The sequence below is a fragment of the Ruegeria sp. O4 genome, from assembly GCF_056535125.1.
Genome location: NZ_JBQERO010000005.1, coordinates 112,722 through 168,898, shown reverse-complemented (window position 1 = coordinate 168,898; position 56,177 = coordinate 112,722). Strand labels below are relative to the sequence as shown.

The following is a 56,177-nucleotide window of genomic DNA, read 5'->3' as shown; positions in this document are numbered from 1 at the left end:
CGCGCATGTGGTGCCCCCCATTGGCGCGCAGGGGCTGAACATGTCATTGGGCGATCTGCGCTGCCTGCTGGATCTGGCGCAGTCCCGGCCCGAAGGTCTGGGCGACGCGCAGATGCTGGACGCCTATCACAAGGCGCGCCACACCGAGATCGAGATGCGGGTCAAAGGGATCGATTTGCTGAACCGCGCCTCGATGATCGAGGCGCGCCCGCTGCGGGATGCGCGCGCAATGGGGCTGAGCGCGCTGTATTCCCTGCCGCCTGTGCGCAAGACGTTGATGCAGATGGGCCTTGGCGTTCGCTAAGGCCCGACCCGTTTACAGAACCTGATCCAGCACGCGTTTCAGACGCGCGATGGTGGCGTCCACATCATAAAGCTTGTCCAATCCGAACAAGCCCAGACGGAAGGTACTGAAGCCTTCGGGTTCATCACATTGCAGCGGCACCCCGGCGGCAATCTGCATCCCCAGAGCGGCAAATTTCTTGCCGTTCTGGATTTCGGGGTCCGAAGTGTAGCTGACCACAACGCCGGGTGCGCCGAAACCGTCAGCCGCCACCGAGACAATGCCATAGTCCTTCAACATCGCCCGCACGCCGTCGCCCAGTGCCCATTGCGCCTTGCGCAGCTTTTCGAACCCGTATCCCCTGGTTTCTGCCATGGTATCGCGGAAGGCCAGCAGCGCATCGGTGGGCATCGTGGCGTGATAGGCGTGACCACCGTTTTCATAGGCCTGCATGATCTGGCGCCACTTCTTCAGGTCGATGGCAAAACTGTCCGAGCTTGTCTGTTCCAGACGCGCCTCGCCCCGTTCGGACAGCATGACCAGACCGGCACAAGGCGATGCGCTCCAGCCCTTTTGCGGGGCCGAGATCAGCACGTCGACGCCGGTGGCTTTCATATCCACCCAGGCACACCCGGATGCGATGCAATCCAGCACCATTAATGCACCCACCTCATGCGCCGCGCTGGCCAGGGCAGTCACATAGTCATCCGGCAGGATGACACCCGCCGCCGTTTCAACATGGGGTGCGAACACAACGCCGGGTTTCTGTTCGCGAATCGTTGCGACGACCTCGTCAATCGGTGCGGGCGCAAAGGGGGACGGGCTGGCATTGCCGGTCTCGCGCGCCTTCATCACTGTGGTCGAGCTGGTCAGGGCACCGCTTTCGATGATCTGGCTCCAGCGGTATGAAAACCACCCGTTCCGAACCACAAGAACATCCGCCCCGCGCGCGAATTGCCGGGCGACCGCCTCCATCGCATAGGTACCGCCGCCCGGAATGACGGCCACCCCGTCTGCCTTGTACACCTCTTTCAGCATGGCCGAGATATCGCGCATTACCCCCTGAAACTTTTGGGACATGTGGTTCAGCGAGCGATCGGTGAATACGACCGAGAATTCTTCAAGCCCGTTCGGGTCAACGTTCTTCAGCAAGGCAGGCATATGGCGTCCTTTCAATATCGTCAGTGCAGTCTTGGTCTCTTTACCTTGGCCAGTAAAGCCATTTCGCGACAAAAAGTGACGCGACGGAATGCGGGTAAAATCGACCCATTCGGTGCTGTATAACACTGGGAACACAAGAAAATGACGCCAACCAGTGTCACTTCCCCTTTACACTTCTGCTTGCTTCTGAACAGATGCGCACACTTTTTACTTGAAGGGATATTTTTCCTGTGACGATACAAAAGCGTATTAACTTCCAGTCCGTTCGAGATGAAGTAAAACGACGTATTGAAAGCCGCGTGTGGCCTCAGGGATCATTGCTGCCGACCGAAACGCAACTGGCCGAAGAATTCAATTGCGCCCGCGCGACGGTGAACCGTGCCCTCAGGGAACTGGCCGATCAGGGTTTCATCGAACGCAAGCGCAAAAGCGGGACGCGGGTCAAGAAAGAGCCCAGCAAACACGCCAAGCTGGAATTCTCACTGGCGCGGCAGATGGTCGAAAGCCAGAATGCCGCCTATCGCTATGCGCTGGTGGAACGGACTGTCGAGGCCTGCCCCCGCTGGCTGTCCTCTCAGCTTGATGTCCCCGCCGAGACGCGGGTTCTGCATGTCATCTGTATGCATTACGCGGACAACCGCCCGTTCCAGCTTGAAGAGCGCTGGATCAATATCGGAACCGTCCCCGATGTGGAAAACGCCGACCTGACCCAGCAAGGACCGCATGAGTGGTTGCTGAATGCCGCTCCGTTCAACGATGCCGAGGTCGCGTTCTGCGCTATTTCCGCTGACGCAAGGCTGGCGGAGTTCATGGGCACCACGGCGGGCGCGTCGATGATCCAGATGGAGCGCACCACCTGGAAAGAAGACAAACCGATCACGTTTGCCCGCCTGACCCATCATCCCGGATACTACATCCGCACCAGATATTAAGGCACGTCACCCAATCGGACCGGGCAGCCGTTCCTCGCTCAGCAGGACGTTCGCCTCGACATCGCCTGCGCCGGGCAGCGTCATGATCCGGCGCCGCAACACGCGTTCGAAATCGGACAGGTCCCGCGCCACAACACGCAAGCGGTAGTCGTACAATCCCAGAACATGCTCGACGGTCTGCACTTCGGGGATGGCACTTACGGCGCGTTCGAAATCCTCAAGGCTGATCTGTCCCTTGCGCGCCAGCTTGACCCCCAGAAACACGGTCACACCGAATCCCAGCGCCTCGGCATTCAGACGCAGCCGCCGGCCCTTGATGATCCCGGCGTCCTCCAACCTGCGGATACGCCGCCAGGTGGCGGGCTGAGACAGGTTGAACCTCCGACCCAGGGCACCTGCGCTTTGGGTGGCGTCCTGTTGCAACGCACGCAGCAGACGGCGGTCAATCTCATCCAGCTCGATCATACCGGCAACACCTCGTCCCGCTTGACCCGCGCGATATGCATCAGCGCTTCGATATCGGCGATATGCGGCAGGGTCAGGATCCGGTCCCGATAAAGCTGCTGATAGTGCTTCATATCCCGCGCAATTACCGACAGGCGGACATCCACCCGGCCCAGAAATGTCTGGATTTCGATCACCTCGGCCACGTTGCGGGCCTCTTCCATAAACTCGTCAAAGGCGCGGGCCTGTGTCTTGTCCAGGGTGATCCGAAGCGAGACCTCGACAGCATAGCCCATCGCGGCCCAGTCGATCACCGCCTCCTGCCCTTCGATGATCCCGGCTGCCTGCATCTTTTCCAGCCTGCGCCAACAAACACCTGCGCTGATCCGGCACAGATCGGCAAGTTCCGCGGTGGTCAGGCTGGGGTTCGCCTGAAAGTGACGCAAAATGCGCCGGTCGATATCATCAAGCATGATTTTTTCAGTATTTTCCGTTTTCAAGAATTATTCTTCATCTTTTTCACAAATACTCAAGCCCAACCCTATCGCCAATCGGACGCCCGGCAGGTAGAACCGCCCCAACCAAACCAGAAAGGACCGGCAAAATGCGCGTCTATTACGATCGCGATTGCGACATCAACCTGATCAAAGACAAGAAAGTGGCTATCCTGGGCTATGGCAGCCAGGGTCACGCCCACGCGCTGAACCTGCGCGACTCGGGCGCCAAGAACCTGGTCATCGCCCTGCGCGAAGGCTCGCCCTCGGCCAAGAAAGCCGAAGCAGAAGGTCTGGAAGTGATGGGCATTGCCGAAGCGGCTGCCTGGTGCGACGTCATCATGTTCACCATGCCCGACGAATTGCAGGCCGAAACCTACAAGAAATACGTTCATGACAACATCAAGCCGGGCGCGGCCATCGCCTTTGCCCACGGCCTGAACGTCCACTTCGGCCTGATCGAACCGAAGGACGGCGTTGACGTCATCATGATGGCCCCCAAAGGCCCCGGTCACACCGTGCGTGGCGAATACACCAAAGGCGGCGGCGTGCCCTGCCTGGTCGCGGTTCACAACGATGCAACCGGCAAGGCGCTGGAAATCGGCCTGTCCTACTGCTCGGCCATCGGTGGCGGCCGTTCGGGCATCATCGAGACCAACTTCCGCGAAGAATGTGAAACCGACCTGTTCGGCGAACAGGCCGTTCTGTGCGGTGGTCTGGTCGAACTGATCCGCTGCGGCTTTGAAACTCTGGTCGAGGCCGGTTATGCACCCGAGATGGCCTATTTCGAATGTCTGCACGAAGTGAAGCTGATCGTTGACCTGATCTATGAAGGCGGCATTGCCAACATGGATTACTCGATCTCGAACACGGCTGAGTATGGCCAGTATGTCACCGGTCCGCGCATCCTGAAATACGACGAGACCAAAGCCCGCATGAAAGCGGTTCTGGACGACATCCAGCAGGGCAAATTCGTCCGTGACTTCATGCTGGAAAACGCCGTTGGCCAGCCGACCATCAAAGCGTCGCGCCGCGCCAATGACGAGCATATGATCGAAGAGACCGGCGCCAAGCTGCGCGGCATGATGCCGTGGATCTCGGCCGGCAAGATGGTCGACAAAGAAAAGAACTAAACCTGACCGATGTCAGGCAAAGGGCGGCCCAGGCGGTCGCCCTTTTTCATTTTAAGACCGCTTTGGCAAAGCATTCACCCAGAACGATATCCCATCCCGTATCGTAGCCGCCGCGCTTTTCGGGCGCTTCCCCAGCCCAGACGTCCCAGCCGGAATGCGTCAGGGTGACTTTGGCCTGCCCCGAACCACAATCCTCAAAACGCACATCGACGCGCGTAGGAGACTCCCTGCTGGTGCCCGGATGCCAGGTGAATGCCACGGATTGGCCGGGATCAATTGCCAGCACCTGACCCCAGTCGGCACGGGTTCCGTCGAACATGACCTCATAGACCGCGCCACCGATCCGGGGTTCAATAACCACGTCCCTTGCCGGTTGTCCCTGCGATGCGGAAACCGCGTGGCTGTCCAGCGGCCACCATGTCCCGATGCGGTTGACGAAGATATCGAAAGCGCGCGCAGCAGAGGCACTTACGACAATTGTCTTGACTATCGGGTCTGTCATGGCCTCTCTCCCGCTCTGTTCACCTCATCTGCAAAGCTGTTCATCACGTCGCTCCAGTAACGGTCGAGCCATCTGCGCAGCTCTGCCAGACCTTCGGGGCGCACCGCATAGATCCGGCGCGTCCCTTTCGCGTGGCATGTAACCAGCCCGGCATCTGACAGCACCTTGAGATGTTGCGAGACGGCCGGTCGGCTTACCGGCAGTTTTGACGCAAGCTCACCCACTGCCTGAGGCTGGCTGGCGACGGCTTCGAACACCTGCCTGCGGGTTGCATCGCCCAAAGCTGAAAATGTCGAATCGTAAGCCATTGCTTACGGTAAGTGCAAACTAACGTTAAGTCAAGATCAGCCCGTGACACCGGCGCGCACGCAGGATAAGGGGATGGAATGGTTGAACAACCCACGAAACAGGACTGGAGCGGCGTTTTCACGCTGGGGCTTATTTGGGGCGGCACATTCATGGTCGTCGCGATGGCTTTGGAAGGCTATGGCCCTATTACCGTGGCGACATCGCGCACCACATTAGGGGCGGTGACGTTGCTTGTCCTGATGCGGTTCACCGGTCGCCGCATGCCGGTTCTGACACCCGCGCTGACTACATCAATCCTGCTGATTGGCGTGTTGTCGACTGCGGTGCCTTTCATGCTGCTTAGCTGGGGGCAGCAATATGTGCCCTCGGCTTTTGCAGGGTTATCCATGGCTGCAATTCCGCTGATGGTGCTGCCGCTGGCGCATTTCTTTTCTGACGAGCCGCTGAACCTGCGTCGGTTTCTGGGCGTGTGCCTTGGGTTTTCCGGCGCATTGGTCCTGATCGGACCCGGTCTGGCAAAGCTGGGCCAGGGGACCGAGCCGCTGGCGCAGCTGGCCTGTGTCTCGGCTGCCCTCTGCTATGCCTCGACATCGATCCTGACGCGGCGTTGCCCGCCGGTCGAGCCGCTGGCGCTGGCCGCGCTGACCCTGCTGGTCGGCGCTGTTCTGCTGGTGCCCATCATGCTGCTGGTCGAAGGCATCCCCACATGGCAGGGCAACCGCCCATCGCTGGCCCTGATCGTGCTTGGCCTGATCCCCACAGCATTCGCCAATTTGCTGCGGGTTTCGATCACCCGCAGCGCCGGATCGGTGTTTTTGACACTGGTGAATTATCAGGTGCCGATCTGGTCGATGGTGTTCGGGGCCTGGATCCTGTCCGAGGCCCTGCCCCTGCGATTCTACGTCGCCCTGGCCCTGATCCTGACGGGCATGGCCATCAGCCAGTGGTTCAGCCTGCGCAGAGTTCTGTTCGGGCGCTAGCCTGCGGCGGCTTCGACCTCGGCCACGATGCTGTCGACGACCTGGACCAGCAGCGCGTCATCCTCGCATTCGGCCATAACGCGGATCAGCGGCTCGGTGCCGGATTTACGGATCAGCAACCGTCCCTGCCCGTTCAGCCGCGCCTCGGCATCGGCAATGGCCGCTTTAACGCTTTGAACTTCAAGCGGAGTTTGACCGTTGGCATAGCGGACGTTCTTCAACAGCTGCGGCACGGTTTCGAACTGCTTGGACAGATCCGAGGCTTTGCGACCGGACAGAACCATCTCGGCCAGAAAATGCAGACCGGCCATCAGGCCATCGCCGGTGGTGGCATAATCGCTCATCACGATATGACCGGATTGTTCACCGCCCAGGTTGAAGCCACCTTCGCGCATACGTTCGACCACATAGCGGTCGCCGACCGCCGTGCGTTCCAGTCGCATACCGTGTGACGACAGGTGCCGTTCGAGCCCGAGATTGGACATCACAGTGGCCACAAGGGCATTGCCTTTCAACTGCCCGGATTTTTTCCAGGCCGTCGCCAGCAGTGCCATAAGCTGATCGCCATCAGCGACCTGACCGGTTTCGTCGACGATAACGACCCGATCCGCGTCGCCGTCCAGACAGACACCGACGTCAGCGCCATGTGCCACGACGGTTTCGGCGGCCAGCTGTGGCTTGGTCGATCCGCAGTTGAGGTTGATGTTCTTCCCGTTGGGCGCAATGCCAACCGGGATCACGTCTGCGCCCAGTTCCCAAAGAACCTCGGGCGCGGTGCGGTGGGCGGCGCCATTGGCACAGTCAATCACCACCTTCAGGCCATCCAGACGCACATCGCGCGGCAGCGAGGATTTCACACGCTCGCCATATCTGAACCGGGCGTCATCAACACGGCGCGCCCGTCCGATGTTCTGGGCCTGAGCAGGCCGGACACCTTCGTCGATCAGCTTTTCGATGTCGATCTCGGCCTGATCGGACAGTTTATAGCCGTCGGGGCCAAAGAATTTGATGCCGTTGTCCTCTGCCGGGTTGTGGCTGGCCGAGATCATGACACCCAGATCGGCCCGCATCGACCGGGTCATCAGGCCCACCGCAGGCGTGGGGACCGGCCCCAGCAACAGCACATTCATTCCCGTCGACGTCAAACCGGCGGTCAGCGCGTTTTCCAGCATATAGCCGGACAGGCGCGTGTCCTTGCCGATGACGACCCGGTGCACACCGGTCGCATCACGCCGGAAATAGCGCCCCACCGCAGCCCCGATGCGCAACGCCATTTCCGCCGTCATCGGATGCGTGTTGGCCGTGCCCCGCACCCCGTCGGTTCCGAACAGCTTGCGCATTGGTGTCACTCCGTGATTTTCCGTGAGACCGGATTACCGGACAGCAGCCCATAGGCGCAAGGCCTGAGCAGTCTCGGCGACGTCGTGAACGCGAATGATCTGCACGCCCTGGGACAATCCGGCCAAAGCCACGGCAATTGAACCCGGAGCGCGGGCAGTCTTGTCCGGTTCCCGTCCAATTGTTCCGATAAAGCCCTTGCGGGACACGCCCAGCAGGATCGGGCAGCCAAGCCCGTGAAACAGGCTGAGATTGCGCAGCAAGGTCAGGTTATGGTCTTCGGTCTTGCCGAAACCGATGCCCGGATCGACGATGATCAGGTCGCGCCGAAGTCCCAGGTTCTCCAGCAGAGCGATCTGGGGTTCGAGGAAGTCGTAAACATCCAGCAACACGTTGTCGTAGCTGGGGTTTTCCTGCATCGTGGCCGGATCGCCTTGCATATGCATGACGCAGACCGGTGTGCCCTTGGCGGCGCAAAACGGTGCCAGTTCGGGATCGAACGTGAACCCCGAGACATCGTTGACCAGCCCTGCGCCCGCCGCACACGCCGCTTTGGCGACGCTGGCTTTGCGGGTGTCGATTGAAATCAGGGCATCCGTTTGCGCGCGAATCGCCTCGATCACCGGGCGGGTGCGGGCAATTTCCTGATCTGCCGGAATGAAATCTGCACCCGGGCGCGTTGATTCCCCGCCGACATCCAGAATGGTGGCCCCATGCGCCACCATCCGGGCGGCGGCATCGCGGGCGGCCTCGACCGAGCTGTGAACGCCCCCGTCCGAGAAACTGTCAGGCGTGGTGTTGAGAATGCCCATGATATGCGGCACCTGCATATCCAGCCCGGCGATGGGTGCGCGCGGGCCGGTCAAGCGCTCCAACGTCCCACTGGGAATGTCCGATGCCGCCATGATCTGCGGAGCGGTATCGCGCCCAAGCGCCTCGACATGGGTAAACCACAGGGATTGACCGGCCAGAGAATACGCACCAGCGGGCCGGATCTGGCCGTGCTGAACCAGCGGTCTGAAATAGATGCTCACAATTGGGCCTGATCCACGGCCACAGCCCGCAGCGGGGTTTTGGGCGCTTTCGGCAATTCGCCGCCGATGACCATCATTTCACTGGCTTCAAAGGTCGCGGCAAACCATGCGGCCAAAGCCACGGCGTCGGATGGCGCGGCAGAAGGACCATCCACCGCGTCCAGAACGATCTTGGACGGGGCCCAAACACAGATCTGGCCGTTCTTCATGGCCCAGTCCAGTTCCGTCCGAGTTGAAACCACCTTGCAGCGGTGATCGCGTGCGGCCAGAACCCACGCGTTTTGCTCGATCGCAAGCAGGTCAATCCGGCGCTGTGTCATTGCGTGGCCGGTTTGCGGCGCAGCCAGGTCTGACGCCCCCACACACAGGATCAGCGGGCGCTGGCGGTTCTGCAACTGGTCGATCCACCCGGTCAGATTGTCCGAGGCGATGGCGTCATTCGACAGGTAGACCAGACGGGGATGCGGGCGGTCTTCCTCGGTCACGTCGTGATGAACCGAGTCTTTCCCGCGTACGATCTCAACCCCCAGAGCGCCCGGACCACGATCCAGTTTTTCGATGCGAACAAAGACCCTTACAGCCTGAGGTTCATGCAAGATACGTTCGGCCACACGTTCGGCAAGGGTTTCAAGCAGGTTCAGACGTTCGGCCGCGAGCTCATAGGCAATGGATTCCGTCACCCGGTCATAAGACAGGATGCGATCCACATCGTCGTCAATCGGGTCGGTCAGAGGCCGGACTTCGACCACGATATTGAAACAGATCCGCTGGGTTGTTCCCCGCTCGGCCTGAAACGCACCGATTTCAACCTCGACAATATGGTCGCGCAGGGAAATGCGGTCCAGCGGCCCTCGGGGCGAGGTCGCCTCGGACCGTTCGGACGGGTGCGCAAATGCCAGTCGGATTTCAGAACTCATGGGTCCGGCCTTTTCGGCTTGTTGCAGGGCTTGCCCACTATAGGCGTTGCAAGGGCCTATAACATTCAAACAAACGCCATTCCAACCGCCGAATGCGGCGTCATGTGACGCGAAACCAGCTCATCATACCCGAAGCGGCATGGCCCAGCATATGGCAATGCAACAGCCAGTCCCCCGGATTATCCGCGACCAGCGCGATCTGGCGGGTTTGTCCGCGATCAACCAAAACAGTGTCGCGCCACGGGCCAAGCGATCCGTCCGGCTGGATCAGTCGGAAGTGGTGGCCGTGCAAATGCATGGCATGTGGAAAGACTGTTTCATTGACGAACTCGATCCTGTGAAGGCCGCCGGTCCGGGCGTCCAGAAACGGATCGGACGGGCGTTCCGCATAACCGTTCAGGGCCCAGAACCGGCCCAACTGCGCCAGTTCCTGGCCTGACAATTCAGTGTCCCCGATCCGGGCGTTGTCCAGCCAGCGCATCGCCCCGCCTTGCAGGGACATCCGGTGCAATGGAGCGGATGAGACATCCTCGATGACCGGCAAAGGGTTGGGCGGCAACGCTGCCACGCCTTGTCGTGGCGCGGGTGAGAGAGGTTCGTCGACATCGAACCGAACGATGCCAAAGGCACCGTCGCGTTCAACACTCACCAGACTTGCCGTATCGCCCGCAGCCACGACATCCACAACCAGATCGATACGTTGTGCGGGGGCGATTGGGAAAGCCCCCGACAATGGGATCGGCGTTCCCAGTGGCATACCGTCAAGGGCGACGATCCAACCAAACAACCCGTCGAGATCCAGGTCGAAAATCCGCGCGTTGGAGGCGTTGATCAGGCGCAGCCGGAGACGGTCGTTCCGTCGCGCCTGAACGCGCGGGTCAAGGGATCCGTTGACAGTGATGATATTCCCCAGCCGACCAGCGTGGCTGAGGTCATGGCCATTGTCGAAATCATCCGTGATCTGGGCGGTTTCCGGATCAAGCCGCCAGTCGTCCAGCATCAGCACCAGATCCTGATCCACATCGGGGGCCACGGTTTCTTCGACGATCAGCGGCCCGTAAAGCCCGCGCGCAACCTGTTCCATCGACTGGTTATGCGCATGGTACCAATAGGTCCCTGCATCGGGAACGGAGAAGGAGTAATCAAAGCTTGCGCCCGTCTCGACCGCGTCCTGCGTCAGGCCGGGCACGCCGTCCATGGCGTTTTCGATGCGAATACCGTGCCAATGGACAGACGTGGCCTGCGGAAGCTGGTTCATCAGGGTGCGCTGGATGCGGTCGCCCTGCCTGACGCGCAGTTCAACGCCGGGGACAGACCCGTCATATGTCCAGACTTCCGTTTCAGGATAACTTGCCGGCGCGATCGGGTGTTTGGCTACACGCGCATTAAGCGGTGCAAAACCCGCGCTGGCCACACGCGGCATCAGCAATGCTGCTGCAGCCGTTTGCAAAAGGTGTCTGCGGTTCAAAATCATCACGGGCCTCCTGGCCCGCAATATAGGATGCAACCTGCCCCACGCCAGCAAGCTTCCAGCGCGGGTGCGTCAATCAGTTGCTCGCTGTCCGGTAGTTGTGGCGGTAAAAAACATGCACGCCGATTTTCGCCGTCTGTTTGTAGACCCGCGACCAGGATGGGCGAACCGACGTCGTGTGATAATGTGTTGCCCCTTCGGTCAACTCATCCGCCACGCCATCAATGGCTGCCCGCGCGACTTTCGCCACACGCTCATACGCCTTTTTCTCGTGGATGACTTCCTTGCGGCCATCGCAGGTGTATGTGAACTGGCACTGGTATTTCTTGCCGGTCCCCTGATGGATCACGCCGCACAGGGAATCCGGGAAACGGCTGCTTTTGACCCGATTCAGGATCACCTCGGCAACCGCGAACTGGCCGCGCACGCTTTCGCCGCGCGCCTCGAAGTACAGGGCTTCGGACAGGCATTTCCAGTTTTCACCACCGGAGGCCTTTGGTTGCTGGTCAAGCCAGTCTTTGGAGAAGGACACTTCGACAGGTTCAGCCGCCTTGCGGGGCTGGAACAGCTTGAAATAGTCCCGAAAACTTTGCGCTGGCAGCTCGCTGCGGGCGACAAGTTCTTGTTTTGCAGTATCAGTCGCTTCCTTCTCAGCGAAGGATGCACTCGGCAGCACGGTTGCCGCCACTGCGGCAACAGCCAATATGTAACGTAGCATCAGATAACCTCGCACAGGCACATCACGCGCCTTACCCTCCCCCGGCGGGCGCGACGAGGCTGATACCCCAGACTGACGCAAAGGTCCAGTATCTTGAAAAAAGCAAGTGGAAAATCGCCCGTAGCGAAAATATTTTTCGCCTACGAGTGACCGTATAACCCACTATTCCTTGGGGTTCGGCGCGGTGTCAACCCCCAAGTCTGGAGGAAATCGCCAGTTGAGCGGCAGCCAGCCGAGCGACCGGAACCCGGAACGGTGAGCACGACACATAGTCGAATCCAAGATCGCGACAGATGGCGATTGATTCGGGGTTCCCGCCGTGTTCGCCACAGACCGAAAGGGTCACATCCGGCTTCGCGGCACGCCCGCGTTCCGCCCCGAGTTTCAGCAGCTCGCCCACCCCGTCCGGATCAAGGACATGGAACGGATCTTCGGTAAAGACCCCCTGCCGCACGTAAGCGGACATGAAACGACCGGCATCGTCGCGGGACAGGCCGTAGGTCATCTGCGTCAGGTCGTTCGTTCCAAAACTCATGAACGCGGTCTGCGGCGCGATCTCTTCCGCGCGCAGACAGGCGCGTGGTGTTTCGACCATGACGCCCAGCCGATATTCGAACTTCTGCCCCCGTTCCGATTCAACGGCGGCGGCGACCGAGTCGATGCGGGATTTGACCAGTTCAACCTCGCGCTTGGCGGATACCAGCGGGATCATCACTTCGGGCACCACCGGTGCACCGTTTTTTCGGGCTTCAAGTGTGGCTTCGAAAATCGCACGCGCCTGCATGTCGTAGATCTCGGGCACGGTGACACCCAGACGAACGCCACGCAGACCCAGCATGGGGTTGTATTCGGTCATCGCCTCAACCCGGCGTTCGACGTCAGACACGGGCAGGTCCAGCGCCTCGGCCAGTTCCCGTTGCCCGGTGCGCGTTGTCGGCAGAAACTCATGCAAGGGGGGATCGAACAGGCGGATGCAGACAGGCTGGCCTTCCATGATCCTGAACAGCTGAACAAAATCCTCGCGCTGCATCGGAAGCAGGCGTTCCAGCACTGCCGCCCTGCCCGCCGAGGTTTGCGCAAAGATCATTTCGCGCATCACGATCAGACGACCGGGATCAAAGAACATATGTTCGGTCCGGCACAGACCGATCCCCTGAGCCTGAAAGTTCCGGGCCGTCTGCGCGTCAGCCGGTGTGTCAGCATTGGCGCGGATGTCGATGTCACGCTCGGCATCGGCCCAGCCCATCAGCGTCTGGAAACAGTCATCCAACGCGGCCTCGAGCATGGCGGGCTGACCGGCCAGCACCTGACCCGAGCTGCCGTCAATGGTGACAATATCGCCGGTTTTAAATACCCGCCCATCCGGTGCGGTCAGCATCTTGTCTTTCGTCTGAAACCGCATTTCCGAGGCCCCGACGATACAGGGCAGGCCCAATCCGCGCCCGATCACGGCCGCGTGGCTGGTCATGCCGCCCTTTTCCGTCAGAACCGCAACAGCAGCGTGCATCCCGCGCACATCCTCGGGCGAGGTTTCCCGGCGCACCAGAACACACGCCTCGCCACGGGCGGCACTGGCCTGTGCTTCGGCCGAGGTGAACACGATCTTGCCGGTCGAGGCACCGGGGCTGGCACCAATGGCAGTGGTCAGCACGTCGCGGCGCGCATCAGGGTGGACCTGACGGTGCAGAAGTTCGTTCAGCGCGTGCGGGTCGACACGCATCACCGCCTCTTGCGGCGGTATGATACCGTCTTCGGCAAGACGTACGGCAATGCGCATGGCCGCGCGAGCCGATCGCTGCACCCGGACGCCATCCAGAATATGCACAGTGCCGTCCTGAATGACGAATTCGACCTGCATCTCTTCGCGCAGTTTCTCGCGCATCAGGGCAGCATGCGTTTTGACATCGGCGAAAGCATTGGGCGCGACCTCTTCCAGCGAGGGGCCGCGCGGGTCTTTTTCCAGAAACAGGGCGGCCACATCTTTGCCCAACGCATCGCGCCCCTGGCTCTGGCTGAGGTAGCGACCGGTGATCTGTGGCATTCCGGTTGTGGAATCAACCAGTTGCAGAACACCCGATCCGCATTCCCCTTTGCCGACGCCGGGGATCATCTCTTGAATGACCAACCCAAGCCCGGCATCAGCGGGTGCCCCCTTGGCCTGCCGCAGCAAGCGCGCGGACGTCCCGTCCCATGCACGCGCCATCGAGCGCAGAACGCCGATCAGCTGTTCGCCCCTGTCCTGCGGAAAGACCTCGTCGGTTTCATCCTCGTAGGCGCGCAGCGAATGGCGCAGCCCTTCGCGGCCGTCGGCATCAATGTCATCAAACACATCCGCATCCAGCCGCGCCACGTGGATCGCATAGCTTTGAACGAACCTCAGATACAGGGCTGCGGCGGCCTCGGCCCCCATGGTGTCGGACAGGTCGACATAACGGGCATCGTTCATTCCGATATTGAGAACCGCGCCGGGACCGCCCCAATCGGGATCTTCGGAACTGGGCCGGACGCATAGCAACGAGGTCGGATCGAACTGTTCGAGGATCGCCGCAATATCCGGGGTTGTCCCTTCGGCGATCTGGTGAACGGCATCAAATGACAACGCAACGGTTCGGGGCACCGGCAGGTCCAGCCGGACCAGACGTTGCAGACATTTGGCCCGCCCGCCATGTGTATGGGCGGTGACAGGCGCGTCGGATGTGATGAGCGTCGTATTCGGATTATTCTGCACTGCAGCACCTTTTGGTTTGCGTGCAGCATAAGCGCTTGCGCCCTTCACGCAAGTGCGTTGTGGGCGCGCCTGCCAGCGCGCCCGGTCGTTTACCCTTCGATCCGGGTCAGATCGGCCACGCTGGAGCAGATCTGCCGGATCTGGCTGAGCAGGTTCAGCCGGTTGCGGCGAACGATATCATTGTCGGTGTTGACCTGCACATCCTCAAAGAACGCATCCACCGGCCCGCGCAGCCCCGCCATGGCGGCCATGGCCGTGGGGAAATCTTCGGATGTCAGCGCGGGTTCGATTTGCGCCTGTGCTGCCTCCAAGGCCGCAAACAATGCCTTTTCGCTGTCGGTTTCGGCGAATTTCACATCCGCACCGTAGGAATACTCCACCCCGTCCTTTTCCTCGGCCTGGGTCAGGATGTTGTTGGCGCGCTTGAAGCCCTGCACGAGGTTTTCGCCATCTTCAGTCGCGATCACCGCGTTCAGCGCGCGGGCGCGTTTGACCAGCAGATTGAGGTCATCATTGCCGTCCATCGCGATACAGGCGTCAATGACGTCGTGACGGATGCCTTCGTCGCGGAGGAAGACCTTGAGGCGGTCGTGGAAGAAGGAGAGGAGATCGTCGGATGCGTCGGGGATCTTCTTTTCAAGGCTCAGGAAATCGGCGCCCGAAACTTCGCCCAGCCTTTCCTTGACAGTCTGGAAGGCTGCGCCAAACACGCCGTGATCTGCGATTTCATCCAAAAGTTCGTCAACGTTTTCCGCCGCCAGCGCCTCGTTTGCAGCGCTTTCAGCACGCAGCAGCTGTCCGTCGAAAAACCGATCCAGATGCAGGCGCAGGTCATTGTCGAGCACCAACCGGATAACCCCAAGTGCCGCACGGCGCAGAGCAAACGGGTCTTTCGAGCCGGTAGGCTTTTCATCAATCGCCCAGAACCCCGCCAGCGTGTCCAACTTGTCGGCCAATGCAACGGTCACCGACAGCGGAGCCGTGGGCACATCATCCGACGGCCCCAAAGGCGAGTAGTGCTCTTGCGCGACAGCGGCCACGGCGGCATCTTCGCCTGCCGCTTCGATGTAATACCGCCCCATAAGGCCCTGAAGCTCGGGAAATTCGTAGACCATTTCCGAGCTGAGGTCGGCCTTGGCCAGGCGTGCGGCTTTTTCAGCCTGATCAGCATCGGCTCCGGTCACTGGGGCCAGTTCGCGGGCCAGGGCGGCGATGCGCCCGATCCGGTCAGCCTGCGTTCCCAGTTTGTTGTGGAAGGTGACGTTTTCCAGCGCGCGGGTCCATTGTGCAATGTCCGATTTGGCAATGCGCAGGTCATTTTCCCAAAAGAACTTGGCGTCGGCCAGACGGGCTGACAGCACTTTCTGATTGCCCGCCAGAATGGTCGCGCCATTGTCAGCGGTTTCGCGGTTCGCAATAGTGACGAACCGTTCAATCCGGCCCGTTTTGGGATTGCGGACCGAGAAGAACTTTTGGTGTTCTTTCATCGAGGTTTGCAGCACCTCGGGCGGCAGGTCGAGGAATTCGTCGTCGATCCGCCCCATCAGGACAACCGGCCATTCGACCAGCCCGGCGACCTCGGCCAGCAGGCCCTGATCTTCGACCAGTTCAAGACCGGCGGCAAAGGCCATGTTCTGGGCGTCGTTCCAGATGTGCCGGGCGCGTTCCTCGGGGGACAGGACGACAAAAGCCCGCTTCAGCTTGGCCGCGTAATCGTCGAAAGACGTGACCGAAAACCGGTTGGGCGCCATAAAGCGGTGGCCTGCTGTGGTGTCGCCGGACGAAATGCCATCGACATCCATTGGCACGACCTGCGCCCCGGCCTCATCCGTCAGAATGCACAGGATCGAATGCAGCGGGCGCACCCAGCGCAAGCTGCCACTGCCCCAGCGCATGGACTTAGGCCAAGGGAAATTGCGGATGGTGGCTTCGAGCACCTCGGCAATGATCTCGGCCGCGGGGCGACCGGCCTTTTCGATGGTGGCGAAATAGATGGCCCCTTTGGGCGTTTCGCGTTCTTCCAGCTGATCACGGGTCAGGCCCGCGCCGCGCAGGAACCCTTCGATTGCCTTGTCGGGCGCGCCGACCTTTGGGCCCTTGCGTTCTTCCCGGATGGTGGGGCTTTTCGCCAGCAGCCCCTCGACCGCCAGCGTCAGGCGGCGGGGCGTGGTCAGGGCGGCGGCGTTTGCATAGGTCAGACCGGCCTCGACCAGACCATCGGTAATCCGCTTTTTCAGATCCTCGCCGGCACGGGCTTGCATCCGTGCGGGGATCTCTTCGGAGAACAGTTCGATCAGCAGGTCGGGCATTGTCGGTCCTTAGAAATTGACGATCGTCTGAATGACGATGGCATTGGCGATATCCACAAAGAAGGCGGATACAAGGGGCAGCACGATAAAGGCAATAGGCGATGGGCCATATCGCTTGGTCACGGCCGTCATATTTGCGATAGCAGTGGGTGTGGCCCCCAACGCAAAGCCGCCAAACCCGGCGGCCAGTACTGCGGCGCGATAGTTGGACCCCATGACCGGGAACAGCACCCAGAGGACGAACAGCACCGCGAACACCGTCTGCGCTGTCATGATCACGGCAATGGCCATGCCCAGCTGCGCAATGGTCCAGAGTTGCAGGCTCATCAGTGACATTGCCAGAAACGCGCCCAGCGCAAATTCCGAAATCAACGCCAGCGACGGTGTGCGCGACACTTTCGGAGCATCGGGAAACAGCGCGTCCCGCAGATTGGCGATCACGATGCCCATGATCAGGCAGGGCACGAACAGCGGCAGTTTCAGCCCGGCGGCGGCAATTGATTCATTCAGCGCATATCCCGAGATGATCGCCAGGTTCAGGTGCAGCAAGACGCGCATGACGGTCAGATGATCGATGTTTGCGGTGTGCCCGTCATGCTCATCCGGCAATCCGATGCTGTGTTCTTCGTCGGGGCGGTCAGGCGTCAGGCCGCGCCGTTCGACCAGCAGGCGCGCAATCGGGCCGCCAACCAGCGCGGCAAGCACCAATCCAAGGGTGGCGACGGCCACACCCAGTTCGGTCGCGCCGTCAAGGCCCGTTGCCTGCGCCACGTCCGGCGCCCATGCGATTGCCGTACCGTGCCCACCGATCAGGGCCGCCGATCCGAACAACACACCGGCCTGTGCGGGATAGCCGAAGATCGCCGCCCCAGCGGCACCAATCACATTCTGAAAGACAATCGTCGCCAGTGTGAGAATCAAAAGCAAGATTAACGGCTTACCGCCCGCAATGAGGTCAGACAGACGGGCGTTCAGGCCGATCCCGGCAAAAAACAGGACCAGCAGGAAATCGCGGGCTGTCAGGCCAAAGGACAGTTCGATCCCGAAGACCAGATAGAGCGTCAGAACCACCAGCGAGGCCAGCAGGCCCCCTGTTACGGGTTCGGGGATGTTGAAATTGCGCAGGGTTGCCACACGGGCATTGATCTCGGCCCCGATCAGAAAGACCGCAAACCCCAGAGTGGCCGTCAGGAAATCGGGGATTTCTATGACGTGGCCCACGGTCTGCTCCTTCAGTTTTCCGGGCGCGGCGGGCATTCCTCGCCCACGACGGTACCGTCATAAGCTTTTTCACCGCAATTGTTCAACGCGTGCCAGACATAGCCCTTGCCATCCGCGGTGATCGCCACGATCCGGTCGACGCCGAAGTGGATGTTCTTCACCCCCATGAACGCCCGCGCCTGCCCGGATTCAAGCGCATCCGCCAATGACACCGCATCGTAGCATTCAAACCATCCCGGTGCAGTCAGGGGTTCAAGGTTTTCGACAGGCACGTATCCAGCCATCTGGTCCGGCGACAATTCGGTCTCGAAACAGGCGCGATACCGGATCGGAGAGCTGTCGGCGTCGATTGCCTGAAACCCGGAATAGGCGATGGGTTCCGGCACACCGCCTGCATCCGTCATCAGGGCAACGTCCTGCCCCGGTTGCGGTTCGACCTCATAATAATAGCCGTAGACCTGTAGATAATACATGCCGAGGCCTGCCACGATGGCCGACAGCAGCAGAAGAATTGCCAGCAGTTTTCCCGTCATCTTTCAGGCCGCCTCTTTCAAGTTCTTGTAAAATAGGACAGGTTTCATCGGGGAACAGGCAGAAACGAGGTCTACACGATGGAATCCACCTTTGCCGTCGGATTTTTCGGCGCATTGTTTGCGATCATGAACCCGGTCACCAACCTGCCGGTGTTTCTGAGCGTCACTCAGGACCTGTCCGCCGCCGAACAGCGCAAGATAGCGGTCAAAACCGTGATCTACTGCCTGATCCTTGGCGGTGCCTTTGCCCTGGTCGGCAGTCAGGCGCTTGGCCTTTTTGGCATCAGCGTCAATCATCTGCGCGTCGCCGGTGGTCTGGTTGTCATGATGATCGGTCTGAACATGCTGAACGGACACGAAAGCACCTCTCATCACGGGACGAAGGGGGAGAAGGACGCTTACCCCGAACCCGACACCGTCGCCTTTTATCCGCTGGCCTTTCCCATTCTGGTCGGCCCCGGCACCATCACCACGCTGATCCTGTATGCACACCAGATCAAGAAGCCCATAGAAGCCCTTGTTTATGCAGGCGTATTCCTTGCCGTTGTTGGCCTGCTTCTGATCACGTTCTGGAACGCGGCCTGGCTGGCCCAACGCCTGTCCGACACCGCGCGCGTGATCATGAGCCGCTTTATGGGGATGATTCTGGCGGCTATCGCCGTCAGCATGATCGCGGACGGCCTGAAAGCCCTGTTGCCGGGGCTGGCCTGATCGCCTCATCCGGCGCTGAACCCGGCGGCCTCGGTCTGCACAAAGGCATCCGCGCATTGCTTGGCCAGCGCCCGCACGCGTCCGATATAGGCCTGTCGTTCGGTGACCGAGATCACGCCCCGCGCATCCAGCAGGTTGAAGATGTGTGACGCCTTGATGCATTGGTCATAAGCCGGGTGCGCCATGATGATGCGTTTGCCAGTTTTCGGATCGTCATGCGCCTGCGCCAGGATAGTGGCGCATTCAGCCTCGGCCTCTTCGAAATGGCGCAACAGAACCTCGGTATTGGCCACGTCAAAGTTCCAGCGGGCGTATTCCTCTTCCGTCTGTTTGAAGATATCGCCGTATTTCAGCGGGCTGGGCGATTGCGGATCGTTGAACGGCATGTCCATCACGTGGTCGATGCCCAGCACATACATGGCCAGACGCTCGAGACCATAAGTCAGCTCGCCCGAGACAGGCGTGCAGTCATGGCCGCCGACCTGCTGGAAATAGGTGAACTGGCTGACTTCCATTCCGTCACACCAGACTTCCCAGCCAAGCCCCCATGCGCCCAGTGTGGGGCTTTCCCAGTCGTCTTCGACAAAGCGGATATCATGCAGATCCATGTCGATGCCAATGGCCTGAAGGCTGCCCAGATACAGCTCTTGCAAATCCGGAGGGCTGGGTTTGATCAGCACCTGATACTGGTAGTAATGCTGAAGCCGGTTGGGGTTTTCGCCATAACGCCCATCCGTGGGACGGCGCGACGGCTGAACATAGGCTGCGGCCCATGCCTTGGATCCCAGCGCCCGCAAGGTGGTTGCGGGATGGAACGTCCCTGCCCCGACCTCCATGTCATAGGGTTGCAGAATCGCACAGCCTTTCGAGGCCCAGTAGGACTGAAGCCTGAGGATGATTTCCTGAAATGAACGCGGTGCGCTGGTCGGTTCGGTCATGACATTCCCTCTGGGCGCCCCGTGCGCCCGGTTCCGGTCGGTTTGGCCCTTCCTATGCAAGGGGCCGAGGGGCGTCAACGGGGCTTTGGGCTGTGGCTGTATCTGCGCGGCCACACCACAAATTCCCCGCATTCTCAGCATGGTATTTGGCAAATGAAATCGCGTATTCTGCACCTCAGTACAAACACCGCATAACACGGGCAGACAATGACACGCGTATTTTCAGCAATTCTTTTGTTTCTTCTGGTCGGCCTGCGCGCCGCGACCGCACAACAAGACCCCGGCGTCTGGGTTCAGGTCGAGGCGCAGCCGTCGCTGCGCGAAGCGCAGGACCGGGCGCAAGCCTATGCCAGCACCCTGCCCGACGTGAACGGGTTTCGGCTGAACAGTGGCTGGTATGCCATCGTGATCGGCCCTTATGCACGCGGGGATGCCGAGCAGGTATTGCGTGTATACCGGGCCGAGGGGCAGATCCCGCGTGACAGCTTTGTCGCGTTTTCAAGCGCGTTGGGGCAACAGTTCTGGCCTGTCGGCGAAAACGCGGTAAACCGCGACGTCGTAAGCGCGCCGACGGAACCGGCAGCACAGGCGGAAGAATCCGTGGCGGTTACGACCCCGCAGGTTTCGGATGAAACCCGCGCACAAGCGCTGCAATCCGAGCGCCTTTTGACCGCGCAGGAACGGAGAGACTTGCAAACGGCCCTGCAAGCGGCGGGTTTCTATAATTCGACCATTGATGGCGCTTTCGGTCAGGGAACCCGCCGGTCGATGGGCGATTGGCAGCGGTTCAACGGGTATGAGGCGACGGGAGTTCTGACCACGGCTCAGCGCAAGGCCCTGATGGATGAATACAACGCGCCGCTGATCTCGGCCGGGATGGACCGGTATTCAGATGACGCGGCCGGAATTGCGCTGGACATGCCGTTGGGTACAGTCAGCTTTGACCGCTATGAAGCTCCGTTCGTACATTTCAAAAGCGCCTCGGATCTGAACACCCAGGCCCTTTTGATCAGTCAGGAGGGTGACAAGAACACGCTGCGCGCCCTTTACCAGGTGATGCAGTCGCTTGAAATTGTTCCGCTGAACGGCCCGCGTGAGCTGGGTCGCGACCAGTTTACCCTTGAAGGGCACGGCAATGGGATCGTGTCATTCACGCAGGCGCGGCTGGCCGATGGAAAGATCAAGGGCTTTACACTCGTCTGGCCCGAAGGGGACGAGGCGCGCCGCCTGCGTGTTCTGGCTGCGATGGCGACCAGCCTGAGCACAACGGACGCGGTTCTGGATGCCGCCGCCGGTGCGGATGCGGAACAGCGCATCGATCTGGTCTCGGGTCTTCAGATCCGCAAGCCCCGGTTGTCGCGGTCGGGCTTTTTCGCTGGCGCGGACGGTACGGTTCTGACGGTATCCGAAGCCGCCGAAAGCTGCACCCGGATCACCCTGGAGGGGGATCAGGAGGTTCAACTGGCGCTGACGGACCCGGAGCTTGGTGTTTCGGTCCTGCGCCCTGCAAAAGCCCTTGCACCCATGAGTGTTGCTGCTTTCAGCACCACCCAGCCGCGCATTCAGTCCGAAGTGGCCGTATCCGGCTTTTCCTATCAGGGCGCTTTGGGCGCACCGACGCTGACCTACGGTCAAATCGCGGATATCCGTGGCCTGAACGGCGAGACAGGTATCAAACGGCTGGCCCTGAACGCACAGCCCGGCGATGCGGGCGGACCGGTCTTCAACGACAGCGGCAACGTGGTTGGCATGTTGCTGCCGACACCGTCAGAGGGGCGCACCCTGCCCGCGTCTGTCAGCCTTGCGGCGACGGTCGAGCGGTTGACAGAAATCCTGACGAAAGCCGGTGTTTCCGGGCAGTCGAGCGAGGAAACCACCCGGATTTCCCCTAACGAGCTGAACCGGCGCGCGACCGGAATGACGGTTCTGGTACACTGCTGGGACTGAGCCCGCGCAGACATTGAAACCAGACGTTGAAACACCAAAGCGCCGCATGAAGATGCGGCGCTTTTTGTTACAGAATGTCCGGGGTCACGTGGATCAAGGTCGGGACAGGCGCATCGAACGCCGCGCGAACCGCGCTCTGCATCTCAGCCAGAGATGAAGGGGCTGAGGAAAGCGCGCCAAAAGCCTCGGCCAGTTTGCAGAAATCCGGGTTATGCGCCACCACCGCATTGGGCGCGATCTGGCTGCGGACCATGCTGTCTTCGATTTCTTTCAGCTTGCCATTGTCCCACAGGATGATCGGCAGCGACAATCCCAGTTCGACCGCAACACCCAGTTCCTGCATCGTATAGTGGAACCCGTAATCCCCGGCGATTACCGCCGTTGGTTTGCCGCGCCGCGCCACCGCGCCGCCAATTCCGGCCGGCAGACCATAGCCCAGCGTTCCGAACCCGGTCGGATGGTGCCAGTGATGCGGATAGGCCATGTCCCACACCTCTTTCGCGACATAGGCGAATTGGGTCATGTCGGAATAGATCATGGTATCAGCAGGCATCGCCGCGCGCAGCGCATCGGCCACTGATACAATTCCGGGCCGTTCGGCATCCACCTCGGCCCGCCACCGGGCGCGGGTTTCGGAAATTTCATCGGGCGACCAGCCGGTTGCCGGTTTCAGGTTTTCGGTCGCCTGCCACAAAGCGCGGGCAAAGCTTTCGCTTTCGGTTTGCAGTTTGATCGCGGCGCGATGGTGGTCGGACAGGACTTCGGGATCAAGGTCAACGCGGATCAGCGTTGCCGAATGCCCAAGGTCGCTGCGCCACAGATCGACCTCGCCCAGTTCTGCGCCGACCGCGATGACCAGATCCGCCGAGGCGATAACCTCGGCGCTGCCGGGGCGCGGCAGGGATGCTCCGAAATCCAGCGGATAGTTAATGCCCGGCAGCCCGCGCCCTGCGTATGTGGTAAAGCAGGCAGCCCCAAGCTGTGCCAGAATCTGCCGCCAGTCGCTGGACTTGCAACCGCCCCCCAGAATGAACAGCGGCCTGTGCGCAAGGTTCAGCATCGAGACAACAGGCGATACGTCAGGCGGCAATGCTTTGGTGCGCAACGCGGGCTGGTTGGGGAAAGGTGCCGGATCAGCCTCGGCCTGCAACTGCGCGATTGGCACCTGAATGTGCTTGGGGCGCGGGCGCGACAGCTCGAATTCTTCAAAAGCGCGTTCGACCAGCGCATAGGCGGCCTCGGCCGTATTGGCCTGTGCCGACCAGTCGGCAACGGTTCCGGCCGCAAGGCGCTGGTCCTTCATCTGGTGCAACTGGCCGCGCAAGGCCTGTTTTTCATCAAGGCAGGACGACACCACCAGCATCGGCACCGAGTCGCTGTAGGCTTGCCCGATCGGCGTCATGATGTTGCACAGGCCGGGCCCGGTGATCACATAGGCAACCCCCGGCTTGCCGGTTGCGCGGGCATACCCATCGGCCATGAACCCCGCCCCCTGTTCGTGACGGGCCAGAACATGTTGGATGCCAGCCTCTTCGATGCCGCGGTACATTTCCTGATTGTGAACGCCGGGTATGCCGAAAATCACGTCTACGCCACGATCCTTGAGCATATGCGAAATCTGCGCGCCAAGGGGTCTTTTCATCAGCCTCTCCAGAATTGAACGGTGAAGATCGCGTAAACGGCCAACAGCTCGAGCCGCCCGACCAGCATCCCGATTGTCAGAAACCATTTGGCCGTGTCGTTGAGATTTGCGAAATTGCCCGCTGGTCCGATCTGATCGCCCAGACCGGGACCGACATTGGCCAGCGCGGTCGCCGCCCCGGAAACGGCTGTGATGAAGTCCAGACCGGTCAGCGCCAGCGCCCAGGACAGCACGCCCATCGACAGGACAAAGAACATGAAAAAGCTCATCACCGAGGTCAGAACACCCTGCCCCACGGGCCGCCCATCGTAGAGCGGCACGAACACGCCATGCGGAGACCTGATCCGTTTGATCTGGCTTTTGATCGAGGCAAACAGCAGCTGGTAGCGGAATATCTTGATCGAACATGCGGTCGATCCTGCGCAGCCGCCAATCAGGCCGATCAGGAAGAACATCATGATCGGAAAGCTGCCCCAGCCCATGTAATCGACACTGGCATAGCCGGTCCCCGAGATGATCGAGGTGATGTTGAACAGAGATTCCCGAAATGCCTGTTCCCAGTGATGCGGAAAGACCGATGTCAGGAATATCGACATGATGATGACCAGAACCAGAATGGTCGCCAGAAACGCGCGAATTTGACTGTCTTTCCACAAGGACGCTGTATGGCCGTTTGCCAGCTGGACGTAGCGCACAAAAGGAAGCGCCGCCAAAATCATGAACACCGACGCCGCATATTCAGCGGGGCCTGAGAAGGTTCCGAACGAAGCGTCATAGTTCGAGAACCCACCGGTCGAAAGCGTTGTCAACGCATGTACCAGCGCATCGAAAAAGTTCATTCCCAGACCGGCGTAAACCAGCGCGCAAACCAGTGTCAGGAAAACATAGATGAGCGAAATCTGACCCGCGATCTCTTGCGCGCGAGGCAGGATTTTACCCATTGTTTCAAAGCCTTCCGAGCGGAAGATCTGCATGCCGCCGACACGCAGTTCGGGCAGGAACACCATGGCGACAACGATGATCCCGATACCCCCCAGCCATTGCAGGATACCACGCCACAGCAATAGCCCCTGCGGCAGGGTATCCAACCCGGAAATCACCGTTGAACCTGTTGTTGTCAGGCCGGACATCGCCTCGAAATACGCATCGACAAAGCGCAGCTCGGTTTCACCGAACAGAAACGGAATTGCCCCAAACAGGGGCAACGCCGCCCAAACACCGGTTGTCAACAGGAAGGTCTGGCGGATGGTCAGCCCTTCGCCCACACCGTTCGAGCAGCTCATCGCCAGAACGGTCCCGGTCAGCGTCGTGATAATGGCGCTTTCCAGAAATACCGGCCATTCGCCGCGCCCCTCGATCAGGTCCGCGAGCATAGGCAGCAGCATGGTCGCCCCAAGAATGGCGACCAGCAAGCCAATCACATATCCGACCGGGCGAAGATCCATCATGACGCGCAGGGTTGGCGTGCCAACTCGACCGTGTCAAGCAGATGATCCCGGTTTACCCGTCAGTTTTTGACATCTGTTCCGGGCATCACAGGCGGTTTTGACGGGGCGCGTGATTTTCGCGCCTGCGGTTTGCGCGGTTCCGTCGCCGGGGCTGGTTTCGCCTGCACCTTGGCCGGGGCAGGATCGGCCTGTGTCGGCTTGACCTGCGCTGCCTGAACAGCCGCCGGTGTCGCAGGGGTGGGCTTGGGCGTTACGGGCGACACGCTTTCGGTCGCAGGTGTCGCCGCGGATTCAACAGGCTTCACTGCTTTTTCATCACTAACCGCTGGTGTCGGTTTGGCTGCCGCCGGGGGTGCCGCCGTGGGCCGCGGACTGGCTGAAAACTCAACAGGTTTGGCTACCGGCTTGGCCGGCGCAGGTTTGCGGGCCAGCTTTTTCTTGGCCGTTGATGATTTCACCGGCAAGCGTTTCGCACGCGCCACGGCAGGTTTGGGTTTGGCCGCCGGTTTTTCCGCCGGAGCTTCCACCACTGGACCCGGTGCTGATGCTGCCAGATGCAGGGCGTGGACCGGCACCATCGGCAGTTCAAGCGCCGAACGGGTCATGATCTGTGCAATCTTGATCTGGTTGACGATCGCATAGCCAGCCATGCGTATAGCCGCGGCCTGAAGCTCCAGCGGTTGGGTAATCGGATTCATTCCATAGATCTCCTGTGAAAACGATGCAGCCAGAAAAGTAAGGGTAAAGCGCCCTGCCCGCTCGGGGGGTCCGGGCGGAGGTTGGGGTCTTGCAGTCCAAGGCGTCTCACGTCTCGGCTTCCTTTCGGGTGACACACCATTGAGCGCGCCGGTGTGCCGAAGCTGCATTCCCCGTCAGGATACAGGAGTTCTTCACGCAATTGCAGCATTTTTGCTGCGCTGCGGCGAATGAGCGCCGATCAGGTAAATCTCTGATTAAATTCTAGCCACTTACCCGAGACGTTCAGCCAACGTGAAACAGGGTCGTGAACAGTTTCGGGTCAAGGCTGGACGCAGCGAAGGTTGGGCCTTCGGTCAGAATCGACACGGCGTCATGGCTGTGCAGGCTTTCCTGATGGCTTGCGACAACGCGAAAATCACCGACGTGATGATCTGCCAGCAACTCGGCACAAAACAGGCGCGCGGCATCTTCGACGAAGATCGGATTAGCTGCGTTCAATTCGGCAAAAGCCTGTTCATCTTCGCGCTTCACCATGACCTGCGTTTCCGTCGGAACCGCACGGCGGCACAGCGCAATCAGGTCTTCAAACCACAGGCAATCCGCATCGCAATCCACGACAACCGAAATCCGCGCGACGGAGCGCTGCGAATGCGGCGTCGCCAGCTGACCACGCATCGACCGGGCATGTTCGCTGAGTTCCAGCGAACAGGGGCAGGTCGAGGAATAGACATAGTCAAGGTGCATGATCTTCTGACGCACACCGTTCTGTTCGACCAGTTCCAGCGCGATGTCGTAATACTGGTAGCCTTCAAGGCCCGAGCGCAGGCTTTTGATCCTGTCCGGGTAGGAAAAGCGCATCTGGATACGGGCGTCGAAGCTGTCCAGATCGGACATGTAATCGTCCAGAGCGGATTCCATAACCTCAAAGCTGAACGTCCGTTCCGCATGTTTGTAGAAAGACCGCATGATCCGGGACATGTTGATGCCCTTTTTCTCGGCCTCAAGGCTGACCGTGCCGGTGATCGAGGTTTCCAGCGTCAGGTCTTCGCCCTCTTTCCGGTGGAACCGGATCGGCAGGCGGAAGTTCGAAATACCCACATGTTGGATCTGCTGTTTGGCCCCACGGATCAGGCTGGACGGGCCGTTCTGCAAATCCGGCAAGGATGCGCGGTACGCCGCATCGACGGTAAAGTCATCGGGGTAGGCGCGCGAAAAAGGCGGATAGTTGCCCGCTGCCAAACCGGGCAGCAGCCGGGCCACAGCCGGGTCAAGCTGGTTTATCTCGGCTTCCGAAGCAGATTTGGCCCATTGCCGCAGAACGTTCAAAGCCTCGGCAGCCTTGTCCCGATCCGGTTTTTCATCAATGTCACGCGGGTGAACGTTCATCAGCGGCGGTTCCTTGGTTGGTCGTCGGACTATATATGACTGATGGTCTAATACCAGTCTAACCCGATACGTCGGCAATAGCAGCCCGGATTGAAAAATCCGGCGCAAAACCGTCATCTCGCAACAGTTAGCGCCTTTTGAAGGTGGGAACAGCGGGCGGCACGCCTGGCTGCCGCCCGAAACAAAGTGGCCGCTTAGGCACGCAGCCTGCCCCCCAGTACAAAAAGGACGCGGGGGGCTTTGGTTTATTTCTGCGAGGCTTCCAGCGCTTGCCGAAGGTCGGCCAGCAAGTCACCTGCATCCTCAAGCCCGACGGAAAAGCGGATCAGGCCCGGTGTAATGCCCAACTGGTCCTTCTGCGCGTCGCTGAGACGCTGGTGCGTTGTTGTCGCCGGGTGCGTCGCGATGGATTTGGCATCGCCCAGATTGTTCGAAATCACCGGGATGGTCATCGCATTCAGGAAGGCAAACGCTGCATCCTTGCCGCCCTTGATGTCCAGCGATAGCACAGTCCCGCCCTTGCCGCCCAACTGGGTCTGAACCAGCGCGTTCTGGGCATGGGTTTTCAAACCGGGGTAAAGCGTCCGTTCCAATGCCGGGTGCCCTTCCAGCGCCTCGGCGATCTTTTGCGCGCTTTCGGCCTGTGCATTGACCCGCAGCGCCATCGTCTCAAGGCCCTTGAGCATGATCCACGCATTGAACGGGCTCAGCGCGCCACCGGTATGCTTGAGATAGGGTTCAACGGTTCCGCGGATGAAGTCCTTGGTTCCGATGATCACACCGCCCAGCGCACGGCCCTGCCCGTCGATATGCTTGGTCGCTGAATAGACGACCACATCCGCGCCCTGCTGGATCGCGCGTGAGAACACCGGGGTCGAAAACACGTTGTCCACCACCACAACAGCACCGACCGCATGGGCCAGATCGGCCACAGCAGCAATATCGATCACCTCAAGCGTGGGGTTCGACATGGATTCAAAGAAAACGGCCTTGGTGTCCGGGCGGATTGCAGCCTTCCACTGCTCCAGATCGGTGCCGTCCACAAAGGTCACTTCCACGCCATAGCGGCTCAGGATGTTTTCAAGGATATAGAGGCACGAGCCGAACAGCGCCTTGGCCGAAACGACATGGTCCCCGGCTTTCAGCATCGAGGTCAGAGCGCCGTTGACGGCGGCCATGCCCGAGGCCGTCGCAAAGGCATCTTCGCCACCTTCCAGCGCCGCGATGCGTTGTTCGAACATGGACACGGTTGGGTTGCCGTAACGGGCATAGATGAACTCGTCGGGGCCACATTCCAGAAACCGGGCCTCGGCCTGTTCCGCGCTTTCGTAGACGAAACCCTGCGTCAGGAAAATCGCCTCGCTCACCTCGTTATACTGGCTGCGACGGATGCCGCCATGGACGGCTTGGGTGCGTTTGTTCCAGTTCTCGCTCATCTCAATCCTTTCAGCCTCGGGTGGAGGCAAACAAAAAACCCCAGACGCGGCCAAGCGAAAGGGGTCTTTCATCCTGACCTTTTAGCGGTGTTGTTTAGCGTGGCCCGCAATCCGGTAACAAATCGCCACGTAGCTTCAGGATCGCAATACGCCTCGGGCGGTTCTCGGTCAAGCCCGGCCTGCGGTTCGGTCACGCTTTCGTAAGCGGTACTTGCCGAACCGGCAGAAACCCGCATGATCCCCGTCAACATCAGGAGAACACATGGCTGACCCGATTGATCTGTATTTCTGGCCGACACCGAATGGCTGGAAAGTTTCCATCGCTCTGGAGGAGATGGAGCTGCCCTACACCACCCATCTGATCAATATCGGCAAGGGTGACCAGTTCGACCCCGCGTTCCTGAAAATCGCGCCCAACAACCGGATGCCCGCCATCGTCGATCCCGACGGGCCGGACGGCGCACCTGTTTCGGTTTTTGAAAGCGGCGCGATCCTGATGTATCTGGCCCGCAAGACCGGGCGGTTCTATGGCAGGACCGAGCGCGACCGGATCGCGGTCGAGGAATGGCTGATGTGGCAGATGGGAGGCGTTGGCCCGATGGCGGGTCAGGCGCATCACTTCCTGAAATACGCCCCGCAACTGGACCCGCCGCAGGACCTGCCCTATGCCAAGGACCGCTACCGCGCCGAGGTCGCGCGCCTGTACGGCGTACTGGACAGGCGGCTGGCCGAAAACGAGTATGTCGCGGGCGATTTCTATTCCATCGCCGACATGTCGATCTGGGGCTGGGCCAGCCTGTGGGAAGGCCAGCAGCAGGTGCTGGAGGACAAACCGCACTTTGCCCGCTGGCTGGAGACCGTCAGCGCCCGCCCAGCCGTTCAGGCCGGACGCGCGCTTTATGCCGAGTTGCGAGGGGATCATCGGGACAAACAGGCACAGAGCGTTTTGTTCAAGCAGTAGGTATGTTCGATATACCAAAACCGTATCAATACTTGTGAAGGTTTTGCGAAAGGAATGTGTCCAAGATGTCTCTTGCGATTGGGGCGCTCAGCGCAGCTTGGAGAAAACGACCGTTAAGTGAAACGGGTTTAGGTTGAGCACCTGCGCCCCCACACAGCGTCAATAGTACCCCAAAGTCCAGCAATAAACGATGAGACACCATCTAGCGCCCCTTTACGCCCATTGCCAAATACGTACAAATGTATTAATGTACGGTAAAATGTACGTAATCAAGACAATAAACCGCAATGGAGGCAAAAAATGGCAAGAAACGAACGCTTTGAAATGCGCTTGGACAGCGCGCTCTTGGATCAGATTGACGAATGGAGAGATCTTCAGTCCGACGCACCGTCCCGCGCCGAGGCGGTGCGTCAGCTTTTGGAGTACGCTCTGTCGGGCACCTTAAAAAAGGAAACTCAGCTCGACAAACCTCAGCGCCTGATGGTTTGGCTCCTCACGGAGATACTCAAAACCCAAGAAGGCTGTGGGGACAGACACCGTATCTCTCTCATCCAAGAGGCCATATATGGCGGGCATCTGTGGGCACTCGATTGGGAACTGACAGGTCTCATGCATTCTAACACAGATAAACCTGAGGATGTGAAGTTCGTTGTCAATGTACTGGATATGTGGACTTTCATCGAGCGCGCCTTTGACAAGCTATCGGACGCTGACAAGGCCAAGCTCGAAAAAGAAGTTCCTTACATTGGCAAAGACCCAAAGTTCATCGGTTTTGATGGCAACAATGAAACCGACTACATGGGGATCGCCATGTTCCTCATCCATCAGATGGAGCGCTTCACAAACTTCAACTCTCGTGAACTCAACTCACACATGCCGAAGGTCCAGAGGTACGCAAAGATGTATCAGGTCTTTGAACCTATCCGCGCCAAGCTGGTTGGACGTGAAATGACTGTCGAAGAGATAATCGAAGTTCTCAATAGAGATTAATATCCTCAGCTCCGTTGAGGGCTGAATGCCCCCGAGGTTATCCTTGGCCTCGTGGATAGACCCCAGCGCCTTCCCAAAAGGGACCGTTTCTTCTTGACCATCCGAAAGTCGCCTTGGCGTAGCAGAAGCGAATTCACACTTTGGCCCCATCCCAGATTACTCCTCCCCCGCGCCAACAGGCCCGGCATCTCCGGAATATCCTCGATCTCTGTCGTAATCGCATGGGTTACCAAGTGCGCCCTCTGCATCCTGCCCTGCAACGCCCCCAGCGGCGAATCCTTGGCGTGGGGCGACCTGTCAGCGAAACTGGAATTCAGGTTCCGCGGGGAAAGACATGGAAATACCTGTCCAGTGCCCATTGCGCAGCCTTGCAACGTTCCGCCCGTCAACACGCATCCGGGTTGTCAGGACAAATGCGGCCTGCCCTTTGTTCGCTCCGGCTTTCTGGGCTGCGCCGTCAGAACGCTCGGCCCCGTCGAAAAGCATACCATCGGGTTTTGCCGACCGCCGGGACCGAAAGTTCGGAACCAAATGCGGCTTTCGATCCGTTTCGTCAGACGAGCGCGACGCTTCAATCCGCTTGAGTTGCTGCAACTCCGACCGAAGCTTTTTTGCAGTCTCAACCTGCCTGCGTTCAAAGGAATAAGCGCTTAACGCCTCATCAATCATTCGGGCGGTGTGAACATACCCCGCAGAACGTGTGAGTTCCGAGAGCTCTGCCAGACGGTCGGAAATCCGGCTTTCGTCCCGTGAGACGGTTTTTTCGAGCGATCCTTGGTGTGTTGCGTTGGGCATCCGAACTGACTCTGAGAAGACGTTGAGTGATGCGCAATCCGGCCCGAGCTTTGACGCAAGCCGATGCGCAAAGATGCGTGTCACTACGCGCCCAGCGCCGGAGAGTCGACCATCCCGCGTTCAAGTGGCGGAAAAGCGCCTTAAACACACATTTGAGGCAAAGAAAACATATCGCCCGATCTTCAGGCGCGGGTTTGCGGCACTGCGACGGAGAATGTTGGATTGATCCGCACGACAGACCTAACCCTGCCCCTGCACCAGCAGGTCTAGCATGTCCGAGATATCCTCGATCTCTTCCGCGATCACATGGGTCACCGAATGCGCCCGCTGCATCCGGCCTGTCACCTTCAGCAACCGCCCCGAGATCACCGCACGGCGGAAGCGTTCGTAGATTTTGCGCCAGACCACCACGTTGACGATCCCGGTCTCATCCTCAAGCGTCAGAAAGATCACGCCTTTGGCCGTCCCCGGCCGCTGCCGCAGGATCACCAGCCCGGCCACGGCCACACGCGCCCCTTCGGGCGGGGCCTCCAGCTGGGCGGAGGGCAGACAGGACGGCGGTCGCGGCCAGTCCCGGTTTGAAATCGCGCGGTGAAAAGGGGCAGTAAACATAGGAACAAAAATAGAACAAAATACAGGAAAGTCCAGACACGGCGCAAGGAGTCGCAAATGAGGCTGGAAACACCTAACTCCCTTCACTAAGGAAGGTTTCGAACATCGCAAAAGGAAGACGCACGCAATGGCAAAGATCACCTATGTCGAGCATGGCGGTACCGAGCACACTGTCGAGGTCGCCAACGGACTGACCGTCATGGAAGGGGCCCGTGACAACAACATTCCCGGCATCGAGGCCGATTGCGGCGGTGCCTGCGCCTGCTCGACCTGCCATGTCTATGTTCACCCCGACTGGGTCGAGAAAATCCCGGCCAAGGACGACATGGAAGAGGACATGCTGGATTTCGCCTATGAGCCCGACCCGGCCCGCTCGCGCCTGACCTGCCAGATCAAGGTGACCGACGCGCTGGACGGCCTGATTGTCCAGATGCCTGAAAAGCAGATCTGATGCTGTCCAAAGCGCCGCGTCAGCCCGCCCGCCTGTGGCAATGTCGGGTGCGCAGCGCTTTGCTCCCTTTTGGCCTGTGGTGCGCGCTGCCAATCGCTGTCGCGGCAGACACCATCACCGACGCCCGCTTCACGGAACCAACCACGCGATACGCGCATGGTGTTTTGGGCGACAATATCGAATACGGCGCTTTGGAGCTTGTGGTCGATGACACAGTCGTAACGGTTCGTCTGCCACAGGACCGTGTATTCGAAGACCTTGCGCCGCGTCTGGCAGACATCGACAGGGACGGCGCGGTTGAAGCAGTTGTCGTCGAAACGCAGGACACAACAGGCGCTCAGCTTGCGATCTACAACGCCGCTGGTGAAAAGATAGCGGCCACTCCTCATATCGGCGCACGTTTCCGCTGGCTCGCCCCGGTCGGTGCTGCTGATCTGGATGGTGATGGCAATATCGAAATCGCCTATATCGACCGCCCCCACCTGGCCAAAACCCTGCGCATCTGGCGCTTCAAAGATGGTGGACTGACCGAAATCGCCGCTCTGCCCGGCCTGACCAACCACAAGATCGGTGAGGATTTCATTTCCGGCGGCCTGCGGAGCTGCGGCGACCATCCCGAAATGATCCTCGCCAGCGCCGACTGGTCGCGGATCATCCGTGTTTCCTATCAGGATGGCTGGCACCTGACCGACTTGGGCCCGCTCAAACAGCGCGACAATCTCACATCAGCCCTGAATTGCTGATCCGCCTCTTCATCTGGCCAAAAAGATCCTGGAGGGTGAGTGGTTGAAAAGAAATCGTCCAGCGAACGATTTCGACCGCAAACGCGCGCAGCGCCGGGAGGCCCCAAGGCCGAGGGGGCAAAGCCCCCTGCCCGATCATCCCTCCAAAGCGCGCCAGCCGATATCGCTGCGATAGAACCCTTCGGGCCAATCCACGGCATCAACCATCTGATACGCCCGGTCGCGCGCCTCTTGCAGCGTTTTTCCGCGCGCGGTCACGTTCAGAACGCGCCCGCCGACGGCCTGCACCTGCCCCGCAGCCTCGCTTGTGCCCGCATGAAACACCATATTGCTGCTGTCCTCGGGCAAGCCGTCCAACCCTTTGATGACCGTGCCCTTCTCGTAGGTTCCCGGATAACCTTTGGCCGCCATCACGACCGTTATCGCGTGATCATCGGCCCAGTTGACCCGCATTTCGCCCAGCCGCCCTTCGGCGGTGGCATGCAACAGGTCCATCGCCTGCGCGCCCAGACGCATCATCAGGACCTGACATTCCGGATCCCCAAAACGGACGTTATATTCCACAAGGCGCGGCTGGCCGTCCTTGATCATCAGCCCTGCATAGAGAATTCCCTGAAACGGCGTGCCCCGGCGCTTCATCTCGGCAATGGTGGGGCGCACGATCTCTTCCATCGCACGCGCTTCAACTTCCGCGCTCAGAACCGGCGCCGGAGAATAGGCACCCATCCCCCCGGTGTTCAGGCCCGTGTCACCATCACCCACCCGCTTGTGGTCTTGTGCCGTGCCGATGGACAGGATGTCTTGGCCGTCGCACAGAACAAACAAAGACGCTTCTTCGCCGTCCATAAACTCTTCGATCACGACCTCGGCCCCCGCGCCACCAAAGGCACCGCCGAACATGTCGTCAATGGCGTCAAGCGCCGTGTCTTCGTCCATGGCCACGATCACGCCCTTGCCGGCGGCCAGACCATCGGCCTTGACCACGATGGGCGCGCCCTGTTCGCGGATATAGGCCTTGGCGGGCTCGGGCGCGGTGAACCGCGCGTAAGCGGCGGTGGGCGCATGTGCCGCGTCGCAGATTTCCTTGGTAAAACTTTTCGAGGCTTCCAGCCGGGCCGCTTCGGCGGACGGTCCGAAAACCAGCACCCCGGCTTCGCGCAGGCGATCCGCCACTCCGGCGGCCAAGGGGGCCTCGGGGCCGACAATCACGAAATCAATCGCGTTTTCCTCGGCAAAGCTGACGACGGCCCCACCGTTTTCGATATCCAGAGCGGCACACTCCGCGATCTGAGCGATCCCGGCATTGCCCGGCGCCACGATCAGACGGTCGCATTTTGGGTTTTGCATCACCGCCCAGGCCAGGCTGTGTTCGCGCCCGCCGCTACCGAGAATAAGGATGTTCATGGGGTCGTCTCCGATCTGCTTGGCCTCGCCTGCGCGGCGTTCTAAGCTGGGGGAGCATTTGAAACAAGGCGCTGAAATGTCCGACCTGCTTGATGACCCGATTCCGGGCCAAAACACACCTGAATACACGGTTTCCGAGGTCTCGGGCGAGGTGAAGCGCACGCTGGAAGGCGCGTTCGGGCGAATCCGTGTGCGCGGCGAAGTTGGCCGCGTGTTTAAGGCCCGGTCCGGGCACCTGTACTACGACATCAAGGACGACCGGAACGTTTTGGCCTGCACGACATGGAAAGGTCAGGTTTCCAGCCTCTCGGTCGTGCCAGAGGAAGGGCTGGAGGTAGTCGTCACCGGTCGCCTGACCGCTTTTGGCGCGCAATCCAAATACAACCTGAATGTCGATGAAGTTGCGGTCGCTGGTCAGGGCGCGCTTATGGCCTTGCTGGAAAAGCGCAAGAAACAGCTTGAGGCCGAAGGTTTGTTTGCACCCGAGCGCAAGAAGCCCCTGCCGTATCTGCCGCAGATCATCGGCGTTGTGACATCGCCTTCGGGCGCGGTGATCCGTGACATTCTGCACCGGCTTCGGGACAGGTTCCCGCGCAAGGTGCTGATCTGGCCGGTGGCCGTGCAGGGTGCAAACTGCGCCCCCGAGGTTACCCGCGCCATCGAAGGGTTCAACCAGTTGACACCCGGTGGCGCGCTGCCCCGTCCTGACCTGATCATCGTGGCCCGTGGCGGTGGGTCGATCGAAGATCTTTGGGGCTTCAACGAAGAGAGTGTCGCGCGCGCCGCCGCCGCATCGGACATACCGCTGATTTCGGCCGTCGGGCATGAAACCGACACGACCCTGATCGATTTTGTCTCGGACCGCCGCGCGCCAACACCCACAGCTGCGGCAGAGCTGGCCGTGCCGGTCCGCATCGAACTGCTCGCCTGGACCGGCGAGCAAGGCGCCCGCTTGTCGCGCGCGGCAACGGACGCGGTGCAGCGCCGTTCGCAAAGGCTGCGCGATTTGTCCCGCGCCCTGCCGCGCCCGGACAGCCTGTTGAACTCCCCCCGGCAACGCCTTGATTTGATTGCGGATCGCCTGACCCCGGCTTTGACGCGAGGAGTGCAAAACCGCCGCCTGCAAGTTGTGGAACTGTCAGCCCATCTGCGCCCGTCAACTCTGCGCGGTCTGGTCTCGGCCCGGCAGGAATCACTGCGCAACCTGTCGTCGCGCCTGTCCCTGCGCCCAATTCAACGCGAGATCGGCCAGCACGCGCAAAACCTTGCCCGGCTTGGTGACCGGATGAACGCGGCGCAGACCACGCGGCTGGATCGTCTGAAACATCAGCTTGAGGCCACAGACCGCCTGCGCGAAACGCTCAGCTACAAGGCGACGCTGGAACGCGGATATGCCGTGGTTCGCGCAGATGGGAATGTCATCACGACCAAGGCCGAGGCCGCAAAACACACGGTGCTGGACATCGAATTCGCCGATGGCATTCTTGGCACCGGGACAGCCGCAAAGCAGACCAACCGGAAATCCAAACCGGATACACCAGATCAAGGATCGTTGTTCTAAGCCATGCTGACAATCTGGGGCCGCAAAACGTCATCGAATGTTCAGGCCCTGATGTGGTGCGTCGGAGAGATGGATCTGCGCTTTCACCGCCACGATGCAGGGCACAGATTCGGCGGGCTGGACACCGATGCCTTTCGCAAGCTGAACCCGAACGGCACCATCCCAGTGCTACAGGATGGCGATCACCCACCGCTGTGGGAAACCGGCGCAATCCTGCGCTACCTGGCGAATGCCTATGGCGGGAATGCGTTCTGGCCACGCGACCCGGTCCAACGGGCTGAAATCGACAAATGGGCGGAATGGGCCAAGATCAACGTTGCGATGGATTTCACGGTGCCCGTGTTCTGGCAGGTTGTCCGGACCGCCCCGGCAGAGCAGGACCAAAACGCGATTGAGCAGGCCGTTGCCGCGCTGGATAGCAAACTGGTACTTGCCGATACCCGGCTGTCAGAAAACACCTACCTGTGCGGGCCCGATCTGACGCTGGCCGATATTCAGCTGGGACATATCCTTTATCGCTATTACGACATCGCGATATCCCGCGCGGTCCTGCCCAACCTGCGGCGCTATTACGATAAGCTGACAGAAAGACCCGCATATCAGCAGCATGTCATGCTCAGCTATGATGAGCTTCGGGTGACCTAGTCAGACACCGACGTAGGGGCCATAACACACCATTTCTTCCCCGATATCTTCCGCCTCGTACAGTTCGGTCGCCTGCGGGTCGCCTTCAAACTGCGCGACAAGGCCACCGCCGGATCGCGTAAAGACCCAGCATTGCGGATCAAACCGGTCTTCGTAGATGAAACAAATCTGCTCTTCCTGCTGATACCAGACACCTTCCTTGCAATCGCCATCCAGAAAAGACCAGATCACGCGGCGGTTGGGCAAATAACGTTCGACCCCGTAGACCTGCCCTTCGAACCCGTAAAACAGGGTCTTGCCCCGCGTATAGGTGTCGAATTCGGGGCCGGACAAAGGAGTTTGGGCCGCAGCGGGCGGTGCGGCAAAACAGGCAAGAATCATCAGCGCTCGGAACATATGCCCATTGTGTCAGATGCGATCCCGCTATGCCATTCACCCTTTGGCCAAGGGTGGGGAAACACGCTTAACTCCACGTAAGCGCTTGATTAAATGCCCCGCTCGGGATGAAGGTATTCGAAAACCGCGGTGAGGTGACATGACAACCCTTCTCTTCTGGATCGCCCTTGGCTGCGCATTGGGATACCTGCCCCTGACGGCCCGACCAGCCAGTTCCTTGCGCACTGTGCTGAAAACCACCTCGGTCGCCGCGCTGGCAGTCATTGCGGTTCTGCAGGGCAGCCCATGGATGCTGGCCGTTGCGCTTGCCCTGTGCGCGACCGGGGACGCGTTGTTGTCGCGTGAAACGGATGCCACGTTCATGGCCGGCATTGCTGCTTTTGCCGCCGGGCATCTGGCCTATATCGCCCTGTTCCTGTCTCATCCCGCCAGTTCCGCCAGCCTGATCTGGGATGCCCCCGCGATCGTGTGGTCTCTGGTCATTCTGGGCATAGTCATGGCCACCCTGCTTGCCCCCCGCGCCGGAGACCTGAAAGGCCCTGTTCTGGCCTATATCCCGATCATCCTTGGCATGGGGATCACTGTGCTGGCACTGCCCCAGACAGGTGCCCTGCGATGGGCGTTCCCGGCTGCAATCGCCTTCATCGCGTCTGATCTGATCCTTGCTACGGAAAAGTTCCTGCTGCCTGCGAACCACCCCGCCCACAAGCTGACGCCCTATCTGATCTGGCCGCTCTACTGGGGCGCGCAATTTGGTTTCGTCTTCGCTTTTGCGTGACCCTTTGCAACTGCCGCAAATCCGCATTAGGTGAAAGGAACACCTGCGGAGACCAAATATGGCGTTTTTCTCAAAGCTAAAGGACAAGTTGTTCAAATCCTCATCCCGCCTCGAACAGGGGCTGGACGCCATCGTCGAGGATGGTGGCGAGGAAACCGCCGCACCCGACCCTGTCCTCCCCGAACCTGAGCCCGAACCGCAACCGGTTCCGGAAATCCCGACCCCTGAACCGGCGCTGGAACCGCCAGAACAACCTGCCCCCGCCCTGGCGGACCCCAAGCCCATTGCCCCACCGCCAGAAATCCCTGAATCCAAAGGCATCCTGAACCGCTTGTTCAGCCGCGGCGGCGCTGCCGCAGAAATGCGCCGCACGCTGGATGACGATATGCTGGAACAGCTCGAAGAGCTGCTGATTGCTTCTGACATGGGCGTCGACACCGCCCTGCGTGTCACCTCGAACATGGCCGAGGGGCGCTTTGGGCGCAAACTTTCGACCCGGGAAATCAAACAGTTGCTGGCGCAGGAAGTGGCCCGCGTGATGGAACCCGTGGCCAGGCCTCTGCCGATCTATCCCAAACGTCCACAAGTGGTGCTGGTCGTCGGCGTCAACGGCTCGGGCAAGACCACGACCATCGGCAAACTGGCCAGCCAGTTCAAGCAGGCTGGCAAAAAAGTCGTCATCGCCGCCGGTGACACCTTTCGCGCTGCGGCCGTCGAACAGCTGCAAGTCTGGGGCGACCGCGCCGGAGTTCCGGTTCTGACAGCGCCCGAGGGCTCGGACCCAGCCAGCCTCGCCTTTGACGCGCTGACCCGGGCTCAGGCCGAAGGCGCAGATCTGCTCATGATCGATACCGCCGGACGCCTGCAAAACCGCACGGATCTGATGGAGGAACTCGCCAAAATCGTCCGCGTCATCCGCAAGGTTGACGAGACCGCACCGCACAACACCTTGCTGGTCCTTGACGCCACCACAGGTCAGAACGCGCTGAGCCAGGTGGAAACCTTTCGCAAGCTGGCCGATGTCTCGGGCCTGATCATGACCAAGCTGGACGGAACCGCCAAGGGCGGTGTGCTGGTCGCGCTGGCCGACAAGTTCGGCCTGCCGATCCACGCTATCGGGGTGGGAGAACAGATCGATGACCTTGCCCCCTTCGATCCCGAAGAATTCGCCGCCGCCCTGACCGGGCTCGACAAGGGCTGATCCGCCACTTCATCTGGCCCCAAATATCCTCGGGGGTGTGGGGGCAGACAGCCCCCACCCCTCTCCGCCCTACAAAAGGTCTGCGTATTTGAGCGACTGGCTGATCTCACTTGAAGGCACCGAAGCCGGTCACCAACTGGCGCTGGCACTGGCGTTGATGGCCGCTTTCCTGCACGCCGCGTTCGGAGCGCTGCAGAAAGGCCGTCATGATCCATGGCTGTCCCGCGGCGCTATTGACGCCAGCTATGGTCTGATGGCCGCCCCGTTTGCCTTTTTCGTGGTGCCCTGGCCTGAACCTCATATGTGGCCGATCTTCGCCCTCGCCTGGCTGATCCACATTGCCTACAAGACGCTGCAGGCCGCGGCGTACACCAAAGGGTCCTACACGGTCGTCTATCCCGTCGTGCGCGGGACAGGCCCGCTGTTTACGGTCATTGGTGCCTATCTTCTGTTCGGCGAAACATTCTCGACCGTGCAGTGGCTGGGCGTCGCAACCCTGCTGGCCGGGATATTCGGCCTGGCCGCCTATAATTTCCGGTTTCTCGAAACCAACCGGGACACGCTGGGAATTGCGCTGGTCCTGGCGATCATCACGGGGCTGTTTGTCGCCCTTTACACCACCTATGACGCCTATGGCATACGTGCCACTGCCGACCCGTTCACATTTCTGGCCTGGTTCTTCATGATCGACGGCGCGGCGATGCCGGTCTACGCCTTCCTCAGATGGCGCGCGATGACACATCGCCCTGCGCCCGGCCCGCTGATGCTGCGGGGTCTGGCTGGCGGCATCATCGCGCCTTTGTCCTTTGGGTCGATCATGCTGGCCACACGACTGGACAAAGTCGGCGAAGCCGCCGTGCTGCGCGAAACCTCAACCGTCTTTGCGGCGCTGATCGGCTGGCTTGTCCTGAAGGAGACCGTTGGCCCAAGACGCATTGCATTGATGGCATTGATTGCACTCGGCGCAGTAATAGTTGAAATGGGCGGGTAAGCAGCAGGACATACCGATGACAGGCAAAAAAGACATCAACCCATTTCTGAAACAGGTGCTGGAGCTTGGCCCGCCGTTGGCCTTCTTCTTCATCTACCTGCGCTTGCGTGATGACAGCTTTCTGATCGGTGGTACCGAATATTCCGGCTTTATCATCGCCACGATTATCTTCGTCCCCCTGATGCTGGGGGCAATGGGTATTCTGTGGTACCTCACCGGCCAGCTGAGCCGGATGCAGATTTTCACGGCCTTCATGGTTATTTTCTTTGGCGGCCTGACCGCATGGTTCAATGACGAGCGGTTTTTCAAGATGAAAACCACGCTTGTCTATGGCCTGTTCGCCCTGATCCTTGGCATCGGCTTGCTGCAAAAGAAATCTTATCTGGCCTACGTATTGGATGAAATGCTGCCGATGAAGCACGAGGGCTGGATGATTCTGACGCGCCGCCTTTGCGCCTGTTTCGCTGTTCTGGCCGCCGCAAACGAGTTTGTCTGGCGCACCATGTCGACCGACCTTTGGGTCAAAATCGAAACCTTCGGATTTCCCATCGCGCTGATGGCCTTCCTGATGCTGCAATTCAGCATCCTGCAACGCTATATGGACGACCCGGAACAGAAATAGCTGTCCTGACGTCGCAATACCTGCAAAACAAACAAAATTCTTGGCTTAGCCGCCGAGCTATGGGAAGTTGTATCACCACCCACACTCACACCTTGCCCAAGATCGGTGTATACATGACGGCCTTTCCCACCAGCGGCTTCCTTTCCGAAGCCTCCGACGGGCTTAGAGAGATGCTTTCGGCGCAAGCGACCGACATCTCGCTGGCTCAAGGAGAAACCCTTTTCGAACAAGGCGATGAAGGGGATTCGCTCTATGCCATTCTGGAAGGCACGCTTGAAGTGTCCTTTCTGGCGATGAGCGGCCGGAAACTGACATTGACGCTGATGCGCCCAGGTGAAGTTTTTGGCGAGATTGCGCTGTTTGACAACGGCCCGCGCACGGCGACTATTGCGGCGGCCGAGCCATCGCGCGTCCTGCGTGTGCGTCGCAATGACGTCATGAACCAGATCAGAAAACAGCCTGACCTTGCCGTGGATCTGATCCGGTTGGCCGGGCTGCGGATGCGATGGATGGGGTTGCAGCTGAACGAGCAGGTCTTTTTGCCCATGCCCATTCGACTGGCCCGAAAGCTGCTGCATCTGTCGGAATTGCAGGACGACCCAACGCAGCGCATCACCCTGTCGCAGAGCGAACTTGCCGAATTTGTCGGGGCCACGCGCGAGGCCGTTTCCAAGACAATCTCGATCTGGAAACGCGACAATATTGTCGAATCCTCGCGCGGCGGATTGCTGATTCAGGATTTCGATGCTTTGCGGGAACTGGCCGATTCCGAACTTATCTGAACCAGTGTGATCTGGTTCACATACGAGAGGGTTTGTGTTGACCTAAGGTGAAGTTGTTACCGTAGGAGGTCAGAGAATCATCCCCGATATCTGTCCACTGATCTCTCCCTGTATCTGAGCCATACGCAATTACTGCGTATGGCTCATTTTCTTTCTGCATGCCTCTTCAGGTGTTCAGGCAATGAAAAAGGCCGGGCGCTTGTCCCGGCCTATTCAAATCACTCTTCCAGGCTTAGCGCCACAAATCGCGGCTCGCCCCCCCTGCGGACCAAAAGCAGCAGGGATTTCCGCCCAGCCTCTCGCGATTGGTCCATTCGGGCTTCCAGGTCCGCGATGGTTTCCACCTTTTGCTGACCCGCTTCCGTGATCAGGTCACCCGCACGCAACCCTTTCGCGTAAGCCTCAGACGCTTCATCGACATTCGAAATCACCAGACCTTGGGCATCTGCATCCAATCCCATATCCGCACGCAGCGTATCTGTGAGCGGGGAGATGGTCAGCCCGAGAATATCGGCGTTTTCTTCGACCGGAGCATCCTGCGTTTCTTCTTCGTCATCTTCTTTGCTTTCTGCGTCTTCGCGGCGTCCCAGCGTGACCAGAATTGTCTGTGTGCCGCCATCGCGGTGCACAATGACCCGAACGGCTTTGCCGACTTCTGTTTCGCCGACCTGACGGACCAGACCTCGGGTGTCTTCGACTTCGACGCCGTCAAAGCTGATGATCACGTCGCCCGCTTTCAGACCGGCCTCCTGGGCGGGGCCTTCTGGGACATCGCTGATCAGCGCGCCGCCGGGTTTCTCCAGCCCCATGGCCTCGGCCATGTCTTCGGTCACGTCCTGAATGCGGACACCCAGCCAGCCGCGCCGGGTTTCGCCAAATTCGCGCAGCTGATCGACGACCTTCACCACCACGTTTGATGCCATCGAAAAGCCGATGCCGATCGAGCCACCGTTGGGTGACAGGATGGCTGTGTTCACGCCGATCACTTCGCCGTCCATGTTGAACAATGGACCGCCCGAGTTGCCCCGGTTGATCGCCGCATCTGTCTGGATGTAATCGTCATATGATCCGCTGAGCGCCCGGTTGCGGGCCGATACGATACCAGCGGATACAGAAAAGCCCTGGCCCAGCGGGTTGCCCATGGCAATCACCCAGTCCCCCACACGCGCCACGTCGCTGTCGCCAAATTGCACGTATTTCAAGGGGCCGGACGCTTCGACCTTGAGCAGTGCAATATCGGTTTTCTCATCGGTTCCGATGACTTTGGCCACCAGTTCTTTTTTGGGCTGCCCGTCGCCGGGGAAGAATTCCACAAGGATTTCATCAGCTTCCGCAATGACGTGATTGTTGGTGACAATGAAGCCATCTTCAGAGATCACAAAACCCGACCCAAGGGCGTTGCTGCGTCGGGGCGGGCTGTTGTCATTGCCGCCATTGCGATCCTGAAAATCGCGAAAGAAATCCTCGAACGGAGACCCCTCGGGCACGATACCCTGCGGACCTGTCTGACCTTCGATCAGGGTGCTTGTGGTGATGTTCACCACGGCCGGGCTGATCTTTTCGGCCAAGGGCGCCAGGCTTTCACCTCTGGCCTGAGCGGAAACCGACTGCGCCAGCACAAGCAGCGTACCGGCAAAGGCCAGCCACAACAGCCGCATCCAAACACTCACGTCGTCCCACCGGACGGATAAACTGCGCGCTTTCGCCTGCACTTGAGCTCTCCTTGTCGACAATCTTGCCAAGGCCTGTTTCGGCCTTTCTTAGTTTCCAATGTAGTCAGTTTAACCCGGTGAGCAACTCGGGATCGCAGGGAAATAACCCGCACGTGAAACCGCCCCGTCAAAAGCCCAGTTGATATGCTCCCCAGAGCAGGATCAAACCGCTGATAACACAAAGCAACCCGGCCAGACGCCGGGCCTGTTCGGGCATGGCGCGCAACGCCTCCAGCATCCGCTCGATAAGCGAAGGGGCCAGCGCATAGGCCAGCCCCTCGACAATCAGTACCAGCCCGAAGGCCAGAAGGATCATGCCCATCATTCGGACGGCGCCGCCACCGGTGCCCGCCGACCTGATGGCGAACTGAGGTAGTTGAAGAAGTCCGAATCCGGGCTTAGCACCAACGAGCTGTTTCCGCCCTGAAGCGCATTTTCATAGGCTGACAGAGAGCGGTAGAACTCAAAGAACTCGGGGTCTGCTCCGTAGGCATCCGCAAAGATCGCGTTGCGTTCGGCGTCGGCCTCACCACGAACAATTTCAGATTCGCGGCGGGCATCCGACACCAGTTCCACCACTGTACGATCGGCTTGCGCGCGGATACGCTGTGCAGCTTCCTCACCACGGGCCACTTCATCTGCCGCTTCACGCTCGCGTTCGGCACGCATACGCGCAAAGGTGGCTTCGAGGTTGGCTTGCGGCAGGTCAGTGCGTTTGAGCCGGACGTCGATCACTTCAAGACCCAGGTCGCGCGCTTCGGTAATGGCCCCATTGCGGATGCGCAGCATCAGCGCCGCCCGGTCCGAGCTGAGGATATCGTTCGAGCTGACAGAACCCAGAACTTCGCGCGTTTTCGCCCGCAAAATGGAATCCAGCCGCTGTTCTGCGGTATCGATGCCGCCCGCACCCACCGCTTCGCGGAACTGGCGCACATCGGTAATCCGATAGCGTGCAAACGCGTCAACCACCAGACGACGGTCATCCAGAGGTGTCACCTCCAGTGGTCCGACCTCGCGGCTCAGAATACGGTCGTCGTAACGAACCACATCGTCGAAGATTGGCAGTTTGAACGCTAAACCGGGATCTTCCTTGACGCTCACAACGCGACCAAATCGCAGAACCAGTGCTTTTTCACGTTCGTCGACGATGAAGATCGACGATAGCGCAGCCACCACAAGAACAAAAATGACAGGCAGAACAAAAGTTGATTTACGCATCTTTTAGTTCCCCTCGCCCGAGTTGCGGCGCAATTCGTTCAGCGGCAGATACGGGACAACGCCCTGCCCCTGCCCACCGGCATTTTCATCCAGAATGATCTTGTTTACGTCGCCAAGAACCTGCTCCATCCGCTCAAGATAGAGACGCTTGCGCGTCACGTCCGGCGCTTTGGCGTATTCCGCCAAAACCGCGCTGAAGCGGCTGGCCTCACCCTGTGCTTCGTTCACGACCTGGGCGCGATAGGCTTCGGCTTCTTCCAGAACCTGTGCCGCTTCACCACGCGCACCGGCGAGAACCCGGTTGGCATAGGCATCAGCCTGTTTTTCAAGCCGGTCACGTTCCTGACCCGCTGACTGAACCTCGCGGAATGCGTCCTTGACCGGTTCTGGCGGGTCGGCACCATCAAAGTTCACACGAACGATATTGATGCCTGAACCATAGCTGTCGAGCGTGGATTGAATCAGCTCCTCAAGCCGTTCCGCGATAACCGCACGGTCGCGGTTCAGGATCGGCGCAAGCGAAGATTGCGCGATAATTTCGCGCATCGCGGATTCCGAAACCGCCTGAATCGTTTGTCTGGGATCGCGCAGGTTGAAGAGGAAATCTGCCGGATTGGAGATGTTCCAGACCACCTGAAAATCGATATCGACGATGTTTTCATCACCCGTCAGCATCAGACCCGCATCGCTTCCACGACCACCCGAGCCGATGGTTTCCGTCTGTTCGACCTTCACCGGAATAACTTCGGCCGTCACAACCGGCCATGGGGCAAAGTTGAGACCTTCTGTACCGATCCCCGAGAAGCGGCCAAACAGCAGTTCAACTGATTGCTCTTCGGGTTTGACCGTATAGGCGCTGGCCACGCCCCACATCACCAGAGCGGCGACGCCACCCAGCAGCAGGGTGCCCTTGGTAAAGGCCGGACCGCCACCGCCCTGATCACCGCTACCGCCACGGCCACCGCCGCCACGGCCGCCCATGAGGACGCGCAGCTGCTCCTGGCCTTTTTTCATCAGTTCATCGATCTCGGGAATATGCGGGCCATCGCTTTCGGGAGGCTTGCGCCCGTTCCCGTTGTTACCCTGATTTCCTCCGCCACCGGATGAGCCTCCGCCCCCCCAGGGGCCGCCGCTGTTGCCCGCCATATGTATCTTTTCCTTCGTTTTGGACCGTGTGATCACGGGTTCCCTTGTAACCTGTGTGCGCGCGCTTGCAAATCAAGCCGTGCGCACAGGTTGCCGCATTGTCACCAGTTCTTCGGCCATGACCGGGTGAACTGCAACCGTTCGGTCAAAATCTTCCTTGGTCGCGCCCATCTTTACAGCGATTCCCGCCAGCTGGATCATCTCGCCGGCACCGGGGGCGACAATATGGCAACCCAGCACCTTGCGCGTGGCCTGAGAGACGATGAGTTTCATCAGTACCCGCTGCGTGCCGCCAGCAAAGGATTTCTGCATCGGCTTGAAAGACGTGGCATAAACCTCAATCGGTTCCTGTTCCGCTGCCTCTTCTTCGCTGAGGCCGACAGTTCCCATCTCAGGCTGAGTAAAGATCGCGGTCGGAATCAAGTCGTGATCCACCGGTGTCGGATTGCCCTTGAACACGGTTTCCACAAAGGCCATCCCCTCGCGGATCGCCACCGGGGTCAGGTTCACCCGGTCGGTCACATCGCCAATGGCAAAGATCGAGGGCACAGCGGTCTGGCTGTATTCATCCACGATGATCTCGCCCTTACGGCCGCGTTCAACGCCCAAAGCCTCCAGCCCAAGGTTATCGGCATTCGGCGCACGGCCCGTGGCATACATCACCACATCAAAACTCTGCTCGGAGCCGTTGGTGGCCTTGACCCAGATCTTGTCGCCCTGCTTTTTCATCTCGAGCACATTGGTGCCCAGATGCAGGTCGATGCCGTTCTGGCACATTTCTTCGCTGATCAGTCCACGCGCCTCGTCATCAAAACCCCGAAGGATCTGTGCGCCGCGATAGAACTGAGTTGTCCTGACCCCTAGCCCGTTCATGATCCCGGCAAATTCACAGGCGATATAACCGCCACCTACGATCAGGATGCTTTCAGGCAGTTTGTCCAAATGGAATATCTCGTTCGAGGTAATCGCCAGTTCCGAGCCCGGGAAATCCGGAACAACCGGGCGACCGCCGGTGGCGATCAGAATGTGTTTGGCCGTTTTGCGGGTTCCGTCGGCCAGCTCGACCGTGTGGGCATCCACAAGGCGCGCACGATGGTCAAAGCTTTCGACGCCGTTGTTCTTCAGGATATTGCGATATATCCCTTCCAACCGATCAAGCTCGGCCACCAGCTTGCCGTGAAAACTGTTCCAGTTGAACGCGCCGGGCTGAATGTCCCAGCCATAGGCCTGCGCGTCCCCGACCATGCCCGAGTATTCGCTGGCAAAGACCATCAGCTTCTTTGGCACGCAGCCCCGGATCACACAGGTGCCGCCATACCGGTCTTCTTCGGCCAGCGCGACCTTGGCGCCGGTTTCACCCGCCGCAACACGCGCCGCGCGGACCCCGCCCGAACCTCCACCGATGACAAAAAGATCATAGTCAAAGCTCATGCCGGGTTCCTTCGTTCAACTTGCAAAATTCTCTGGATATCTGGGCGTAAAAAACCCTGTGCCAACCCCCGGCGTGGAAAATTCGAACTTTCATAGCCACTTGCCGGAGGGACCTGCATGATACTCAGTCCGAAAAATCGGAAAACAGGTTATCGCGCGATCCGCTGAGCAGCTGATCCATTGCGACCGTACCCGCGTTGATATCACGCAGCTCGACCCGGCCATCGCCATGGCCGATCACGACCTTGTCGCAGATGTCGATGAACAGGCCATTTTCGACAACACCGGGCACCTGGTTCAGGATCAGCGCCATCTGGCGCGGGTTGCCGATGCGCTTGAGGTGCAGGTCAAGGATGTGGTTGCCCTCATCCGTCACAAACGGCGCCTCGCCATTCATGCGCAGCGCCGAGGATGTCCCAAGCACATCCATCGTATCCAGGGCTTCCTCGATCAATGTGCGCGTTGTCTGCCAGCCAAAGGGAATGACCTCGACAGGCAGCGGAAAGGCCCCCAGAGTTTCAACTTCTTTGCCTGCATCGGCGATGACGATCATCTGGTCGCTGGCCGTGGCCACAATCTTTTCCTGCAGATGCGCACCGCCACCGCCCTTGATCAGGTTCAGGTCCTGATCGAACTCATCCGCGCCATCGATGGTCATGTCCAGCCAACCGGCCTGATCCAGTGAGATGACGTCGATACCAACCTCGCGGGCAAGCTGCGCCGTGCGGGTCGAGGTTGGAACACCCTTGATCCGCAGTCCGTCTTCGCGCACCCGTTCACCCAGACGGCGCACCAGCCAGGCGGCTGTCGATCCTGTGCCAAGGCCCACGCGCATCCCGTCTTCGACCATGTCGGCGGCACGGTACGCGGCAACATATTTCGCGGTGTCGATTGGCGACAGATCTCTGGTCATGGCAGCTTTCCCAGTTTATTCTGACGGAGTTATAGGGAATGCGTCAGACGACTGCGACCCCATTTTGCGATCCGACAGGTGTTAAGATGTCTCAGGACTACGCGTTTCCTGTCGGAAAAGTCGCAATCATGTCTTACACCCACATCTTTGCGCTGTAAGTTGCGCGCATGTTGACCCCGTACCGCCTGCACTATGCCCCTGACAACGCCTCGCTGGTGATCCGGCTGGCGCTGGACGAGATGGGCATGGCTTATGAAACCGTGCTGGTGGACCGCCGCCAGAACGAGCAGGACAGCGACGCGTATCGGTCGCTTAATCCCAACGGGCTGATCCCGGTTCTGGAAACGCCAGAGGGCCCGATCTTTGAAACTGCGGCGATCCTGCTTTGGCTGACGGAGCGCCATGGTCAACTGGCCCCGACGGCGGATGATCCTGAACGCGCCGGATTTCTGAAATGGCTGTTCTTCGCGTCCAACACGTTGCATGCGGATCTGCGCATCCTGTTCTACGCTGAAAAATACATAGACGCCTCACAGGCCGACACGCTGCGCGCGGGCATCCGACCCCGGTTGCTGCAGCATCTGCGGTTGCTGGATGCGCTGGCGCAACGCGGGCCTGAGTGGTTTCGCGCAGGTGTCCCATCGGTTCTGACCTATTATGTCGCCTGCATGATGCGCTGGATGGCCCTGTACCCTGTAAGTGCTGACCACAGCTGGTATCAATTGGCCGACACGCCGCATTTGCAGAAAGTGCTTCTGCACCTTGAGACATGCCCCGCCACCCGTTCGGCAATCGCTGCGGAAGGTTTGGGCGTTACACCCTTCACATCCCCTACTTACGCTAATCCCCCGGAAGGCTCGGCTATCTGATATGTTCCTATCTGTCTTCGATATGTTCAAAGTGGGCATTGGCCCGTCTTCATCTCACACAATGGGCCCGATGGTGGCCGCGGCGCGCTTTCTGGACATGATGCGCGCGTCCCCCTTTGAATTTACGGGTCTGAAAGGTTCACTGCACGGCTCGCTGGCCTTCACCGGCGTCGGCCATGCGACCGATCGGGCGACCATTCTGGGTCTGGCGGGCTTTGTTCCCGACACCTATGACAACGAAAAGGCCGAGGCCGCGCTGGCCGATATCGCACGCACGCACACCGTAACGCCCGAAGGCCTGCCGACGCTTCATTTCGATCCCAAGGCGGATCTGATCTTTGACTACGACAACAATTTGCCCGGGCACGCTAACGGGATGATCCTGATGGCCACCGACGCACAGGGCGATGTGATCCTGCGGCAGGTGTATTATTCGATCGGCGGCGGTTTTGTCCTGACCGAGGAAGAACTGGCCGAGGGGAAAGACACCGATGAAGGCGACCCGGTCCCGTTCCCGTTCAAATCCGCCGCAGAAATGCTTGAGATGGCCAAATCCAGTGGCAAGACCATAGCCGGGATGAAGCGCGCGAACGAGATCGCGCGGGGCTGCGCCGACAGTTTCGCGAAAGGATCGGCCCGTTTGTGGGACGTCATGAATGCCTGTATCGAACGCGGCTTGACCACTGACGGCATCCTTCCGGGCGGTTTGAAAGTGCGCCGCCGCGCGAAAGGCATCTATGATGCGCTGATGGCCGAACGCGGCATGAACCTGACCGCGCCGCACACGATCAACGACTGGATGAGCGTCTATGCCATGGCGGTCAACGAGGAAAACGCGGCAGGCGGGCAAGTTGTCACTGCGCCAACCAACGGGGCCGCAGGTGTTCTGCCCGCTGTTCTACGCTACTATCTGGACCACGTACCGGGCGCGTCCGAAAGCCATATCGAGGATTTCCTGCTGACCGCGGCGGCCATTGGCGGGTTGGTGAAATACAACGCCTCAATCTCGGGTGCCGAAGCGGGATGTCAGGCCGAAGTTGGCAGCGCCGCTGCCATGGCGGCAGCCGGGCTTTGCGCCGTGATGGGGGGAACCCCTGAACAGGTGGAAAATGCCGCCGAGATCGCGCTGGAGCATCATCTGGGCATGACCTGCGACCCTGTTGCCGGACTGGTTCAGGTTCCTTGTATCGAACGAAACGGGTTAGGCGCTATCAAAGCAGTTTCAGCCGCCTCACTGGCCTTGCGCGGGGACGGTCAGCATTTCGTGCCGCTGGACGCGGTGATTGAGACGATGCGCCAAACCGGCCATGACATGCATGAGAAATACAAGGAAACCTCGCTGGGTGGTCTGGCTGTGAACGTACCGAACTGTTGAAACAGAAAGCGAGGGGCGACATGCGTGGGCATTGTCTGTGCGGCAAGATCCGGTTCGAGGTCGACCCTCCGGTACTTTCATGCGTCACCTGCCATTGCGACAGTTGCCGCCGCCAATGCGCAGCGCCGATGACAACGTATTTCGGAGTTCGCGATGGTCATTGGCGGTGGATCGGTGAAGAGCCCAAGCGCTTTAACTCCTCTCCCGGTGTCGAGCGCAGCTTCTGCCCGCATTGCGGCACGCCGATGTCCTTCCGGTCAACCGCCATGTCGGATGTGGTGCACCTATATGTCGCGACGCTGGACTCTCCTGAAGCGCTGGAACCAACGTTGCATGTCGCGCATCAAGAAAAGCTGAAATGGCTGAAATTGGAGGATGGTCTGCCCATCTGCAACGGGCCGGATTACACCAAGGTTCAGCCCCTGCCCGACCGCTGACAACAGCGCTTCCCTCTGCGTCGCGAAACAGTTAGCGTCGCGCTCATGACTCAGGACAGACCCGTCTTTGGCATCTTCTTGATGCTTGGTTTTTGCGTGCTCGCGCCCTTGGGGGATGCGATGGCGAAGCTGTTGGGCGAGACCACACCGCTGGGTCTGCTGGTCATGGTCCGTTTCGCGGTGCAAGCGGTGATCCTGATCCCGCTGGTTGCGGTGACCGGGCGACCCTGGCGGATGCGCGGACGCATCCTGCGGCTGACCCTGCTACGGACGCTGCTGCATATCATCGGCATTTCAGCCATGTTCAGCGCGCTGCAATTCCTGCCATTGGCGGATGCCGTTGCAATTGCCTTCGTCATGCCATTCATCATGCTGCTGCTGGGCAAATATGTTCTGGAGGAAGAGGTCGGTTCCCGCCGTCTTGCTGCCTGCATCGTCGGGTTCATTGGCACGTTACTGGTCATTCAACCCAGCTTTGCCGAGGTGGGTGCACCTGCGTTGCTGCCACTGATCGTTGCCGTGGTGTTTGCCTTGTTCATGCTGGTCACCCGGCAAGTCGCGAAAGAGACCGACCCGGTGTCGTTGCAAGCCGTGTCCGGCGTATTTGCGACGATCCTTCTGGCACCGCTCCTTCTGATTGGCACGCAAATGAACATTCAGGAGCTCTCGATGACCCTGCCATCCAGCGATCTGAACTGGCTGCTGATTGCGATCGGGGTGTTGGGTACGGTCGCGCATCTGCTGATGACGTGGTCGCTGCGCTATGCGCCCTCTGCCACACTGGCCCCGATGCAATATCTGGAAATCCCGGTTGCAACCCTGATCGGATGGGTGATTTTCAGCGACCTGCCCGATGGATTGGCTGCGGTTGGCATCGTCATAACCATTGCCGCAGGCCTGTACGTCATTCTGCGCGAGCGGGCCAGCGCCCGGTCCGCCCCGACAGAAACACCTGCATAAGCGGATCGAGTGCCGCGCGCGGGATCATCACCAGCAGGCCCGGCCCATCCATGTTCAGCTCGACAGGCGCCAGTGCACGGTTGGATGTTCCCACCTGCCCGTCCGGCTGAAAGGCCAGATTATCAATCGGCCATTCCAGCCCGGTACTGCGCCCCGTCACGGGCTGCATCGGAAACAGCGAGACCACATCGCCGGGTGCAACCGGCAGCTTGATCTCTGGCGGCGCATGAAAAACCAGTTCACGTTCGCCCAGCAATATGCAGGCCCGATCCTGCCGCCGGACCAGAACGTTCAGAACGGCCAGTTGGTGATCAAGTCGCCCGCCAAGAAACCCGGCCCCAAGAACCAGCGGAGCGTGCAGATTGCGCAGGGCCTTGTCGAAATCGGTGCTGTCCTGTTCGCGGATGGCAAACAGGCGATCCGCGGGAATTTTCGCTTGCGTCGCTTTGCTCAGCGAATCGAAGTCACCAATCACCGCATCGGGAATCCGGCCTGATTCTGTCAAAAGGTCCGCTCCGCCATCGGCGGCAACGACCGAATTGACGCGATTCAGCACCAGATTCATGTCTCCAGATCCGATAAATCCCCCTCCGAACAGCCCAATTGGATCGGCAGAGCGTACAATTGGCTCGATTTCCCTAAGATTGGCCATTTTTCCCGGATTTGGACACATTAAGACCACAAAATGATAGGTTCATGCATAAAGTTCAGAGCCTTCGTGTGCTCCCGATTCCGGGTAAGTGGGCTCTCGTAGTTTGTAAAGGACGTGCGTCTGATGGTACAGAATAACAAGGTATTAACCGTTTCATATGGAACCTTCTCCTGCACTTTGGAAGGATTCGATGATTCCTTTGAAACGATGAAAGCCATCGCCGAATATTTCCGCGATCTCGCAGCGGATGACCGTTACTTCGGCTCGGAACCCCCGCAACCTGATGCCGAAATGCTGACCCGCATCGCCCGGCGCGATGCGTCGCAGCGCGTCGAAGCCCGTCAGAACGAATCCGGCCTGTTGCTGCGTGCCACTCAGACAACCGAAACCCCTGTCGCTGCTGAAGAGCCGGCCCCGCACACGGCCACGATCAATGTTGCCGAAACTCCCGTTCACGTTCAGCCACAACCGGCCCCTGCGCAGACCGGGTTCGCCGAAGCGGAACCTGTCGCGGACACCCCACCCCCGGCCGCTGACAGCATCACGGCGAAACTGCAACGCATTCGCGCAGTCGTCTCTCATTCCGATGTGCCCGCGGCCGAGTATTCCGAAGACGAAGACTCACCGCTGTTGGCCAATACCGCCCCCCCGGTAGATGCAGTGGCCGCCGCGTTTGAGGCCGGTGCGCTCAGCGCGGAAGACTTTGCCGAGCCCACAGAGCCTGAAGCCCAGGAAACCGAAGTGCCTGCGGCACCTGCGATTGACGAGATGCAGGATCAGGAAGCCGAAGAACCGCAAGCGGCTGAGACAGCTGATGCGCTGATCCCCGAAGTTGCTGAAACTCAGATCGAAGAAGACGTTGACCTGCAGGCGCCCCTGACCCCCCAGCCCTTGCAAATCGACGAGATCGAAGACGCGCCGGTGGCGGATCAGACCGCCGCCGAGCCTCTGTTCGCTGATCTTGAAGACGTTGCCGAAGACGATTTCGACGAAGAGGATGCCCCCAACATCCTCAACGTAGAAGACGTAGCAATTGAATCCGACGATGAACCGGTCGAGGAAGACCTGACGCAGGGTGTTTTGACGGCAGAAGACGAAATGCACCTGTTGACCGAAATTTCCGAGATCGAACAGCACCTGTCCGGCCGTTCGAGCCAAAAACTGGCGGACGATGCGGATCCCGATCAGGATATGTCGCGCCTGATGGCAAAGACCGGTGAGCATATGGATGACCCCAGCAGCAGCGATGCGCGCGAAACCTATTCGCACCTGCGCACCGCCGTCGCAGCCACCGAAGCCGACCGCGACGGTCAGGCACGCTCGGATGAGGCGGCCGACCGGGAATATCGCGGCGATCTGGCATCCGTGGTCAGCCCACGGCGACCCGAAATCAAGGTAACCAGCATGCGTCCGGCACCGGAAGCTCCGGCGCCGCTCAAGCTGGTGGCCGAGCAGCGGGTGGATGAACACGGAACATCCGCAAGCCCGGTCTCGCCACGTCGTGTCACCGCAGACCAGGACGCAACCGGATCGGAAGAAGGCGGTTTCGCACAGTTTGCACAGGAACAGGGTGCGCAATCGCTGCCTGATCTTCTGGAAGCGGCTGCCGCATATCTGTCCTTCATCGAAGGTCAGGAGCAGTTTTCGCGCCCGCAGCTGATGAACAAGGTGCGTTCACTGAAACAGGACGAGTTCAATCGCGAAGAAAGCCTGCGTTCTTTTGGGCAGTTGCTGCGCGATGGCAAGATCGAGAAAGCCGGAGGCGGGCGTTTCGCGGCGTCCAACCTGATCGGTTTTCGCCCCGATGACGAGCGTGCCGTTGGCTAATCACACTGGAAGGTTCACAAGCGAGGCCGGGTTTACCCCCGGCCTTTTTGCTTTTTGCCGTTGGACCATACTCCTGCCCTGAATGACAAAGCCCGAGCGTTTCGACTGATACCAGACAGCCGACAAAATACCTCCGAGGACCGCGCGTAATCCTGCGCAGTGCTCAGCAGGCCCGGTCATTTACACGTACCTGACGAGCGCTAGGGCTGATCGGGGTCTTCTTTACCGACGCCGCGAAACACAAACTTGAACGGCAGGGCCCAAAGGATGCCCAGCACGATATAGACCAGCAACTCAATCCAGATCGGAGGACGCCCCAGCAAGTTCACGATCGTCACAACAGCGATGATGTACAGCGGAAGGCCAAGCACAAGGATCACCAGCGACCAGCGCCGGCGTGCCTTGTAACTCAACCCTGTCTTCTGTTTTTCGCTCATCAGTCGGCAAAGGGGTCTGTCACCAGAATGGTGTCATCCCGCTCCGGGCTGGTGGACAAAAGTGCCACCGGGCATTCGATCAGTTCTTCGACCCGACGTACATATTTGATCGCATTTGCAGGTAAATCGGCCCAGCTGCGCGCGCCTTCGGTCGATTCGCTCCACCCCGGCATTTCTTCATAAATCGGGGTACAGCGGGCTTGCTGATCAGCTGCGGTTGGAAGGTAATCCAAACGCTCGCCATCCAGCTCATACCCGGTGCAGATCTTAAGGGTCTCAAACCCGTCCAGAACATCCAGCTTTGTCAGCGAAATGCCGTTCACGCCGCTGGTGGCGCAGGTCTGGCGCACCAGACAGGCGTCGAACCAGCCGCAGCGGCGCTTGCGGCCTGTTGTCGTGCCGAATTCGTGCCCGCGTTCACCCAGACGCTGACCGTCTGCGTCTTCCAACTCGGTCGGGAACGGCCCTTCTCCAACGCGGGTGGTATAGGCCTTAACAATGCCAAGCACGAAATTGATCGAACCCGGACCGATTCCAACGCCGGTTGCCGCCTGCCCCGCAATCACGTTCGACGACGTTACAAAGGGATAAGTGCCAAAATCGATATCCAGCAGAGCGCCCTGCGCCCCTTCAAACAGGATGCGTTTCCCGGCCTTGCGCTTTTCGTTCAGCACTTTCCAGACAGGTGCCGCAAACGGCAGAATTTGTTGCGCGATCTCTTTGAGCTGGGCAATCAGCGCGTCGCGGTCAACCGGTTCGATACCCAGCCCCTTGCGCAACGGATCGTGATGTTGCAATGCGCGGTCCACGCGGGCCTCCAGCGTAGCTTCGTCCGCCAGATCGGCAATGCGAACGGAACGCCGCCCAACCTTGTCTTCATAGGCCGGGCCAATTCCACGACCGGTTGTTCCGATCTTGGTGCCTTTGCTCGCAGCTTCCTCGCGCGCACGATCCAACTCGCCGTGAATCGGCAGAATCAACGGCGTGTTTTCGGCAATCATCAGCGTGTCGGGCGTAATCTCAACACCCTGCGCCCGGATGGTAGCGATCTCATTGACCAGATGCCAGGGGTCCAGAACCACCCCATTGCCAATAACGCTCAACTTGCCGCCGCGTACCACACCCGAAGGAAGCGCGTGCAGCTTATAGACCTCGCCGTCTATCACCAACGTATGACCGGCATTGTGACCGCCCTGAAAACGCGCGATTACGTCCGCCCTTTCGCTGAGCCAGTCGACAATCTTGCCTTTTCCTTCGTCGCCCCATTGAGCGCCGACAACAACCACGTTGGCCATATCCGGTCCTTTTCGTGCTGAGTGATCAAACCCGGCTCATATAGCGGGGCAAAAACGGCAGGGAAACCGATATTTCGCCGCAGAGGAAAATCGCGCAGGCGCGCGATGCCTCCGGCGGGGATATTTGTAGCCAGACGAAGAGCGGATCCCCTGCTTCATCTGGCTACAAATATCCCGGGGGAGGCGCCCGGAACGGGCGGCGGGGGCAGAGCCCCCCTACCCTGTCATCGCAAGTGGACAGGTTGTCCGTGCGGAGTGG

56 protein-coding genes and 1 riboswitch (2 of these 57 cut by a window edge) are annotated in these 56,177 nt (G+C 59.8%); of the genes, 22 read left to right on the top strand and 34 right to left on the bottom strand.

Going from position 1 to position 56,177, the window contains the following annotated elements; genetic code table 11:
* Positions 1–304 carry the end of a UbiH/UbiF family hydroxylase gene (locus ACR0J7_RS09085; protein WP_480913969.1) on the top strand. The gene continues 893 nt to the left of window position 1, outside the view, so 304 of the gene's 1,197 nt are visible here — the last part of the coding sequence; the start codon falls outside the window, past its left edge; it ends in the stop codon at positions 302–304.
* 12 nt (positions 305–316) lie between these two features.
* Here the strand turns inward: ACR0J7_RS09085 and ACR0J7_RS09080 are convergent, their stop codons facing one another.
* Positions 317–1,444, bottom strand: a complete 1,128-nt coding sequence (locus ACR0J7_RS09080; protein ID WP_480913986.1) for an aminotransferase class V-fold PLP-dependent enzyme — start codon at positions 1,442–1,444, stop codon at positions 317–319.
* Positions 1,445–1,761: 317 nt separating this feature from the next.
* Between ACR0J7_RS09080 and ACR0J7_RS09075 the strand changes: the two genes are divergently transcribed.
* Positions 1,762–2,376, top strand: coding sequence for a GntR family transcriptional regulator (locus tag ACR0J7_RS09075; RefSeq protein WP_480913967.1), 615 nt, complete (start codon positions 1,762–1,764; stop codon positions 2,374–2,376).
* 6 nt (positions 2,377–2,382) lie between these two features.
* On the opposite strand, the gene ACR0J7_RS09070 is transcribed toward ACR0J7_RS09075, so the two are convergent.
* Positions 2,383–2,841, bottom strand: a complete 459-nt coding sequence (locus ACR0J7_RS09070) for an Lrp/AsnC family transcriptional regulator (protein WP_209504239.1) — start codon at positions 2,839–2,841, stop codon at positions 2,383–2,385.
* A complete protein-coding gene (locus ACR0J7_RS09065) occupies positions 2,838–3,293 on the bottom strand; it encodes an Lrp/AsnC family transcriptional regulator (protein WP_480476554.1) in 456 nt (151 codons plus the stop codon). Before ACR0J7_RS09065 ends, ACR0J7_RS09070 begins: the two co-directional genes overlap by 4 nt.
* Before the next feature lie 131 nt (positions 3,294–3,424).
* Between ACR0J7_RS09065 and ilvC the strand changes: the two genes are divergently transcribed.
* Positions 3,425–4,447 carry a ketol-acid reductoisomerase gene (gene ilvC, locus ACR0J7_RS09060; RefSeq protein WP_480476552.1) on the top strand — a complete coding sequence of 341 codons (1,023 nt, stop codon included), beginning with the start codon at positions 3,425–3,427 and terminating at the stop codon, positions 4,445–4,447.
* Between the two features lie 46 nt (positions 4,448–4,493).
* On the opposite strand, the gene ACR0J7_RS09055 is transcribed toward ilvC, so the two are convergent.
* Both ACR0J7_RS09055 and ACR0J7_RS09050 read right to left on the bottom strand, forming a co-directional pair.
* Positions 4,494–4,949 (bottom strand): SRPBCC domain-containing protein, encoded by a 456-nt coding sequence (locus ACR0J7_RS09055; protein WP_480481413.1) that lies wholly within the window; start codon positions 4,947–4,949, stop codon positions 4,494–4,496.
* Positions 4,946–5,257, bottom strand: a complete 312-nt coding sequence (locus ACR0J7_RS09050; protein WP_480913965.1) for an ArsR/SmtB family transcription factor — start codon at positions 5,255–5,257, stop codon at positions 4,946–4,948. Before ACR0J7_RS09050 ends, ACR0J7_RS09055 begins: the two co-directional genes overlap by 4 nt.
* Before the next feature lie 78 nt (positions 5,258–5,335).
* On the opposite strand from ACR0J7_RS09050, the gene ACR0J7_RS09045 reads away from it, so the two are divergent.
* Positions 5,336–6,238 carry a DMT family transporter gene (locus ACR0J7_RS09045; RefSeq protein WP_480913962.1) on the top strand — a complete coding sequence of 301 codons (903 nt, stop codon included), beginning with the start codon at positions 5,336–5,338 and terminating at the stop codon, positions 6,236–6,238.
* Here the strand turns inward: ACR0J7_RS09045 and glmM are convergent.
* The 9 genes from glmM to ACR0J7_RS09000 all read right to left on the bottom strand — a co-directional run bounded on the left by glmM (position 6,235) and on the right by ACR0J7_RS09000 (position 18,507).
* The gene (gene glmM, locus ACR0J7_RS09040; protein ID WP_480485988.1) at positions 6,235–7,578 is read right to left on the bottom strand and encodes a phosphoglucosamine mutase; all 1,344 of its coding nucleotides are present in this window, start codon (positions 7,576–7,578) and stop codon (positions 6,235–6,237) included. The two genes, ACR0J7_RS09045 and glmM, sit on opposite strands and share 4 nt — an antisense overlap.
* 33 nt (positions 7,579–7,611) lie before the next feature.
* Positions 7,612–8,610: a dihydropteroate synthase gene (gene folP / locus ACR0J7_RS09035; RefSeq protein ID WP_480913959.1), complete on the bottom strand. Its 999-nt coding sequence runs from the start codon at positions 8,608–8,610 to the stop codon at positions 7,612–7,614.
* On the bottom strand, positions 8,607–9,527 hold the full coding sequence (locus tag ACR0J7_RS09030; protein ID WP_209504247.1) for a dihydroneopterin aldolase: 921 nt from the start codon (positions 9,525–9,527) through the stop codon (positions 8,607–8,609). The genes folP and ACR0J7_RS09030 overlap by 4 nt, the downstream gene beginning before the upstream one ends.
* A gap of 100 nt (positions 9,528–9,627) precedes the next feature.
* A complete protein-coding gene (locus ACR0J7_RS09025) occupies positions 9,628–11,001 on the bottom strand; it encodes a multicopper oxidase family protein (RefSeq protein WP_480898427.1) in 1,374 nt (457 codons plus the stop codon).
* A 73-nt stretch (positions 11,002–11,074) separates the two neighbouring features.
* On the bottom strand, positions 11,075–11,716 hold the full coding sequence (locus ACR0J7_RS09020) for a cell wall hydrolase (protein WP_480476538.1): 642 nt from the start codon (positions 11,714–11,716) through the stop codon (positions 11,075–11,077).
* A gap of 187 nt (positions 11,717–11,903) precedes the next feature.
* Positions 11,904–14,444, bottom strand: coding sequence for a putative PEP-binding protein (locus ACR0J7_RS09015; protein ID WP_480485996.1), 2,541 nt, complete (start codon positions 14,442–14,444; stop codon positions 11,904–11,906).
* An 89-nt stretch (positions 14,445–14,533) separates the two neighbouring features.
* A complete protein-coding gene (gene glyS, locus ACR0J7_RS09010; RefSeq protein ID WP_480913957.1) occupies positions 14,534–16,753 on the bottom strand; it encodes a glycine--tRNA ligase subunit beta in 2,220 nt (739 codons plus the stop codon).
* A 9-nt stretch (positions 16,754–16,762) separates the two neighbouring features.
* Positions 16,763–18,010 (bottom strand): sodium/glutamate symporter, encoded by a 1,248-nt coding sequence (gene gltS, locus ACR0J7_RS09005; RefSeq protein WP_480913956.1) that lies wholly within the window; start codon positions 18,008–18,010, stop codon positions 16,763–16,765.
* A complete protein-coding gene (locus ACR0J7_RS09000) occupies positions 17,986–18,507 on the bottom strand; it encodes a DUF6446 family protein (protein ID WP_480913954.1) in 522 nt (173 codons plus the stop codon). The genes gltS and ACR0J7_RS09000 overlap by 25 nt, the downstream gene beginning before the upstream one ends.
* Before the next feature lie 78 nt (positions 18,508–18,585).
* Between ACR0J7_RS09000 and ACR0J7_RS08995 the strand changes: the two genes are divergently transcribed.
* Complete coding sequence (locus ACR0J7_RS08995) at positions 18,586–19,218, top strand: MarC family protein (protein ID WP_480913953.1); 633 nt, start codon at positions 18,586–18,588, stop codon at positions 19,216–19,218.
* Between the two features lie 5 nt (positions 19,219–19,223).
* Here ACR0J7_RS08995 and ACR0J7_RS08990 read toward each other — a convergent pair whose 3' ends face one another.
* Positions 19,224–20,156, bottom strand: coding sequence for a glycine--tRNA ligase subunit alpha (locus ACR0J7_RS08990; protein WP_267363360.1), 933 nt, complete (start codon positions 20,154–20,156; stop codon positions 19,224–19,226).
* Positions 20,157–20,363: 207 nt separating this feature from the next.
* Between ACR0J7_RS08990 and ACR0J7_RS08985 the strand changes: the two genes are divergently transcribed.
* Positions 20,364–22,103 (top strand): serine protease, encoded by a 1,740-nt coding sequence (locus tag ACR0J7_RS08985; RefSeq protein WP_480913951.1) that lies wholly within the window; start codon positions 20,364–20,366, stop codon positions 22,101–22,103.
* Positions 22,104–22,170: 67 nt separating this feature from the next.
* Here the strand turns inward: ACR0J7_RS08985 and ACR0J7_RS08980 are convergent, their stop codons facing one another.
* The 5 genes from ACR0J7_RS08980 to metZ all read right to left on the bottom strand — a co-directional run bounded on the left by ACR0J7_RS08980 (position 22,171) and on the right by metZ (position 28,714).
* The gene (locus tag ACR0J7_RS08980) at positions 22,171–23,745 is read right to left on the bottom strand and encodes a thiamine pyrophosphate-binding protein (protein WP_480913949.1); all 1,575 of its coding nucleotides are present in this window, start codon (positions 23,743–23,745) and stop codon (positions 22,171–22,173) included.
* A complete protein-coding gene (locus ACR0J7_RS08975; RefSeq protein WP_480773586.1) occupies positions 23,745–25,193 on the bottom strand; it encodes a TrkH family potassium uptake protein in 1,449 nt (482 codons plus the stop codon). The genes ACR0J7_RS08980 and ACR0J7_RS08975 overlap by 1 nt, the downstream gene beginning before the upstream one ends.
* Before the next feature lie 59 nt (positions 25,194–25,252).
* On the bottom strand, positions 25,253–25,891 hold the full coding sequence (locus ACR0J7_RS08970; protein ID WP_480773585.1) for a hypothetical protein: 639 nt from the start codon (positions 25,889–25,891) through the stop codon (positions 25,253–25,255).
* Positions 25,892–26,174: 283 nt separating this feature from the next.
* Entirely contained in the window at positions 26,175–27,278 is a 1,104-nt protein-coding gene (gene folE2, locus ACR0J7_RS08965; protein ID WP_480481445.1) for a GTP cyclohydrolase FolE2, read from the bottom strand.
* A 245-nt stretch (positions 27,279–27,523) separates the two neighbouring features.
* Positions 27,524–28,714 carry an O-succinylhomoserine sulfhydrylase gene (gene metZ, locus ACR0J7_RS08960; protein WP_267363349.1) on the bottom strand — a complete coding sequence of 397 codons (1,191 nt, stop codon included), beginning with the start codon at positions 28,712–28,714 and terminating at the stop codon, positions 27,524–27,526.
* A gap of 61 nt (positions 28,715–28,775) precedes the next feature.
* Positions 28,776–28,853: riboswitch (SAM riboswitch) on the bottom strand.
* A gap of 123 nt (positions 28,854–28,976) precedes the next feature.
* Here metZ and ACR0J7_RS08955 point away from each other — a divergent pair.
* Positions 28,977–29,675, top strand: coding sequence for a glutathione S-transferase N-terminal domain-containing protein (locus ACR0J7_RS08955; protein WP_480913946.1), 699 nt, complete (start codon positions 28,977–28,979; stop codon positions 29,673–29,675).
* A gap of 300 nt (positions 29,676–29,975) precedes the next feature.
* On the top strand, positions 29,976–30,665 hold the full coding sequence (locus ACR0J7_RS08950; protein ID WP_480913943.1) for a YfbU family protein: 690 nt from the start codon (positions 29,976–29,978) through the stop codon (positions 30,663–30,665).
* 297 nt (positions 30,666–30,962) lie between these two features.
* Here ACR0J7_RS08950 and ACR0J7_RS08945 read toward each other — a convergent pair whose 3' ends face one another.
* Together ACR0J7_RS08945 and ACR0J7_RS08940 are read right to left on the bottom strand one after the other, a co-directional pair.
* Positions 30,963–31,460, bottom strand: coding sequence for a hypothetical protein (locus ACR0J7_RS08945; protein ID WP_480831773.1), 498 nt, complete (start codon positions 31,458–31,460; stop codon positions 30,963–30,965).
* Between the two features lie 240 nt (positions 31,461–31,700).
* The gene (locus ACR0J7_RS08940; protein WP_480486023.1) at positions 31,701–32,072 is read right to left on the bottom strand and encodes an OB-fold nucleic acid binding domain-containing protein; all 372 of its coding nucleotides are present in this window, start codon (positions 32,070–32,072) and stop codon (positions 31,701–31,703) included.
* Positions 32,073–32,199: 127 nt separating this feature from the next.
* On the opposite strand from ACR0J7_RS08940, the gene ACR0J7_RS08935 reads away from it, so the two are divergent.
* The gene (locus tag ACR0J7_RS08935; RefSeq protein ID WP_209504265.1) at positions 32,200–32,523 is read left to right on the top strand and encodes a 2Fe-2S iron-sulfur cluster-binding protein; all 324 of its coding nucleotides are present in this window, start codon (positions 32,200–32,202) and stop codon (positions 32,521–32,523) included.
* Positions 32,523–33,266, top strand: a complete 744-nt coding sequence (locus ACR0J7_RS08930) for an FG-GAP repeat domain-containing protein (RefSeq protein ID WP_480913941.1) — start codon at positions 32,523–32,525, stop codon at positions 33,264–33,266. Before ACR0J7_RS08935 ends, ACR0J7_RS08930 begins: the two co-directional genes overlap by 1 nt.
* 135 nt (positions 33,267–33,401) lie before the next feature.
* On the opposite strand, the gene purD is transcribed toward ACR0J7_RS08930, so the two are convergent.
* Positions 33,402–34,670, bottom strand: coding sequence for a phosphoribosylamine--glycine ligase (gene purD, locus ACR0J7_RS08925; protein WP_480870304.1), 1,269 nt, complete (start codon positions 34,668–34,670; stop codon positions 33,402–33,404).
* A gap of 76 nt (positions 34,671–34,746) precedes the next feature.
* Between purD and xseA the strand changes: the two genes are divergently transcribed.
* Positions 34,747–36,231: an exodeoxyribonuclease VII large subunit gene (gene xseA / locus ACR0J7_RS08920; RefSeq protein ID WP_480913939.1), complete on the top strand. Its 1,485-nt coding sequence runs from the start codon at positions 34,747–34,749 to the stop codon at positions 36,229–36,231.
* A gap of 3 nt (positions 36,232–36,234) precedes the next feature.
* Complete coding sequence (locus tag ACR0J7_RS08915) at positions 36,235–36,876, top strand: glutathione S-transferase family protein (RefSeq protein WP_480773578.1); 642 nt, start codon at positions 36,235–36,237, stop codon at positions 36,874–36,876.
* On the opposite strand, the gene ACR0J7_RS08910 is transcribed toward ACR0J7_RS08915, so the two are convergent.
* Positions 36,877–37,272 (bottom strand): hypothetical protein, encoded by a 396-nt coding sequence (locus tag ACR0J7_RS08910; RefSeq protein WP_480913938.1) that lies wholly within the window; start codon positions 37,270–37,272, stop codon positions 36,877–36,879.
* Positions 37,273–37,411: 139 nt separating this feature from the next.
* Here ACR0J7_RS08910 and ACR0J7_RS08905 point away from each other — a divergent pair, with 139 nt between their 5' ends.
* From ACR0J7_RS08905 to ACR0J7_RS08885, 5 genes are all read left to right on the top strand, one after another.
* Positions 37,412–38,050 (top strand): lysoplasmalogenase family protein, encoded by a 639-nt coding sequence (locus ACR0J7_RS08905; protein ID WP_480481502.1) that lies wholly within the window; start codon positions 37,412–37,414, stop codon positions 38,048–38,050.
* Between the two features lie 58 nt (positions 38,051–38,108).
* The gene (gene ftsY / locus ACR0J7_RS08900) at positions 38,109–39,251 is read left to right on the top strand and encodes a signal recognition particle-docking protein FtsY (RefSeq protein WP_480913935.1); all 1,143 of its coding nucleotides are present in this window, start codon (positions 38,109–38,111) and stop codon (positions 39,249–39,251) included.
* A gap of 88 nt (positions 39,252–39,339) precedes the next feature.
* Complete coding sequence (locus ACR0J7_RS08895) at positions 39,340–40,242, top strand: EamA family transporter (protein WP_267363986.1); 903 nt, start codon at positions 39,340–39,342, stop codon at positions 40,240–40,242.
* Positions 40,243–40,258: 16 nt separating this feature from the next.
* Positions 40,259–40,864 carry an inner membrane-spanning protein YciB gene (locus tag ACR0J7_RS08890; RefSeq protein ID WP_267363984.1) on the top strand — a complete coding sequence of 202 codons (606 nt, stop codon included), beginning with the start codon at positions 40,259–40,261 and terminating at the stop codon, positions 40,862–40,864.
* Between the two features lie 113 nt (positions 40,865–40,977).
* Positions 40,978–41,646: a Crp/Fnr family transcriptional regulator gene (locus ACR0J7_RS08885; protein WP_480481510.1), complete on the top strand. Its 669-nt coding sequence runs from the start codon at positions 40,978–40,980 to the stop codon at positions 41,644–41,646.
* Between the two features lie 218 nt (positions 41,647–41,864).
* On the opposite strand, the gene ACR0J7_RS08880 is transcribed toward ACR0J7_RS08885, so the two are convergent.
* From ACR0J7_RS08880 to rpiA, 6 genes are all read right to left on the bottom strand, one after another.
* Positions 41,865–43,358 (bottom strand): Do family serine endopeptidase, encoded by a 1,494-nt coding sequence (locus tag ACR0J7_RS08880; protein WP_480913933.1) that lies wholly within the window; start codon positions 43,356–43,358, stop codon positions 41,865–41,867.
* A 127-nt stretch (positions 43,359–43,485) separates the two neighbouring features.
* Entirely contained in the window at positions 43,486–43,680 is a 195-nt protein-coding gene (locus tag ACR0J7_RS08875; protein ID WP_480913984.1) for a DUF2065 domain-containing protein, read from the bottom strand.
* Positions 43,680–44,576 (bottom strand): protease modulator HflC, encoded by an 897-nt coding sequence (gene hflC, locus ACR0J7_RS08870; protein ID WP_480899606.1) that lies wholly within the window; start codon positions 44,574–44,576, stop codon positions 43,680–43,682. The genes ACR0J7_RS08875 and hflC overlap by 1 nt, the downstream gene beginning before the upstream one ends.
* A 3-nt stretch (positions 44,577–44,579) precedes the next feature.
* Positions 44,580–45,722, bottom strand: coding sequence for an FtsH protease activity modulator HflK (gene hflK, locus ACR0J7_RS08865; protein ID WP_480773572.1), 1,143 nt, complete (start codon positions 45,720–45,722; stop codon positions 44,580–44,582).
* A 72-nt stretch (positions 45,723–45,794) separates the two neighbouring features.
* Positions 45,795–47,153, bottom strand: coding sequence for a glutathione-disulfide reductase (gene gor, locus ACR0J7_RS08860; protein ID WP_480913931.1), 1,359 nt, complete (start codon positions 47,151–47,153; stop codon positions 45,795–45,797).
* Positions 47,154–47,277: 124 nt separating this feature from the next.
* Complete coding sequence (gene rpiA, locus ACR0J7_RS08855) at positions 47,278–48,066, bottom strand: ribose-5-phosphate isomerase RpiA (protein WP_480493460.1); 789 nt, start codon at positions 48,064–48,066, stop codon at positions 47,278–47,280.
* A gap of 167 nt (positions 48,067–48,233) precedes the next feature.
* Between rpiA and ACR0J7_RS08850 the strand changes: the two genes are divergently transcribed.
* Genes ACR0J7_RS08850 through ACR0J7_RS08835 form a run of 4 tightly spaced genes read left to right on the top strand, consistent with a single transcriptional unit; the run spans position 48,234 to position 51,707 of the window.
* The gene (locus tag ACR0J7_RS08850; protein WP_480913928.1) at positions 48,234–48,935 is read left to right on the top strand and encodes a glutathione S-transferase family protein; all 702 of its coding nucleotides are present in this window, start codon (positions 48,234–48,236) and stop codon (positions 48,933–48,935) included.
* A 1-nt stretch (position 48,936) separates the two neighbouring features.
* Positions 48,937–50,310, top strand: a complete 1,374-nt coding sequence (locus ACR0J7_RS08845; RefSeq protein WP_480493463.1) for an L-serine ammonia-lyase — start codon at positions 48,937–48,939, stop codon at positions 50,308–50,310.
* Positions 50,311–50,330: 20 nt separating this feature from the next.
* Complete coding sequence (locus tag ACR0J7_RS08840) at positions 50,331–50,747, top strand: GFA family protein (protein WP_480913926.1); 417 nt, start codon at positions 50,331–50,333, stop codon at positions 50,745–50,747.
* A gap of 45 nt (positions 50,748–50,792) precedes the next feature.
* A complete protein-coding gene (locus ACR0J7_RS08835) occupies positions 50,793–51,707 on the top strand; it encodes a DMT family transporter (protein ID WP_480831746.1) in 915 nt (304 codons plus the stop codon).
* Here ACR0J7_RS08835 and ACR0J7_RS08830 read toward each other — a convergent pair.
* Positions 51,652–52,359, bottom strand: coding sequence for a thiamine diphosphokinase (locus ACR0J7_RS08830; protein WP_480913924.1), 708 nt, complete (start codon positions 52,357–52,359; stop codon positions 51,652–51,654). The two genes, ACR0J7_RS08835 and ACR0J7_RS08830, sit on opposite strands and share 56 nt — an antisense overlap.
* A 207-nt stretch (positions 52,360–52,566) precedes the next feature.
* On the opposite strand from ACR0J7_RS08830, the gene ACR0J7_RS08825 reads away from it, so the two are divergent.
* Complete coding sequence (locus tag ACR0J7_RS08825; RefSeq protein ID WP_480913922.1) at positions 52,567–54,186, top strand: hypothetical protein; 1,620 nt, start codon at positions 52,567–52,569, stop codon at positions 54,184–54,186.
* A 200-nt stretch (positions 54,187–54,386) separates the two neighbouring features.
* Here ACR0J7_RS08825 and ACR0J7_RS08820 read toward each other — a convergent pair whose 3' ends face one another.
* From ACR0J7_RS08820 to ACR0J7_RS08810, 3 genes are all read right to left on the bottom strand, one after another.
* A complete protein-coding gene (locus tag ACR0J7_RS08820; RefSeq protein WP_480913920.1) occupies positions 54,387–54,623 on the bottom strand; it encodes a DUF2842 domain-containing protein in 237 nt (78 codons plus the stop codon).
* Positions 54,623–55,918 (bottom strand): adenylosuccinate synthase, encoded by a 1,296-nt coding sequence (locus ACR0J7_RS08815; protein ID WP_480913917.1) that lies wholly within the window; start codon positions 55,916–55,918, stop codon positions 54,623–54,625. Before ACR0J7_RS08815 ends, ACR0J7_RS08820 begins: the two co-directional genes overlap by 1 nt.
* Positions 55,919–56,142: 224 nt before the next feature.
* Positions 56,143–56,177, bottom strand: partial view of a nitrile hydratase accessory protein gene (locus tag ACR0J7_RS08810; RefSeq protein ID WP_480913915.1) — the 3' portion only. The gene runs 295 nt beyond the window's last position; only the last 35 of its 330 coding nucleotides appear in the window; its start codon lies beyond the right edge, outside the window; its stop codon occupies positions 56,143–56,145.

Coding starts and splice junctions, on each gene's coding strand:
- ACR0J7_RS08885 (WP_480481510.1), top strand. CDS start 40,978: ATGACGGCCTTTCCCACCAGCGGCTTCCTTTCCGAAGCCTCCGACGGG.
- ACR0J7_RS08830 (WP_480913924.1), bottom strand. CDS start 52,359: ATGGCCAATCTTAGGGAAATCGAGCCAATTGTACGCTCTGCCGATCCA.
- gltS (WP_480913956.1), bottom strand. CDS start 18,010: ATGCCCGCCGCGCCCGGAAAACTGAAGGAGCAGACCGTGGGCCACGTC.
- ACR0J7_RS08835 (WP_480831746.1), top strand. CDS start 50,793: ATGACTCAGGACAGACCCGTCTTTGGCATCTTCTTGATGCTTGGTTTT.
- hflC (WP_480899606.1), bottom strand. CDS start 44,576: ATGCGTAAATCAACTTTTGTTCTGCCTGTCATTTTTGTTCTTGTGGTG.
- ftsY (WP_480913935.1), top strand. CDS start 38,109: ATGGCGTTTTTCTCAAAGCTAAAGGACAAGTTGTTCAAATCCTCATCC.
- ACR0J7_RS08930 (WP_480913941.1), top strand. CDS start 32,523: ATGCTGTCCAAAGCGCCGCGTCAGCCCGCCCGCCTGTGGCAATGTCGG.
- ACR0J7_RS08825 (WP_480913922.1), top strand. CDS start 52,567: ATGAAAGCCATCGCCGAATATTTCCGCGATCTCGCAGCGGATGACCGT.
- ACR0J7_RS08945 (WP_480831773.1), bottom strand. CDS start 31,460: ATGCCCAACGCAACACACCAAGGATCGCTCGAAAAAACCGTCTCACGG.
- ACR0J7_RS09050 (WP_480913965.1), bottom strand. CDS start 5,257: ATGGCTTACGATTCGACATTTTCAGCTTTGGGCGATGCAACCCGCAGG.
- ACR0J7_RS08905 (WP_480481502.1), top strand. CDS start 37,412: ATGACAACCCTTCTCTTCTGGATCGCCCTTGGCTGCGCATTGGGATAC.
- ACR0J7_RS08815 (WP_480913917.1), bottom strand. CDS start 55,918: ATGGCCAACGTGGTTGTTGTCGGCGCTCAATGGGGCGACGAAGGAAAA.
- ACR0J7_RS08950 (WP_480913943.1), top strand. CDS start 29,976: ATGGCAAGAAACGAACGCTTTGAAATGCGCTTGGACAGCGCGCTCTTG.
- ACR0J7_RS08980 (WP_480913949.1), bottom strand. CDS start 23,745: ATGAAAAGACCCCTTGGCGCGCAGATTTCGCATATGCTCAAGGATCGT.
- hflK (WP_480773572.1), bottom strand. CDS start 45,722: ATGGCGGGCAACAGCGGCGGCCCCTGGGGGGGCGGAGGCTCATCCGGT.
- ACR0J7_RS08970 (WP_480773585.1), bottom strand. CDS start 25,891: ATGAATCCGATTACCCAACCGCTGGAGCTTCAGGCCGCGGCTATACGC.
- ACR0J7_RS08975 (WP_480773586.1), bottom strand. CDS start 25,193: ATGATGGATCTTCGCCCGGTCGGATATGTGATTGGCTTGCTGGTCGCC.
- purD (WP_480870304.1), bottom strand. CDS start 34,670: ATGAACATCCTTATTCTCGGTAGCGGCGGGCGCGAACACAGCCTGGCC.
- glyS (WP_480913957.1), bottom strand. CDS start 16,753: ATGCCCGACCTGCTGATCGAACTGTTCTCCGAAGAGATCCCCGCACGG.
- ACR0J7_RS09070 (WP_209504239.1), bottom strand. CDS start 2,841: ATGATCGAGCTGGATGAGATTGACCGCCGTCTGCTGCGTGCGTTGCAA.
- ACR0J7_RS08935 (WP_209504265.1), top strand. CDS start 32,200: ATGGCAAAGATCACCTATGTCGAGCATGGCGGTACCGAGCACACTGTC.
- ACR0J7_RS09055 (WP_480481413.1), bottom strand. CDS start 4,949: ATGACAGACCCGATAGTCAAGACAATTGTCGTAAGTGCCTCTGCTGCG.
- metZ (WP_267363349.1), bottom strand. CDS start 28,714: ATGAGCGAGAACTGGAACAAACGCACCCAAGCCGTCCATGGCGGCATC.
- ACR0J7_RS09030 (WP_209504247.1), bottom strand. CDS start 9,527: ATGAGTTCTGAAATCCGACTGGCATTTGCGCACCCGTCCGAACGGTCC.
- ACR0J7_RS09020 (WP_480476538.1), bottom strand. CDS start 11,716: ATGCTACGTTACATATTGGCTGTTGCCGCAGTGGCGGCAACCGTGCTG.
- ACR0J7_RS08995 (WP_480913953.1), top strand. CDS start 18,586: ATGGAATCCACCTTTGCCGTCGGATTTTTCGGCGCATTGTTTGCGATC.
- folE2 (WP_480481445.1), bottom strand. CDS start 27,278: ATGAACGTTCACCCGCGTGACATTGATGAAAAACCGGATCGGGACAAG.
- ACR0J7_RS08940 (WP_480486023.1), bottom strand. CDS start 32,072: ATGTTTACTGCCCCTTTTCACCGCGCGATTTCAAACCGGGACTGGCCG.
- ACR0J7_RS08875 (WP_480913984.1), bottom strand. CDS start 43,680: ATGGGCATGATCCTTCTGGCCTTCGGGCTGGTACTGATTGTCGAGGGG.
- gor (WP_480913931.1), bottom strand. CDS start 47,153: ATGAGCTTTGACTATGATCTTTTTGTCATCGGTGGAGGTTCGGGCGGG.
- ACR0J7_RS08845 (WP_480493463.1), top strand. CDS start 48,937: ATGTTCCTATCTGTCTTCGATATGTTCAAAGTGGGCATTGGCCCGTCT.
- ACR0J7_RS08985 (WP_480913951.1), top strand. CDS start 20,364: ATGACACGCGTATTTTCAGCAATTCTTTTGTTTCTTCTGGTCGGCCTG.
- ACR0J7_RS08990 (WP_267363360.1), bottom strand. CDS start 20,156: ATGACCGAACCGACCAGCGCACCGCGTTCATTTCAGGAAATCATCCTC.
- glmM (WP_480485988.1), bottom strand. CDS start 7,578: ATGCGCAAGCTGTTCGGAACCGACGGGGTGCGGGGCACGGCCAACACG.
- ACR0J7_RS09045 (WP_480913962.1), top strand. CDS start 5,336: ATGGTTGAACAACCCACGAAACAGGACTGGAGCGGCGTTTTCACGCTG.
- ACR0J7_RS08915 (WP_480773578.1), top strand. CDS start 36,235: ATGCTGACAATCTGGGGCCGCAAAACGTCATCGAATGTTCAGGCCCTG.
- ACR0J7_RS08850 (WP_480913928.1), top strand. CDS start 48,234: ATGTTGACCCCGTACCGCCTGCACTATGCCCCTGACAACGCCTCGCTG.
- ilvC (WP_480476552.1), top strand. CDS start 3,425: ATGCGCGTCTATTACGATCGCGATTGCGACATCAACCTGATCAAAGAC.
- xseA (WP_480913939.1), top strand. CDS start 34,747: ATGTCCGACCTGCTTGATGACCCGATTCCGGGCCAAAACACACCTGAA.
- ACR0J7_RS09080 (WP_480913986.1), bottom strand. CDS start 1,444: ATGCCTGCCTTGCTGAAGAACGTTGACCCGAACGGGCTTGAAGAATTC.
- ACR0J7_RS09025 (WP_480898427.1), bottom strand. CDS start 11,001: ATGATTTTGAACCGCAGACACCTTTTGCAAACGGCTGCAGCAGCATTG.
- ACR0J7_RS08890 (WP_267363984.1), top strand. CDS start 40,259: ATGACAGGCAAAAAAGACATCAACCCATTTCTGAAACAGGTGCTGGAG.
- ACR0J7_RS09000 (WP_480913954.1), bottom strand. CDS start 18,507: ATGACGGGAAAACTGCTGGCAATTCTTCTGCTGCTGTCGGCCATCGTG.
- ACR0J7_RS08955 (WP_480913946.1), top strand. CDS start 28,977: ATGGCTGACCCGATTGATCTGTATTTCTGGCCGACACCGAATGGCTGG.
- rpiA (WP_480493460.1), bottom strand. CDS start 48,066: ATGACCAGAGATCTGTCGCCAATCGACACCGCGAAATATGTTGCCGCG.
- ACR0J7_RS08840 (WP_480913926.1), top strand. CDS start 50,331: ATGCGTGGGCATTGTCTGTGCGGCAAGATCCGGTTCGAGGTCGACCCT.
- ACR0J7_RS09065 (WP_480476554.1), bottom strand. CDS start 3,293: ATGCTTGATGATATCGACCGGCGCATTTTGCGTCACTTTCAGGCGAAC.
- ACR0J7_RS08820 (WP_480913920.1), bottom strand. CDS start 54,623: ATGAGCGAAAAACAGAAGACAGGGTTGAGTTACAAGGCACGCCGGCGC.
- ACR0J7_RS08910 (WP_480913938.1), bottom strand. CDS start 37,272: ATGTTCCGAGCGCTGATGATTCTTGCCTGTTTTGCCGCACCGCCCGCT.